The sequence below is a fragment of the Vibrio sp. V31_P5A7T61 genome (assembly GCF_009904895.1).
In the GTDB taxonomy this organism is placed as follows: domain Bacteria; phylum Pseudomonadota; class Gammaproteobacteria; order Enterobacterales; family Vibrionaceae; genus Vibrio; species Vibrio metschnikovii.
Genome location: NZ_WXWI01000033.1, coordinates 230,687 through 288,357 on the forward strand (window position 1 = coordinate 230,687; position 57,671 = coordinate 288,357).

Here is a 57,671-nt window from a genome sequence, read left to right on the forward strand (position 1 = left end):
GCGTGTTTTGTAGCGTTGTAGATCTTTAAAATTGAGCACATCTTTAGGTTCATATTCACTGCCAATTTCAATCCGATCTTCACTATCCAAAAAATGATCCAAACGTTGACGGGCAGTCATTCTCATATGGTGATCACATTTGGGACACACCGCCAAATTTTCCTCCAGTGCAATCCGGTATAAGATCTGTTCGCAAGCAGGGCATTTCGTCCATATTCCCTCGGGAATGGATGACTTGCGATTACCAATTCTATTCTTCTTGTCTAACAGTCTTTCTAACCAGCTCATGGGAAACTTTAATCCAGTTAACTTTAGTGAAGGGTATTGTATAAGCCTATTTCTGGTAATAAAGTGTTGATTATTGGTTTTACAATCCCACTTTATGGGACTAAGTGCGATGTTTGATAAGATTGATCCGCAGTGGTTAACCAGTTTTCACTGTGTTTATGAACACAACAGCTTTAAACGGGCTGCAGAATTTCTAGGGTTACCGACATCCAACATCAGCCGTCATATTGCGTTATTAGAGGAGCGATTAGATACTCGATTATTTACCAGAACCACACGCCGAATTGCTTCAACAGATGCTGGAGAGCATCTTTATTTGTATACGCAGCCATTGTTGGACAAGCTTAATCAGGCTCTTGAAGAGGTCGCTCAGCATTCTCATGCCGTTGTGGGAGAATTGAAGATTTTAATGCCAGATTCGCCAGCTTTAGCCGAGGCCGTGGTTTCTTTTTGTAACCAGTATCCGTCAGTTTCATTATGTTGCGATACCAGTATCAATCCGAAAGAGGATTTATTGGACGGTTTTGATATTGTGCTAAGTTTTCAGCGGGGAAAACTTGAAGACAATAGTTGGGTAGCTAGGGAAATTCAACGCTGGCCAAGTGCTGTGGTGGCCTCCCCCAAAATCCTACAACGTTTTCCCAGACCTTTTCAGCTTGCCGATTTGAAACAGGTTCCCTGTATCAATAGTTTTACTGTATTGCATGGCAACCCGTGGATATTTAAAAATGCTAAAGGTCAGTTGATTACGCAAAAAGTAGCGTCTTCGTTTAAGGTCAACAGCGGACATCTTGCAAAAACAGCGGCTATTTCTGGTTTAGGTTTTGCGATATTACCTAGGGCATTTTGCCAAGCAGAGATACAAGCTGGCATGTTAGAGGTCATCGAGATGGAATATCAGCCTGACGATCTCGTGCTGTATGCTTTTTATGCTTCCCGCCGGCATTTAGCGAAAAAAATTCCGATCTTCATTGAACATCTAAAATATCACGCCAGTCTCGTTGCTTGAGAGGTCTACAAGGATCCATAAATTCAATTTCTCAACCAGCAAAGATGCTGCGGAACTAAAAAGTGGGCACAATTAGGAGCCGCTATGGCATTATCTTACTTTTGCATTCTCATTAACGAGGCTAAATGACTATCAATAGAACCTAATCGTTTCTCTCAAGCTGTAGAGCATATATACTTTGAGCGAGCCACTTCTTTGTCTCGATACGAAAGTGGTAAAGGTAGTATTAGGAATTTAGGATGTTAATTAAAAAAATGGATGCACCCCATGATATGCAAGTCGGTGCAAGATTTGAAACTAAAAAGCATGGCTATGTTGTTGTTGTTGAATACTACAATACCCATACAGTCATTGTCGCTTTTGAAAATACAGGAAATATTCGGTCAATTACAGCTGCTAAGTTGCGCAATGGTCAAGTTTTTGATCGTTCAGTTCCCCCTCAATCTTCAATGGTGGGTGAAAAAATTGAATCGGTAAAACACGGCACTCTCACGATTGTGCAAGTTGAGTCTGAGAATATTGTGGTTCTCGAAAACAGCGCAGGCGAGCAAGTGCGTATGATCATGGCTGCGGTACAAAAACTTCGAGATAGTGATGAATCACTGGATCCATCACAGCAACCCGTTAAATTACCCACATCATTAACTGCTTTAACTAAGCGAAGCAAAAAAACTAAAGATGTTAATAGCTTACTCAAAAAGATGCTTTCTGATTACGGTAAATAGTCGCATCTTATCGTACTATTTAGGGGCTTTACCCTATCCATAAAAAATCACTAGCTCTCGATCACATATTTTATGTTGATATTTCGTGTCGAGTTTTATCAATAAAATACTTTGTTATTTAGTGATCTGCGTCACGAAGTCAATCTGACTTTGTGATGATTGTCATTTTATTTTTTTGTCATTTGGTTATTATTTTTTCATCCAGTAATGGGAATGAAAAAATATTCTTAATTAACTCTACAGAGAAATAATATTATGAAAAAAATTATGGTTGTATGTGGTAATGGCCTTGGCACATCATTAATGATGGAAATGGCAGTGAAAGAGGTCGTCGCTAAAATGAGTCTAGATGCAGAGATCGATCATGAAGATTTATCTTCTGCCTCATCAAGCAAAGCAGATATTTGGGTAGCAGCAACGGATATTGCTAATCAATTAAAAGATCAAGGTAAAGAAAATATAGTAAGCCTAGCAAATATTTTCGATAAAAATTCAATCGAAGAACAATTAAAAAAATTCATATAAGGAATTATGAACGATGGAAAATTTCTTTGAATTTATGCTTGGCTTGTTAAAAGAGCCAGCGATCATGGTCGGTCTTATTGCCTTTATCGGCTTAGTGGCACAAAAGTCTGATATTTCGACCATCCTAAAAGGGACAATAAAAACCGTAATGGGTTTTTTGATTTTAGGTTTTGGTGCTGGTGCTCTTGTGGGTGCTCTCAATAACTTTTCAACCGTTTTTATTGAAGCGTTTGGTGTAAGTGGTGTTATTCCAAATAACGAGGCGATTGTGGCTCTAGCACAAGAAGCTTTTGGTTATGAAATGGCATTGATTATGTTCTTTGCTTTCATGGTGAACATTTTGTTAGCACGCTTTACACCATTAAAGTTTATTTTCCTAACCGGTCACCACACCATGTTTATGTCAATGTTGGTTGCGGTCATCCTATCTACTGCGGAAATCAAAGGCGCATTATTGGTAGCAATCGGTTCAGTTATTGTTGGGTCGTTAATGGTAATTATGCCAGCACTGGTACAGAAGTATACAGAGAAGGTCATGAATACTGATCAGCTTGCTATGGGCCATTTCTCGACATTCTCTTATATTATCGCTGGTTTTATTGGCTCTAAGTTTGGCGACAAATCAAGGTCAACAGAAGACTTGAATGTTCCTAAAAGTTTAATGTTTTTACGTGATACTCCCGTAGCTGTTGCGGTAACTATGTCACTATTTTTTATGATTTCTTCGATTTTTGCTGGTGGTGAATTCGTAGAAATCGTTTCAGGTGGTCAACACTGGATAGTATTTACTTTTATTCAATCGCTAATATTTGCTGGTGGTGTTTATATCGTACTGCAAGGTGTGAAGATGCTTATTGCTGAAATAGTACCAGCATTTAAAGGCATTTCCGATAAGTTAGTACCGGGTGCTCGTCCTGCTCTCGATTGTCCAATGGTATTTCCCGTAGCGCCTAATGCGGTATTAATTGGTTTCTTGTCCTCATTTGCTGCTGGCCTTGTCGCAATGGCAGTACAGGGTGCACTTGACTGGACAATCATTGTTGCAGGTGTAGTACCTCATTTCTTTGTCGGCGGTGCAGCAGGCGTATACGGCAATGCAATGGGAGGCTTGCGTGGTGCAATCCTTGGTTCATTTACACAGGGTTTATGTATTTCGTTCCTGCCGATGATGCTGTTACCTGTACTGGGTGGTTTGGGTCTTGAAGCAACAACGTTTGCAGACTTCGATTTCGGTGTTGTAGGTTTGATTCTTGGATGGATTGTCTCATGAGTATTTTTAATTTAATTGGCGACAATGGAATTGTTATTTCAAACGAAAAAAACTTAACTGTTGACGCTGCATTAGAACTCGCCTGTTCGACACTCATCGCTCAAGGTAAAGTGAATAAAAGCTATCTAGATGCGATCAAAGAAAAACATCAAGAAATTGGTGCATATTATGTGCTGGCACCTAAAATTGCCATGCCGCATGCTCGACCAGAAGATGGGGTTAATGAAGCTGGCTTACAAGTAACGATATTTAAACACGGCGTAGATCTAGAATCGGAAGATAATGGCGATGTTTATTTATCAGTAACTCTGGCAGCAGTAGATTCAGACAGTCATATTCAAACCATTGTCGCTTTATCTGAATTATTCCAAAATGATGATGACATAAATGCAATCATTTCTGCAGAAAGCAAAGATGATATTGTGAAGATTCTGAAGAAATATTAACTTTTTATAAATATGGCATCAAATAAGCCCTCAATAACTTGAGGGCTGCTATTTAAATAAGATCTACTGACTATAAGTACTTAAAAAACGTTCGAAGCGGCCGATGGCGACTTCCAAATCCTCAACGTGCGGTAAGGTTACGATGCGGAAATGATCCGGCTTTGGCCAGTTAAAGCCAGTGCCTTGCACCAATAGTACTTTTTCTTGGATCAAGAAGTCTAAAATCATTTTTTGATCGTCTTTGATACTGTATTTTTTGGTATCAATTTTCGGGAATAAGTACATCGCCCCTTTGGGTTTCACACACGAGACACCAGGGATTTGGTTGATCAGTTCCCAAGCGCGATCGCGCTGCTCCAACAAACGGCCACCAGGTAAGATAAGCTCATTAATACTTTGATAACCACCAAGGGCGGTTTGAATCGCATGCTGCATCGGCACGTTAGCGCATAAACGCATGGAGGCGAGCATATCAAGGCCGGCGATATAGCCTTCGGCTTGATGCTTAGGACCGGTTAAGAACATCCAGCCGCCACGAAAACCACATACGCGATAAGCTTTTGATAAGCCGTTGAACGTCACCACTAATACATCTTCGGTTAGGGTGGCGACTGAAGTGTGCACGGCACCATCGTAGAGAACTTTATCGTAAATCTCATCAGCAAAAATCATCAACTTATGTTGACGAGCAATCTCAATCACTTCCAGCAAGAAGTCTCGGCTGTACACTGCGCCGGTCGGGTTGTTGGGGTTAATCAGAACAATGCCACGAGTTTTAGGGGTGATTTTCTTTCTAATATCATCCAGATCCGGATACCAATCGGCTTGTTCATCACACAGATAATGCACTGCCGTGCCGCCAGAGAGAGCCACCGCAGCGGTCCATAATGGATAATCTGGAGCTGGGACTAGCATTTCATCGCCGTTGTTGAGTAACGCTTGCATTGACATGACGATCAGTTCAGACGCGCCATTACCAATGTAGACATCTTCGACATCGAGGCTGCGAATGCCGCGTTTTTGGTAATACTGAACCACCGCTTTACGAGCGGAGTAGATCCCTTTTGAATCACAATAACCTTGGGAAGTAGGGAGGTTGCGGATCACATCAACTAAAATTTCATCTGGGGCATCGAAACCAAACGGGGCCGGGTTGCCGATATTGAGCTTTAGTATTTTATGCCCTTCTTCTTCCATGCGTTTAGCATGTTTGAGTACTGGACCTCGAATGTCGTAGCAGACATTATCGAGTTTTGACGACATCCCGATATTTTGCATTGTAAAATTCCTGAAAATTATTAAAAAACTTTATTAAACCAGTCTAGATTGCCTTTTTTAAGAATATAAATCTATAGCTAAGGGGTTTTCGTGACGATATTCTTTATGGCTGAGGATTAGCGATATCAGTTCAGTAGATGCCTTGATGGGTTTTAATGGCCCACAGCAATGTTAAATAGTTAAATAGATCCCCTTAGAGGCGGGAGAAGGTCAAAAAAGAGTAGTCGCAACCTTGATTTACGCTAACGCTGTCAATAGAGTAGCCGCTGTTAATCGAATCTCATAGTCGACGAGGTCGCTTTGTCTCATTTTCATCAAGCCATTGCTCGGTTGATAGAGCAAATCAAGAACGCAAAGGATAACGACGTTCGTTTTGTCCAAACATTAATAGGACCACCGCCTTTTGCGTTGATCGATTGGCTTGAAGCCCAGCCTCTATTTCCCAAATTTTATTGGCAGTCTCGTGATGGACGCGAAGAGGTGGTGGCTGTTGGTCAATTGTATACCTTTACCGAACCGGCCCCTGCTTATGCGATATTAGGCGATAATCAGCGCGTTTGGGGTGGGCGCTCGTTTGATGGTCAGACCGATAAAAATCGGCGCTGTATGTCATCGTTTTTTTTCTTACCGCAAGTGGAAATTATCCGTTTTGATCAGCATTGGAGCGTAGCTGCCAATTTTATCGCCCAAGATCGCCAGCGTACGTTAGCCACCTTAACGAAGTTACACGTCGATGTTGAAGAACTATCGCGCTTACACAGTCAAGTGTTAGACGTTGAACATCTGCCTAGTCCAATCGATTGGAACCAATTAGTCGGTCAGGCATTGGCGGCGATTGAGCAGCAGCAGTTCAAAAAAGTGGTGTTAGCTCGCCAAACGCGCTTAACCCTTGATAACGCGATAAGTGCTGCGCAATTACTCAAAGCCAGTATTGCTGATAACCAGCGCAGTTTTCATTTTTTGTTAGCTTTGGATAGTAAACACAGTTTTATCGGCTCAACGCCAGAGCGTCTATACTGTCGCCAAGGGCAAGAGTTACAAACGGAAGCCTTGGCCGGAACCATTGGCCGTGGCGATACGGCTAAGCAGGATCAACAACTGGCGGATTGGCTCATTCATGACGGTAAAAACCTCAATGAAAACCAATATGTAGTGGATGATATTATTGAGCGTTTAACGCCTTTGGCTGAGCAGGTTGAAGTGGAAAGCAACGCGCAGTTACTGACGCTGCGTCAAGTACAGCATTTAAAGCGTGATATTGTCGCGCAGCTCAAGCCAAGCGTGAATGGGGTGCAGTTACTAAGCGCGCTACAACCAACCGCTGCCGTCGCGGGATTGCCTCGCCAACCTGCGTTAGAGTTTATCACCGAACATGAACCGTTTGCTCGCGGTTGGTACGCAGGTTCGATGGGCTATTTTAGTCATCAACAAGCGCAATTTTGTGTCGCTATCCGTAGTGCGTTGGTGGTGGACAATTGTGTTCAGCTTTATGCGGGTGCCGGCATTGTACCGGGCTCTATCGCTGAGCATGAATGGCAAGAGCTGGATAAAAAAATGTCCACCTTACTCAGTTTGATCACCAATCAACCACCATTAGGGATCGCCTTATGAATCAAGACCAAGCATTACTGAATCGAATTTGGTCGCAGACTCTATTAGAAGAGTTGACTCGCTTTGGCGTTACTCAAGTGTGTATCGCGCCCGGTTCGCGTTCGACGCCACTGACTTTAGAAGCCGCGGCTAATCAACAACTGCAAATCCATACTCACTTTGATGAGCGTGGTCTAGGATTTTTAGCCCTCGGTTTAGCCAAAGCCAGTCAAACACCGGTGGCGGTGATTGTCACTTCCGGCACCGCCGTGGCTAATTTACTCCCGGCGATTGCTGAGTCTAAATTGACCGGAGAAAAACTGATTGTGTTAACCGCCGATCGTCCGCGAGAGCTAGTGGATTGTGGGGCTAATCAGGCGATTGAGCAAAGTAACATTTATGGCTCGCATGTAACTCAAGCTATTGATTTGCCAAGCCCAACCTTGCGCTTACCATTATCTTGGTTATTAACCACACTGGATGATGCTTTGCATCAGCAAGCGATGTTTGGCGGCTCGGTTCATATTAACTGTCCCTATCCAGAACCACTTTATTCCAGCCATGAGCGTGAGTTATACGCCGACTATCTCGCGACGGTTGATGAATGGCGTCAAGGTCAGCAGCCTTACAGCCAACGTTATCAAACTCTGAGCGCACCACTGCCAAGTGATAACGCACTGTTAAGCCAAAAAGGGTTAGTGATCATTGGCTCTTTACCCTTAGTTCAAGCTCAAGCGGCGTTAACGTTTGCCCAGCAACTTGGTTGGCCGGTGCTGTGCGATCCTCAATCTGGGGTGAGCAGTGAATGGGCCCACTACGATTTATGGCTACAAAACAGCACGGCAAGAGCGCAACTGAGTGAATGCCAGCATGTGGTTCAATTTGGCGCTCGAATCGTTTCCAAACGTTTAAGCCAGTGGTTAGAACAACAACTGATAAAGACTAACTGTAATTACACCTATGTTAGCCCACAAGTCGCGCGCAATAACCCTAGCCATGCGGCGCAGCAGCATTGGCTGTGCGATGCTCTATCTTGGGTTGAGCATCAATTGGCTAAGCAGCACCCATTGCAAACCCTACATGCTGGTTGGGCAGATGAGCTGAAAGCGTATGCCTCAAGCATTGCCCAGCTTGCAAAGCTGCATCTATCGCAACCTCAGTTGAGTGAAGTGGCGGTGGCTTTGGATCTCACCGAGCGTGGCGCTGCCAGTACTCTGTTTATTGGTAATAGTTTAATCGTGCGTTTAGTGGATATGTTCAGTGAGCTCAAACAGTGTGAGGTATTTTCCAATCGCGGCGCATCAGGGATTGATGGACTGGTGGCGACGGCTGCAGGGGTTCAGCGAGCATTGAATAAACCGATGTTGATGTTACTCGGTGATACCTCATTTTTGTATGATCTCAATTCGTTAGCTTTAGTACGCACGCCACCACAACCGCTAGTGATTGTGGTGATAAATAACGATGGCGGCGCCATTTTTGATTTATTACCTGTTCCCGACGAGCAGCGCTCAGCCTTATATCAAATGCCACATGGTTTAACGTTTGAGTTCGCGGCTAAGCAATTTGCCCTCGATTATCAAGCCCCAGAAACCCTAGTGACTTATCAACAAGCCATTGACCAGCACTTAAACGCCGGAAAAGGGACGTTAGTGATTGAGGTGATAACCCCATCACAACAAGCCGCTGAGCATCTTAAGCAACTGATATCACAAATTCATGCTTTATAGTCAGTGGTTAGCGAAGATTGAGCCGATTCAACCAGCACAGAATAACCCTGTGCAGCCGGTGGTGGTTTTTCTGCATGGTTTTTTGGGCTCAAGTCAAGATTGGCAAATGGTTGTCGAGCAGCTGCGTGGCGCGTATTCGCTGTTATCGATTGATTTGCCGGGACACGGTCAGAGTCGCGATCTTGGTTGCAGTGATTTTGCTGATGCTTGTCAGCAGATAGCGCAAGTTGTCACCGCTCATTGTCCTCCGACAACGCCTATCTGGTTGGTTGGCTACTCACTGGGGGCAAGATTGGCAATGCTGGGTTGCACTCATGGCTGGTTTGATGCGCTCAATATTCAAGGCTTAGTCATTGAAGGTGGTCACTTGGGGTTGACTACTGAGGAAGAGAAGCACGCTCGTTGGCAGCACGACCAACATTGGGCTACGCGCTTTGCTCACCAACCGATTGCTCAAGTTCTCAGCGATTGGTATCAGCAAGCGGTATTTTCTTCACTGAATCATGAGCAAAGACAAACCTTAGTCACATTACGTAGTGATAACCTTGGTCCTGCGGTTGCAAAAATGCTATTGGCTACTTCGTTGGCAAGGCAACCGGATGTGCGCTCGTCGTTATCCCTTGTCCCGTTTTGCGTCCATTACGTATGTGGACAAAATGATGCTAAATTTTATTCACTTGCTCAGCGCAGTGGTTTGCATTACCACGTTGTTGAGCAGGCTGGACACAATGTTCATCATGAACAACCGCAAGCTTTTGCTCAGCTGATGATTGAGTTAATGGCATGTAGCAACGCTGAACGTTAATTATAAACCTAGACAATAACAGTGGAAATTCACCATGGCTAAAACAGTAGGCATTTCAGAACAAGAACTCTATGCTCCCGTTGAATGGCAAGATTGCAGCGGCGATTATCAAGATATTCACTATCACAAATCGGCTGATGGCATTGCAAAAATCACCATTGCACGTCCGCAGGTGCGTAATGCGTTTCGCCCACTGACCGTGAAAGAGATGATCCATGCTTTAGCCGATGCACGCTACGATGAAGGTGTTGGGGTGATCATTTTAACCGGTCTTGGTGAAAAAGCATTTTGCTCTGGGGGCGATCAAAAAATTCGTGGCGATTACGGCGGTTATCAAGACGATAGTGGTACTCATCATCTCAATGTATTGGATTTTCAGCGTCAAATTCGCACTTGCCCTAAGCCGGTGATTGCTTCTGTTGCTGGTTGGGCTGTTGGTGGTGGCCATGTATTACATATGATGTGTGATTTAACCATTGCTGCCGACAATGCTCAGTTTGGTCAAACTGGCCCTAAAGTTGGCTCGTTCGATGGTGGCTGGGGCGCATCGTATATGGCGCGGATCGTGGGGCAGAAGAAAGCGCGGGAAATTTGGTTCCTATGCCGTTTTTACGATGCGCAAGAAGCCTTAGATATGGGCTTAGTCAATACCGTAGTGGCGGTTGAAGATTTAGAAAAAGAGACTGTGCGTTGGTGCCGTGAAGTGCTGCAACACAGTCCAATGGCGCTGCGCTGTTTAAAAGCGGCGCTGAATGCCGACTGTGATGGGCAAGCGGGTCTGCAAGAGTTAGCGGGCAATGCGACCATGCTGTTCTACATGACCGAAGAAGGGCAAGAGGGCCGCAACGCGTTTAATGAAAAACGTCGTCCAGACTTTAATAAATTCCCCCGCAACCCGTAATTCATCGCTTTAGCTCTATCTCTTATCGGTCATATTGGATCCGATGAGGGATAGACGTCTTCCACCGCATTTAACTAAAAGGATCCATCATGCGCAGTGCCAAGCTTTATCAATATCAATTACCCATGGATAGCGGCGTGATTCTTCGCGATCAAAAACTGACTCAACGTGAAGGATTTATTGTTGAACTAGAGCAAGATGGGAAAATGGGTCGCGGAGAGATTGCGCCATTGATAGGCGTTAGCCGCGAGTCTTTGCAAGAAGCAGGAGCGCTAGCGAAAGAGCAATTAGCCTTGTGGGTACAAGGGAAAGAGGGCCATATCGATAATGGTTTTCCTTCGGTGGCGTTTGGCTTATCGATGGCGCAGATGGAGCTAGCAGGTGAGCTCACTCTAGAGGGGCAATACCATTGCGCCCCATTGTGTAGTGGCGATCCTGATGAGTTGATCCCGTTACTTAACGCTATGCCAGGTCAGAAAGTTGCCAAAGTTAAAGTGGGTCTCTATGAGCCGATCCGCGATGGCATGCTGGTGAATTTGTTTTTAGAGTCGATGCCAGATCTGCAATTGCGGCTTGATGCCAATCAAGCATGGAGTAAAGAGAAAGCGGCTAAATTTGCTCAATATGTCTCGCCTTCGGTGCGCGGCAGGATAGCGTTTTTAGAAGAGCCTTGTCGCTCACCAAGCGATAGCCTTGCTTTTGCGATTGATAGCGGGATTGCCATAGCGTGGGATGAAACCTTACAACATGCGGTGCAGCAAGCGGATTTTCAGTTAGAAGATTTAACCGGAGCCAAAGCGATCGTGATTAAACCGACACTGATTGGCTCAGTGCAACGTTGCCAAGCTCTGATTGAAAAAGCGCGCAGTTTGGGCATTCAAGCGGTGATCAGCTCGAGTTTAGAATCAAGCTTAGGTTTAACTCAGCTCGCTCGGTTATCCCATTGGTTGTTGCCAGAGACTATCCCCGGCTTAGATACGATCGGTTTATTTAAAGCCCAGCTAGAAACACCTTGGCCGGGCTGCGCCTTACCAATCCACAGCTTAGATCAACAAACACTCGTGTGGCAATCCGCTTAATGAATACTCCGTGGCGACAGTGGCAGCAGCGCGATCCGCAGCGTATTGCGTTGCAGCTTGAGCAGCAAACACTCACTTGGCAGCAAGTGACCGAACAAGTGGATCAGTACGCCGCCGCACTGGAGCTGGCCGGTTTACGGTCTGGTGATGTGTTAACTTTGGTGGGTAAAAATCAGCCATCAATATTGTGGTGGCTATTAGCCGCTATGCAGCAAGGGGTTATTTGTGCCATCACTATGCCGCAGCCCGCTGCGCAACTGACAGAAAAACTCACTCGTCTGTATGGCTCTCAGCCTGCTTGGTTATGGTTATCACCATCACTCAACGCCTTGAGCGATGAACTGAAAGCATCTTATCCATCACCATTGCAACTGATTGAGCCGCCTAGCGATCAAGTCTTTTCAAGCGCGGGTTCTTCAATTGCGGTATTAGATAGAGATAGAGATGGAGGAGTTGCTTGCTCTGCCGCTTATGCGTTGGATAATCTGGCGACGCTTATTTTTACCTCTGGTTCCATGGGCGTCCCTAAAGCGGTGGCTCATACCCATCGTCAGCATTTTGCTTCTGCTAAGGGCTTATTAGCACGGTTTGCGTTTACCGAGCAAGATACTTGGCTACTCAGTTTACCCCTTTATCATGTCTCTGGACTGGCGATTGTTTATCGCTGGCTCGCGGTCGGTGGCTGTTTAAAACTGGGCACGGGTCAATTACTCGATGATATTCAGCAGGTCAGTCACGCTTCTCTAGTCGTCACGCAACTGCAACGACTGTTAGCCAGCCAACAACCCCTCAGCTTAAGCCATGTTTTATTGGGTGGCAGCCATATCCCACTGACCCTCGCTCAGCAAGCGGCTCAGCAAGGGATTGAAACTTGGATTGGTTATGGGATGACGGAAGCGGCCTCTACGGTGACCGCCAAACCGGTAGATGAGACAGCGAGTGCTGGTCAAGTGCTACCGAAACGGCAAGTAAAAGTAGTCGATAGACGAATTTGGATAGCAGGGGAAACCCTCGCCAGTGGTTATTATCAACAAGGGATACTCACGCCATTAACCAATCAAGATGGTTGGTTTGATAGTGGTGATATGGGGGCTTGGTATGGCGATGAACTGTGTATTATTGGCCGCGCGGATAACTTGTTTATCTCGGGCGGAGAAAATATTCACTGTGAAGAAATTGAAACCGTGTTAGCTCGTCATCCGCTGATTGAGTTGGCGGTAGTTGTCCCCGTGCAAGACGCCGAATTTGGCGCGCGCAGTATTGCCGTGCTGCGTTGTCATTCATTACCCGATCAAAAGCAACTTGGTGAATGGTTGGCCGATAAGCTGGAAAAATTCAAACATCCCATCGCTTACTGGCAGCTGCCTGACACTCTGACTGAGAGTGGTATCAAGATTTCACGCCAAGCGGTCAAGAACTGGTTTGCCGATCAGCAAAGTCGTTATACACCACTAGACTAGACTAGACCTATCAGCGCCAATCCCCACGTAGCTGAGCGACTTTTTGTTGCATCAATTCGGTGTTGGCCTGTCCACTACTTACCGCTTCACCGGCTTCAATCTCGATTTTTCCGCGCAATTTACGAGGCAGGCTACAACAAGCACGACCGTTGTAGCGGCTAAAAAAGCTACCCCATAAGCCTTTAATGGCCATCGGGATCACCGGAACTGGGCTGCGTTTTAAAATCACGTCTATTCCGCGCATAAAAGGAGCGATCTCGCCATCACTGGTTAGGCGGCCTTCGGGGAAAATACACACCAAGTGGCCTTCTTGCAGCGCTTGATCGACTTCAGCAAAGGCGCGGCGAATCGAACTGCGTTTATTGGCACAAATCGGGATCACCCCAGCTCGATTGAGTAACGGCCTTAAGATAGGAATATTCGCGTAATCTTCTTCCATGACAAAGCGGATCAAACGTGGGCAAACCGCGCTGAGCAATAACGCGTCCATATAACTGACATGATTACAGACAATCAGCGCGCCGCCTTGCTCAGGCAGATGGTGTAAATTTTTGTGCTTCATTCGATAAATGCTGTGGGTTAAGGCCCACACCACCAAGCGCAGCACAAAAATAGGTACTTGTAAGAACAGGTAAGTTGTCACTAACACATTGAGCACCGCAAGTAGGATAAACAGCTGCACAATAGTTAATTCAAGTAGGCTTAAGCAGACAATACCGAGCAGTGCGCTGCCCACCATAAATAGCGCGTTATAGATATTTAACGCCGCGATGACTTGTGCTCGTTCAGTGACTTTGGCTCTTTGCTGAAGCAGAGCATAAAGTGGCACAATAAAAATACCGCCAGAGACGCCCAATAACAGTAAATAACTAAACAGGGGCCATAGAGCTTGGTGGCTAATAAAATCACTAAATTGTGTAAAAGGAGGTAAAACAGCGGGAACGCTGGCGGCCATCAGATAGCCAAATAAGCTAATACCTAAACTGCCGAGTGGTACCAGTCCGACTTCGATTCGATGGTTAGAGAGTTTGTCACAGGTGAGTGAGCCTATCGCAATTCCAACAGAGAATAAGGCTAGCAAAAATGACACCGCGCTTTCGGTGCCACCGAGAAACAGTTTAGTGAAATTTGGAAACTGGGTGAGATAAGTCGCGCCTAGAAACCAAAACCAACTGATCGCCATGATCGATTGAAAAATGGTTCTGTCTTGTTTGGCTATCGCCAGCGTAGTGCGGGTATGCTGAACAGGACGAAAAGTAAAAACCAAGTTTGGATCGCTGGCTGGGGCGATAGGAATAGAGCGACTAGCAAGATAGCCGAGTAAGGCGAAAAGGATAACCGCTCCGGCGGCAATATAATGAGCATGATCGAGCGAAGCAATAACACCAGCGCCAATCGTGCCGAGTAATATAGCGAGAAAGGTACCGGTTTCCACTAACGCATTGCCCGGAACCAGTTCATTGGTTTTTAATTGTTGAGGCAGCAGCGCGTATTTGACCGGACCAAAAAACGCCGATTGGGTGCCCATTAAAAACAGCATAAACAGTAGAAGACCATAGCTTTGGGTGATAAAACCTATCGCACCAATACACATAATGGCGATTTCAAACAGTTTTACGCGGCGGATAAACCACGATTTTTCGTATTTATCGGCTAATACCCCCGCTGAGGCTGAAAATAAGAAAAACGGTAACACGAATAAGCCGGCAGCAAGGTTAATAAATAGGTGACTGGAGATGGATAACGTATCCACAGCGGCAAAAGCCACAAACAGCAACAACACGTTTTTAAAGATATTATCGTTAAACGCCCCAAAAAATTGGGTGATAAAATACGGAAGAAAACGTCGTTGTGTTAACAATGAAGATTGAGAACTGTGCATGGTTTTGCCTTAATGGTTACCAGTTAGCCAAATATTGGCTCAGTAAATCTTCAATCAATGCTTTACCATCGACCGGCTCAGCGGTAAAAAATTTATCATCAACACTCAGTAACGTAATGCCATGCACCCCAGCCCATAAAACGCGACTCGTGCGTAATACTTCTTGTGCACTGCGATGAGGGGCAATGACTTGTAACAGCGACTCTAGCATGGTAGTCATGCCGTTGATTCGTTCTGCTTGCCATTCTGGAAGATCTTCGCCATTCATATTGTGTTCAAAAATCAACTGCCAGCGGTAGGGGTGCTTTTGAGCAAAGTCATGATAACAGTAGGCCAGTTTATACAGCGCTTTTTTAGGGTCTGCGCATTTTTTTACGGCTAACTTAGATTCTGAAGCCAGCTCATCGAGCGTTTGTGCAACAACATGTAAAAGCAGCAAGTTATAGCTACCAAATACATTGACCAAGGTGCTTGGCACATAACCTATCATACTGGCGATTTTTCTTAGGCTAAGTTCATGATAAGAGTGCTTGCTTAAGAAAGCTTTACTGGCTTTTAAAGTAAGAGAGATCAACTCTTCGCGAGTATGATCGTTGCGTCTGGCCATAAGTTGTTGTTAAACCGCATAATCAAAAAAGAACAATGTTCGATATTCTAGAGAGTGTCTGGGAGAGCGTCAACTCAATAAGGCTGCAATATTCTGATACATGTCAGTCAGGCAAAAGGTTTGCTTAGCGTCTTGAAGTGACTATGATGACAAAGAATAAAAGCCTTTTGTACCTAATGACATCCCCTGAGGAAATATATGAAGCGTTTGTTTTCTTTTATGGCGTTACTGATGATCACTGTCATGGTGATTCCTGATGCTGAAGCTCGACGGATGGGCGGTGGTAAATCGTTTGGTCAGAACCATCGAACCGCGCCTGCACAAAATCATCAACAACAACAAGCGACTCCGCAACGTCAGCAAAATAATCAGCAACCTGCTGCGACCAACAGTCGCGGAGGTTTAATGGGCGGCCTGATGGGTGGCTTACTCGCCGGCGGCCTACTGGCTGCGTTTTTTGGTGGTGCCTTTGAAGGTATCCAATTTATGGATATTTTGATCTTCGGTCTGATAGGATTTGCACTCTTTAAGCTTGCTCGTCATTTTCTGGCAGGTAAGCAGGGTAGCCTTAATCCTCGTCAGCCAGCTTATAACACCAATGTACATCGCCAAAGTTTTGAGCAAGCTCCGGAGCAGGAATTTAAACCAGCAGCGAGTTCTGGGTTTGGTTCAACCATGCATAACGATGTGCCCCATAACTACCCACCTGGTTTTGATAAAATCGCCTTCATTAATGGTTCACGTGAGCATTATCGTATTTTGCAAGGTGCTTGGAACCATAACCAGCTTGAGACGATTGAGGAGTACGTGTCTGAAAGTTTATTCGCTGATCTGAAAGCTGAGCGAGAAAAGCTGGATCAACAGCCACAAACTGAAGTCATGTATGTCGATGCAGAGATTGTTCGTGCCGATTACGATGATCGTAAAGCGCAACTGAGTCTACAATTTACGGGTCGATGCCGCGACTTGGGTTCTGAAACCGAAGAAGAAATTTTAGATATTTGGCATTTAGAGCGTGATTTAACACAACCTAACGCGCCATGGTTAATTGTTGGTATTCAAGGCTGATTGATTAGCGTTGGATGATTGATGAACGCCCAAGCTTGTCTTGGGCGTTTTGCTATCTTGAGATAAGCTAATGCTACCGCTCACTACTAAAAAGGAAACATCATGTCAGAAGCGAACATTCAACACTTAACTCAAGAACAACAAGATAAAATCGATGCGGCAGTCTTTCGTCGTCTGTTAGCGCATTTAGATAATAATAAGGACGTGCAGAATATTGACCTGATGATCTTGGCTGGTTTTTGTCGTAACTGTTTTTGTAAATGGTATCAAGCGGAAGCTGAGACGATAGGGGTTGAAATGGATATTGATAAGGCGCGTGAGCGGATTTATGGCATGAGCTATGATGAGTGGAAAGCTAACTATCAATTACCGGCAACACCAGAGCAAGCGGCGGCTTTTGCCGCACGCCAGCAAAATTCTTAATCTTGGTTTTATCCCCAAACACTCTATTCTTAGGTGGTTGGGGATAAGTGAAAAGCATTTATCGAAGCAACGGCTATTGTTTTTTAAGATTATACAAAGACGCTAAATCGCCAGTAATTCTCTCGCCATTACTGTCTAATTTCATCAACATGTTTTCACCGACAAAGTATTGATTGGGCGCATCCGATTCCCCGTCTAAGGTGATGACGCTGCCATTGTTTTCCCAGTGGAATTTTCCTTGAGAGACAAATGGAGCTGCTTGCTCTTTACCTTGATAAACTTGAGTAAGTTGATAGGTCAGATCATCATTTAAGACCAAGGTATACTCAATGCCGGCACAATCCGCACAAGGGAGTACGCCTTGATAGGTCCCTTGCCAATCTAAACTATTGTAAGCGGTATGCTCACTCTTAAATGCTTCATCCATCACGGCTTCATCATCATTAACATCGATGGTCACGGGAGCGGTTTGTGACTCTACAGGGGCAGAGGCTTGCTGTTGATTATCACAGCCAGCCAACACTAAGGTCAGTGCACTGACGACAAAAAGAGATTTTTTGATCATATTCTATACCTTCAATTGAAACGGACGTTGTGATAGCCACCGGCCTTATCTATGAGCCGTTCGACGATAGTGTAAAGTCGTTGGTGACTGAGGTCGTTATTATTCATCAAATGAACGTTAACCGCGTCAGATAGGCGTCATGTTTTCGACATTCGCTGTCAGAGAACGGTCATCGTTAAAACAAAATCCACATAATCAATAGCTTGATGTTATCCCCTTCCTACTTGAAGCTGCAGCGGTGTTAGCTACGTTCGTTCATCCTAATCACATAGTCTGTCTATATTCATGGGGACTCACTTACCGCCAACCTGCAACTCCAAGTCGTTTGGAGATAGATCTATTAATTTTCAATCGTCAAGGATAGCTTTAATCCAGTTGGCCTGTAAGCTGAAACGCTTCTAACTTCGAGGTGTAAGGTGATAAGTCACCAATATTATTCGCTAGCCACTCTGGGTTGTAATAAGTATCCAAATAACGCTCACCACTGTCGCATAATAAGGTCACAATTGAGCCTTGTTCACCGCGCTGTTTCATCTCACTGGCTAATTGAAGTGCGCCATAAAGGTTGGTTCCGGTTGATGCGCCGGCTTTTCTTCCCACGATCTTTTCTAACCAATGAATGGTAGCGATACTGGCCGCATCTGGGATTTGTCTCATCTCATCAACCACATTGGGAATAAAACTCGGTTCGACACGTGGCCGGCCAATGCCTTCAATTTTACTGCCGCACTGAAGGGTTAACTCACTATTGCGCGTTTGGTAATAATCGAAGAATACCGAGTTTTCTGGGTCGACGACGCACAGCTTAGTATTATGTTGCTGATAACGGATAAAACGGCCAATGGTGGCGGAAGTCCCGCCGGTTCCCGGGCTCATCACAATCCAACTTGGAATGGGATGATCTTCCCGTTGCATTTGCTGAAAAATACTATCGGCGATATTACTGTTACCTCGCCAGTCGGTGGCTCGCTCTGCATAAGTAAATTGATCCATATAATGACCGTTTAATGCTTGTGCTAAGCGGCGAGACTCGGCATAAATTTGATCGCTGCGATCGACTAAATGTGCTTTGCCACCATAAAACTCAATTTGTTCGATTTTCTTACGCGCGGTGCATTTCGGCATCACCGCAATAAAAGGCAGGCCTAATAAGCGGGCAAAATAGGCCTCAGAAATCGCAGTGCTGCCAGAAGAGGCTTCAATAATTGGCGTATCTGGACCAACCCAGCCATTACAAATCGCGTACAAAAACAGCGAGCGAGCCAAGCGATGTTTGAGCGAGCCAGTCGGGTGCGTGCTCTCATCTTTAAGATAAAGATCAATCCCCGCAATGCTAGGCAGATCGAGCTTAATTAAATGGGTATCAGCCGAGCGTTGAAAATCGGCTTCGATTTTACGAATCGCGTTATTAATCCATTGATGGTCGGTACACATGGTGGCGTTCTCATAGTAATGACGAGCAATTGCTCATGAGTTAATGCTGCTAATGTACGTTGTGTGAGGGAGAAAAACTTGGTTATCTTGCCTTTGATTTGCTAATTTAAGAGAATTATTTCCTCTATAATATGTTATTTATAGAAATAAAAGGTGGTGGATATGGATCGCATTGATAAACAGTTACTGGCGATGTTGCAAAAAGACAGCACGTTATCACTCAATGAGCTGGCCGATGCAGTCAATTTAACCAGTACGCCATGTTGGAAACGATTGAAAAAGCTCGAAGAGTCGGGGGTGATCAGCCAACGGGTGGCGCTGCTTAATCCTGAACGTTTAGGGCTGTCTTTTATCGCTTTTGTGATGGTCAAAACCAGTGATCACTCTCATGAGTGGTATCAACGGTTCGTTAATACCGTGGAGGATTTTCCGGAAGTGATGGAGTTTTATCGCATGGCTGGTGAGTATGATTACATGATGAAAGTACTGGTCAAAGACATGAAAAATTTTGACCAGTTCTATAAAAAACTGGTCAATAGTATCGATGGTTTAAATAATGTCACTTCCACCTTTGCGATGGAGTCTTTGAAATACACCACCTCCTTACCGCTTTAAAGGGAGCGTTTTATTTAAAACGCATCACCCCTTCTTGTACCGCTGTCGCCACTAAAGCCCCTTGCTGGTTATAAATCTCACCGCGCACTAAACCACGGGTATTGCTCGCGGTTGGGCTTTCAATTGCATAAAGCAGCCATTCATCCATTTTAAACGGGCGATGGAACCAGATCGAATGATCGATCGTCGCCACTTGGAAATTCGGCGTCATCAGTGAGACTTGATGAGGATGCAGCGCGGTAACGAGAAATCCCCAGTCTGACGCATAACCGAGTAAGTATTGATGAATTAACTGATCATCAGGCACTTCACCATTCGCGCGAATCCATAAATATTGTTTAGGCTCTTCTTTTTGTGGTTTTAACGGATTAATCACCGTCACAGGGCGGATCTCAATCGGTTTTTCACCACAAAATGCGTTACGAATTTTTTCTGGCAATAAATGGGCGATTTGCGCCGCCAACTCGGATTCTGAAGCAAAGTTTTCAGGCCCAGGGATATTGGGCATCGCATTTTGGTGTTCAAACCCCGGCGCTTCACCATGATAAGAAGCGGTGAGATAAAAAATCGGTCGGCCGTTTTGAATCGCTTTGACCCGACGGGTGCTAAAGCTACGACCATCACGTAGGTTTTCTACATCATAAATAATCGGTTTTTCAGGATCGCCCGGATACAAAAAGTAGCTATGGAAGGAATGGACGGTGCGATCGGAATCTACCGTGTAACGGGCCGCCGAGAGCGCTTGCCCAATCACTTGACCGCCATAGACTTGGGGTAAACCAAGGTTCTCGCTTTCACCTCTGTACAAACCTTCTTCAAGCTTTTCAAGCTGTAGTAGGCGTAATAATTCGCTTAGTGGTTTACTCATGACCCTCACCTAATGATGGTTGTTTGTATACCCTTCCTACCTGCAACTCCAAGTGGTTTGGGCATAGACTAAAATTAGTTCACTTAAGTATTGGCTGCTATTTTGTGAAAGAGGTCAAATATTTGTCAAGAGGGAATGTGATTTATGAAACATGTTGAAACGATCCCTCTACTCTTTGCTGATGAGATAAACGTCTGAGGCTGCCATTGATACTGGCGTAGTGAAATTTTTCCAGATGAATTGATCACAATCTGTTCGGCAAGCAGTAAAGCGTGTTGACGCGCTTTATCGACCCCGCTCAACGATGACTCACCTCGGCTATTAATCACTCTAAACCAAGGCAGTTTGCTGCCTTGCGGCAATCGGATTAACACTTTTCCTACCTGACGAGCATAGCCGGGATAGCCCGCTAAATGCGCAACTTGTCCATAGGTCGCTACTCGACCAAAAGGAATTTGGTGCACCACGGCAAAGATTTGTTGAGAAAATTGGTCCATACTCATAAAGCCCTAGTTCAATGGTTACCACGGATAGGTATAAGGAGAGGGTATGATAGTGTCGGTTATGCAATTTATGATCACCATAATCTTAGCGATTGTCTGCGGTCAAGCCCTAGGTTTGAGTGAAGACAATTGGTCATTGATCGCTTTATTAGTCCCAGCACTGTGGGTGTTGCCTCGCAGTGGTAATGCGGGCTTGGTGTTGTTGGGCGGTTTACTGGTCTATGGCTTCACGCTGTCTTACCAGCCAGCCGCATTATCTGTGAGTATGTGGGTTATTTTCCCATTACTGATGGTCGCTTTTTCTGCGCCACGCCATAAAGGGGTAATGGTGATTTGTGGTTTGATCTTGCTGACGCTGCAAGTCGGAATTATGACTACCCAATCAGCAGGTAAGCTTGATGGCACGCCGACAATGACGGTATTACAAATACTCTCGGTGAGCGCGATATGGTGGGCAGTTAATAGTTGGAAATACACGCCTTCATCGGCTCGCCACTGGTGGGCATTATTATTGTTGCTGCCTTTGTGGATTGCTGAATTTACCTTCGCAGTTGTGATCTCATTGTGCGTGACTGGATTAATCGCCATCATCAATAAACTGGTGAAGCAAAGAGCAGAGCATTGGTCAACGTTATTGTGCTGGACGCTACCGTCGGTGGCGTTTATGGGCATCGTGCTGGCTCCGGCCATCGAAGTACCCAAACCGGTCTTCGTATTTTGGTTATGTCTACTCGCAACGGCGTGGATGACGGACTACCTTCTAAAAAGCAGTGAAGAGCAGATAGAGTAGTACAAAACTCCACCATCATTGCCTGAGAATAAAAAGATTGCTCAATTGCTGCCCAGTTAACTCGCCTTTATTGATTTTATGAGAGCGGAGGGTTGCAATAGAGGAGGGGATGCCGGATAATCCTCGCACTCTTTAGCCAAGGCGCTAAAGTGCTCTATGGAGGCCCTGGTCCTCCCGCAACACTAGTTCGTGAACTTGGTCAGGTCCGGAAGGAAGCAGCCACAGCGAATGACGTGTGTGCCGGGATGTGGCTGGGGCTTCCACCCATCTAGCCTCTAGCGGCACTCAGTACTCTAATACTCCCTAATATCATTTCACAGTTTGATATACTTTTACGGTAAAAATCCTATTTTTTCGCTATGTGAGCCATTTTATATCGTTGGTATTAAAGCAAGCGGTCGAACAAAAATATGTTCTATTGCCGATAACCATAGTTAACACGGTTGTAGGCATTTGTGAGTTACAGCGCTTACTAAATTAGAAAGTTACAGATTAGATGGTGTATTGCAAACCCCCTTTTCAGAAGGGGTAGAGACGAGAGTATATCGCATTGTAAGAAACCTCTCTTTCCATGTTCGTCAGAGAAGCTTTTCACCGCTTATCAAACCGTCGAATCTAGTCGATATACTAATCGATTACATCATGCTTTCGGTGTAATGAGTGTCGGAAGAGCATTCTATATTTATATTTATTTCTGACGAAGTAATCCGTTTCCATACAAAATGGCGTAGCAAACATTCACAGCAGAACTAATGTAGATTAATCTTTGTATTGAGCTGGAGTGGCTGCTACTAGTTTTTTAAAATTACGATGAAAGTGACTTTGATCATTAAACCCTAATTCTGTGGCAACTGATGCAATATTATATCCTTTCTTTAGCAACACCTTCGCTTCATTTATTCGCATGGCAATTTGTATGGCATGGGGGGTTATCCCATAAGATTTTCGAAATGAATGAATTAAGTGGTATTCACTTAACCCAGAGTGTTGAGCAATCTCTCTGATTGAGATATTGTTTTTGAAGTTGTCACGTATAAAACGATGAGCTCTGGCGATATTTGCTTTTGTTAGGCTCAACTCATCGATATCTATGGCGTTGGCATTGCGAAATAAATTGGAGAAAAATTCGATGCTTTCTTCTTCCATTTTTATGTGATCGACATCGTCTATGATTGAGTCTGCCAATGATTGAAACTGCCAGTAGAGCTCTGGGGAATTAGTATGGATAATCGAGAATGGTATAAAATTTTTTGAGGGGTTATCTACAATCATAGATTGTATGTTACCTAACCACTTCGGGCATACATAAAGCATCTTATAGCTCCAATTTGTATCTCGAGTGGGGTTACATGAATGTACTTCCAATGGGTTCACTATGACAAGAGAGCCCATTTCGATTTTGCTTTCCATATTGTTATTAAAATAATCACTTTGACCACAATCTACCGATCCAACAGAAAACTCTTCGTGAGTATGTTTACCATAGCATGCGTTTGAATTTGTGGAACAACGCAGTTCTATAGGAATTATATTGGATCGATAAAATTGCTGTTTAGCCATATCAACGAATACTCTTTCAACTAGATATGAAGAAAGTATATAGAACAGTTAACGCTAATAGTAGTCCCATAGAGATGTTAAACAGCTTGAACTGCTTAGGTGTTTCTATAACAGAACTGATGGTAACCCCTAGTATTGCCCACACTGAGAGCGATATGTAGCAAACGACAAAGAATATGCCACAGAATAAAAGTAATACCTCTAGTCCTACGTTTTGCCCTGTATAAAAAACTGAAATACCAGCAAGCGAAACGATCCATGCTTTAGGATTCAGCCACTGGCACATCATACCCTGTAAGAGCGATGGCGCTGATTTGCTTTCTTCTGAATCTTTACTTTTAGTGGTAGGTTCTTGGGTCGTCACTTTATAAGCGAGATATAATAGAAAACTTCCTCCTACATATGTCATGCCCTTTGCTAAATAAGGAATCTCGGCAATGAATTGCGATAATCCAAAGCCCAACAAAAACAAAATGGATACAAACCCGAAAGTTGCGCCAGTGATATGAGGTATAGTACGGGTATATCCGTAATTCGCTCCAGTAACAGTGGCTAAAATGTTGACTGGGCCTGGTGAGATCGAAGTCACCAAGGCAAAAGCAGCCATCGCTATTAGTTGTGAAATCATTATTGTTCCTTAAAAATCCGTAACTTCGCCAGTGTCATCAATGAAGCGATGTTCTTGTAAATCAACGATTCGATATCTTTTGGGTTTGATCTTGTCAGTCTTGCAATAGCCCGCTTGCCTCTCCCAATATCCCTGTTCAAATTCATCGGTTAAATGTAACTCTGATAGACACTTGACTCCCTTATAGCGATATAACGAGAAATCAACCTATATCTTTACATGCCAAGTAGTAGGCGGGGGGGCAAAAAAAACGAACCTAAAAGGAGCGTTCGCTCGTTCATGTAAAAGTTATCAACCCTCTGGTATGCATTAGCAACAAGAAGTAAACATGACTCATTGGATTCAACATGCTCAGAGGCTTGTTCAAAGGTTCTGAATAATAGTACTTCTAATGGGTCCCCAATAAGCCTTGATAGGTACTGAGCTGCATATTGGCTGCTTAAACCTTCAGGTCCCAGCGTAGCTACACAGGTTATTTTCGGAGTTTGCCTAAGCCAAAAAATGCCGTTATTTGGTGTCATTGTATAGTCCTTTTACACAGCAGTAATTGAGCTACACAATAAAATGCTCCTTAACACAAGTATTGTACAAAACTGTTGTTTATTTCCCCAATTTTGAATAATAAAAAGCTAGCTATCAAGAGATTTTATATAGTGTGGATAAGCAATAGGGTGACACTTGGCTGAATAATAGGTTTCGTATTCTCAATACAAACTATTTACTCTAAGGTGTCATTTATTGCGAAGTTATTTATATGTCTAGATGAAAATGCTATCAAAACGCATAAAATACCTTATTTTTCTGTCTTGTATGGTTGGTGCAGATCAGTTGTCTAACAGACGCAATCCCATCTTCTGTTTTACTATTTTTTTACTTAAGCATCCTGAACATGAATTTTTTTCACAATCAACATTAAGTAACAACATTGTTAAGTTAATTAAGGGCGAGTTATAACTGAGTCATGAATTGAACGGATGATCATTTGGTTTCATCTGATTGACACGGAAGATAACGCTGATGACTCAACATTTTACCTTTACCATTAAAAAGACTCGTCTTGATGAAAATTATCATCCAGCAGACAACACTCGTATTACCACTAACTTTGCTAACTTAGCGCGTGGTGAACATCGTCAACAGAACTTGCGTAGTGTATTGCGCATGATAGACCAACGTTTCAATGAGTTGGCTTGTTGGGATAACCCAACGAGTGATCGCTACTCGGTCGAGTTAGATATTATTTCAGCTAATATCAAAGTAGAAAATAGCAGCGAAACCATTCCATCGATTGAAGTGTTAAAAACCGGTATTTTGGATCGTAAAACCGGTCAACGGATTGAAGGGATTGTCGGCAATAACTTCTCTTCTTATGTTCGTGATTACGATTTTAGTGTCCGTCTACTGGATCACAATAAAGGCAAAGCGCAATTCTCAGTACCAGAAGATTTTGGTCTTTTGCATGGTAACTTATTTAAATCATTCATTAAATCAGAAGGTTACCAACAAAACTTTACTAAGCTACCGGTGATTTGTTTGAGCGTGTCAGACAGCAAAGTCTATCACCGCACCAATAACCAACACCCAATATTGGGGGTGGAATACCAGCCGACGGATTTATCGTTAACGGAACAATATTTCCAGAAGATGGGCTTAACAGCTCGTTACTTTATGCCGAGCAACAGTGTTGCGCCTTTTGCCTTCTATTTCTTTGGCGATTTGCTTAACGATTACACCAATTTGGAGCTGATTAGCACCATCAGCACTATGGAAACCTTCCAAAAGATTTATCGCCCTGAGATTTACTTTGCTAACCGGGTTGCTGGTGAGCGTTATGAAGCGAACTTGAAGAGCGATGCCCACTCGTTAACGGATATTGTCTATGACCGCGAAGAGCGTACTCAACTGGCAATAAAACAAGGTAAGTATGCGGAAGAAGTCTTCATCAAACCTTATCAATCGGTTCTTGAACAATGGGTCGCTCAGTGCGCTTAATCGTCAACCAAACAGTAGAATAGCCAACATTATGACAAAATTACTCCCAACTTCGACGGCAGGTAGTCTGCCAAAACCGACTTGGTTAGCTCAGCCAGAAGTGCTTTGGTCACCTTGGAAATTACAGCAACAAGAGTTAATAGATGGAAAATACGATGCTCTGCGTATTGCCTTGCATGAACAAATAATCTCAGGGGTAGACATTGTCAGTGACGGCGAACAAACCCGTCAGCACTTTGTGACGACTTTTATCGAACATTTGCATGGCGTTGATTTTGAAAATCGACAAACGGTGAAAATCCGAGACCGTTACGATGCTAGCGTGCCAAGCGTGGTTGGCCCTGTATCTCGGCAGAAATCGGTGTTTGTAGAAGATGCAAAATTTTTGCGTTCTCAAACGGATAAGCCCATCAAGTGGGCTCTGCCTGGGCCGCTGACGATGGTTGATACCCTTTACGATGGCTATTATCAATCTCGTAAAGAGCTGGCGTTTGAGTTTGCGAAAATTCTCAATGAAGAAGCTAAAGAACTAGAAGCGGCTGGTGTCGATATCATTCAATTTGATGAGCCGGCGTTCAACGTTTTTTTTGACGAAGTCAATGATTGGGGGATTGAAGCGCTTGAGCGAGCTATCGATGGTTTAAAATGCGAAACCGCGGTACATATTTGTTATGGCTACGGGATCAAAGCCAATACGGATTGGAAAAAAACGTTAGGTAGTGAGTGGCGTCAATACGAAGAGGTTTTTCCTAAACTGCAACAATCGAATATCGATATCATTTCTTTAGAGTGTCATAACTCTCATGTGCCAATGGAGTTACTCGAATTGGTACGTGGCAAAAAAGTGATGGTCGGTGCTATCGATGTCGCAACCAACAGCATTGAAACACCAGAAGCGGTAGCGGCCACCCTGCGTAATGCTCTGAAATATGTTGATGCTGACAAGCTTTATCCATGCACAAACTGTGGCATGGCTCCGTTGTCTAGAGCGGTAGCACGAGCGAAACTCCACTCATTAAGCGCTGGTGCTGAAATTGTACGCAACGAATTGTTAGCGAAGTTGTAGTGTGTTAGCCAATAGACATGTATTTAGCTAGAATATAAACAGCTGAGCGTTTTAAGCACACGATGCAAGAACAGCCAGCCTATGGGTTTGCAGATACAATCGGGAGTGGCAACATGGTAGCGATTTACATTATTTGTGGTATTGCGATGAGCATTGGTTTATTGGCTCTCTATGCACCCGATATTGAAAAATGGTGTGATAAACAATTGGGTAACCAAGATTAGATTTGGTTATTTAATCCTTTTTATTATCAATAAAGCTTACTTTTTAGTTTTTGCATCATCAACCACTTACTGTTGCTGGTAAGCACAGATAAATCCCCTGGGCATCAATCAATACTGTGATTAGGGCTGTTGATTGTAGCATCTAATTAACATGCCATTCGCTATCAAGGCCGCTTAGCGGCCTTGATAGCGATAACAAAGGTGAGCGCCATATTTACTGGCTTGATGAACTAGTACTACTGGCGGGTTCGATTTTTGCTTGATCGCGCGCTAGCTCTTCACTAAAGGTACGTTTACGGTAAAAGAAAGTGACTACCGTGGAGTTGATAACGATAAACAGTGAGTACATGACTGGGATCAATAAGATTTGTTGCTGTAATTCCCCTGCAAAACTTAGGCTAACCACCAAAGCGGCGAGGGGGCCATTTTGAATGCCGGTTTCTAATGATACCGTGCGCGCTTTTTGTGGATTAAGACCAAGCAAGCGTGAGAAGAAATAGCCAAAATTAAAGCCAATCAATCCAACCATGATCACCGCAACATAAACCGTCCAATGAGTGGTAAGCAGCAGTTGCCAGTTACGTGGTACCCAAGTGGCAAGCAAGAAAATAATCACCAATGCGCCTAATACGCCCCCCGTTAATTCAACCACAGCGCCAATATTGGCATTTTTACGCCGCAACCAGATACCAATCAGAGTGGGGATCAGTAGCGCAAACAATAAGCGACCAATTTGATCGGGCGGGATACGCAGCGAATCATCAATCCCTTGGGTATAGAACTGCATCAGTAGCGGAACCATCACAAATGCCGCTATTGTTGAGCAGATAGTCATCATGATACTCAAGCTGAGTAGGCTACGTGAAAAGTAAGCAAAGATATTCGAGGTAGTTCCTCCAGGCATACAACCAATCAATACCATGCCGACCGTTTGTGCTGGGGTGAGGTTAAGTAGCCAAGATAAAGCAAAGGCAATAAAGGGCATTAGGGCATATTGCGAGCTGAATCCGACCACGATAGCCCTAGGGTGTTTAAAGGCGATCCGAAAATCACGAAAGGTCAGGCTTGCGCCCATGCCAAACATAATGATGATCATCATGACCGATAATAGGGTTTCTTCAAAAGCGCTTAACATGGTGGCCTCCTAATGATCAGAATGGGTCGATTGGCCAAGGGCCATGGCACGAACATCTTTGCGCAGAACCTTGCCCACTGGGGTTTTCGGTAGTTCATCAACAAAGACCACTTTTTTCGGAACCTTATAAGCGGCGAGTTCTTTTTTACAGTGTTTTTTCACGCTTGCTTCATCTAATCCTTGCTCGCGCAACACCACATAAGCTTGAACTTGTTCGCCTGTGAGCGGGTCGGGAACGCCGACGACGGCTGACTCCATTACTTGCTCTAAGCCAGCGATCGCTTCTTCCACTTCGTTGGGATAGACATTAAAACCACTGACAAGGATCAAATCTTTTTTCCGATCGACTAAGCGTAAGCGGCCATCAGGATGCATGATGGCGATATCGCCAGTATATAACCAACCATCTCGCAGCGCATGAGCCGTTTCTTCCGGTTGCTGCCAATAGCCCTGCATAATTTGCACACCCTTAGCAATCAGTTCTCCCGGCTCACCAAGCGGGACGGTATGCCCGTCATCATCCACTAAGCGCAACTGAGTACCCGGCGTTGGAATGCCAATACAGTCGGGACGCGGATCGGTTAAGGGATTAAAGCAGAGTACCGGTGAACTTTCGGTTAGGCCATAACCTTCCACTAAAGGGCAATGAATGGCTTTTTGCCAACGTTCAGCAACTGTAGCATGTAAAGCGGTGCCGCCAGCTAAAGCGGCTTTAAGGTGTTTAGGCGGAAAGGTAGTAAACCACTCTTCATTGAGCAGCGCGTTATACAAGGTATTCACGCCAGTCATCCAACTGATAGGGTAGTTATCAAACGCGCGTTGACAATTTTGGATAGGTCTTGGGCTGGGTACCAGAATATTGTGCGCCCCTTGATGCCAAAACTCCAACAAGTTAACGCTGAAAGCAAAAATATGGTACAGCGGCAGAGCAGTGAGCACCGTCTCTTGGCCGCTCGTGACATGTCCTTGAACTAGGCTATCCATCTGCTCTACGTTACCGAGCAAGTTACCATGACTGAGCATCGCCCCTTTCGCAACGCCCGTGGTGCCCCCTGTGTATTGCAGCAGCGCGGTATCGGCGCGAGTTAAACCTTGCCAATACTCTGCCACATTCAGCTTATCGTTTTTCCCGCGCTGGCGGCCAAGGTGAATCGCTTGATCGATAGAATGATGGCTCAACTGATGCGTTGGGATCACCTTGTTCCAATATTTCAAGACCAGCTTAAGAATACCGCGTACTACCGGAGGAAACCACTGGGCTAGAGAGGTGACGACAACGTGCTGAATCGGGGTTTGCTCAATAATGTCTTGCAGTTTATCGGTGAACATATCGCAAATGACAATCGCTTTTACCCCAGCGTCACTGAACTGATGTCTCATTTCACGGCGGCTGTACAGTGGGTTAACGCTGGTTAAGATGCAGCCGGATTTGAGCACCCCGATCACCGCGACGGGTAAGCTTAAACAGTTTGGCATTTGCACCGCAACGCGATCACCAGCTTGCAAGCCAAGTTCGCCGCGTAGATAATGAGCAAAAGCGGTCGACATCTCATCCACCTGTCCAAAGGTAAGGCTGCCGTTCATACCATTGGGCATACAGGTGGTAAAAGCTTTACGTTGGCTGTATTTGGCGGCCGCTTCACTGAGCATTTCAGGAATACTGCGCCAAGCATGGCTGTCTTTAGCATGGCCTTGATGCAAAGCTAGTTGCTCCGGACTGTAGAGTTTGACCCAAGGGGCTTGGTCATAAATAGCATCGTTAGACATGAAGCGCTCACTTAACAAGTTATCGTTGTTTTGATATCTGACTCATTAACGTATAGCACAAACCACAGAAGCTGCTGATTTTAGTCAGCAATTTCTGAATTTCTATCTTCGGAAGTGTGATTTATCCTGACGACTTGAAGCTGTGGTGTTGGTTGAAGACGGTTATCCATCTTTGAATTTATTTTTTGGATTGACAGCATTGGTAGGCGTAGGTAGTTCACTCGCCGATCATTCTTTGTCTTATTTATCTGCGTACCTTCTCAATCAGTTTTGCTATTTCGGTTTTTATTCTGCTAGCAGAATTTTTTTAAGAGCTGCTCTAACTGTATTTGTTCTTGTTCCGTGAGCACTTTCAACATGCGATTCATATTGTCGACATGGTCATTCAAGGCTTGGTCGATCAACCTTTGTCCTTGTTCGGTCAAAATCACCTTACAACTGCGCCTGTCTTGATCGCTGGCAATGCGCTGCACTAAACCGCGTTGCACTAGCTGTTCAATACGTGTGCTGACCGCACCGGAAGAGAGCATCAAGGTTTGGTACAACTCAGTAGGCGTGATGGCGGTATTGCTACGACGGATGGTTGCCAGAATATCAAACTCAACTGAGCTTAAATCAAAGCGTTGGAAGACTTGCTCTAATTGAGGTTTCCAAAGTCCATAAGTGCGGCTTAATCGGCCAACAATACCCATCGCCGAGCAATCTAGCTCCGGTCTGACATTCTGCCATTGTGCAAGAATGGCATCTACTTTGTCATTTGGCATGGTGTTATCTGCTGACATGATGTCTCCCTCTAAATTTATCTTTTTAAAAAGATACTTGATTAAAAACCATTTCTCTATTATTTTCTAAAAAGTATCTTTTTTAAGAGATACTTTTATGGAAGTTAACGCTACTAAATAGGGTCAAAAATGAATACAACGTCAGGAATCAAGACGATGCTGCTTACTGCCATCGCACCTATCGTATGGGGCAGCACCTATATCGTAACCACCGAAGTACTACCGCCAAATTCGCCACTCATGGCCTCTTTAGTACGAGCTCTGCCTGCTGGGATATTGCTAGTACTGTTTGCTCGAACTTTACCAACTGGACATTGGTGGTGGCGTTTACCTGTATTGGGCTTTTTTAATATTGGTTTCTTCTTTTACTGCTTATTTTTTGCAGCGACTGAATTACCAGGAGGAATGGCAGCATTGGTGATGTCATTCCAACCTATGTTGGTGATGATGATGAGTTGGATTCTTCTGAGTACACGGATCACCCCTTTGCAGTGGGTTGCTGGGGGTGTTGGTATCATTGGGATTGGACTATTAGTGCTTAATCAAACCGCATCTTTGAGCATACAAGGTTTATTGATCGCCTGTTTAGGAACATTCAGTATGGCCTCTGGTGTGGTTATGACCAAAAAATGGGGCCGTCCTCAAGGCATGTCCACACTTGGATTTACCGGCTGGCAATTACTGTTTGGTGGCGTGTTTTTGCTGCCCACGACCCTGTGGATTGAAGGCGTACCAGAGCAAATTACTGTGCTTAACTACCTGGGTTACGGATATCTGAGTGTGGTTGGCGCTATGTTGGCTTACTTTCTCTGGTTCCGTGGTATTGAGCAACTGCCAACGGTCACTGTGTCCTTTCTCGGATTTTTAAGTAGCGTCTCAGCTTGCTTGCTGGGTTATGTCATTCTCGAACAAGCACTCACTTGGACGCAAATTTTCGGCGCAGGGGCGATTTTTATCTCGATCGTGCTGGCTATCCCGCGTTCCACCTCAACCACTTATTCAACAACACTGGCTTTCAGTTTAAAAAGAAATTGATATGAAACGGACTCTTATCTCTGGCAGTCAAAGCGCATACTCACAAAGTTTGAATGTGGCGAACTACTTAAAAGGCCTTGCAGAACCACATTTTAATCAGATCGAAATACTGGATTTACCGTTTTAGAATGAAGGTGTCTGGCAGAATAGTGATTACTGAGTGCCTACGAGACAGCGCTTTCGTCTGTGCACCGTGACATGGTCAATTTGGGCAAAACGTTTCTATTGCGAAATATTGCTGAACTGATACCGTCAGTGCCATTCGATACATGATAGTTCAAGGCAACGAAATGGAATATTTAGACGCGAGTGTGTGGATGGCCATAATGTTGGTTTTCATAGGCTCCTTTGTACAGACCGCGATCGGCTTTGGGCTAGCTGTGGTTGCATCGCCGTTGTTGTTCCTGATTTCTCCAGATTATGTGCCAGCGCCGATCTGTTTGGTCGCGCTATTTATTTCGGTGCTTAATGCGATGAAACATCGCGAGAGCATTTCGATTGGTGGGTTAAAAATGGCCTTAATTTGGCGTATACCGGGTTCGATTGTCGGTGGTTTACTGTTGATGTGGATTTCTACTCAGGCCTTGGCTCTGTGGCTGGGTTTGCTAGTGCTGTTTGCGGTAGCAGTGAGTTTGCTGCCGCTGCGTATTGAACCAAATCCAACTCGGATGGGCATCGCGGGATTTTTCTCTGGCGTATTTGGTACCAGTAGTGGCATCGGTGGCCCTCCGATGGCGCTGTTGCTTCAGCATCAAGAAGCTAATCAACTGCGCGGTAATTTATCGGCTTTCTTTGTATTTAGTTCGATCATCTCGTTAATGGTGCAGTGGCCGACGGGTTTTTTAACGTGGCACCATGTACTGCTGACTTTACCGTTGATCCCCGCTGCTTGGTTAGGCTATCTGTTAGCCCGTAAAACCACGTATTCATTGCCGAAAGAAAAAATCCGCGTTGCAGCGCTGGTACTTTGTTTAGTCAGCGGCGCAACCGCAGTATGGCATGGATTATTTTGACCATTTATCTACCGCCTTCATCAAAGTGCTCAATATTATTTCTTATGAAATTTAAAGGTGTCTGTCCGGTTTGTTTCTTAAAAAAGGCAATAAAAGCACTATCCGAAGAAAAATCTAGCCAATGGGCAACGTCGTTCACTTGTATTCCTCTAGAAAGTAATTCAATAGCTTTTAATAAACGCCATTGCTGTTTCCAGTCTTGGTAAGACATCCCTGTTTCTGATTTAAATAGCCTAGTGACAGTTTTGCTGCTTGCTCCGATAGAGATGGCAATGGAGGTCAGACTTGGCACTAAAAAAGATTCATTCATCAATTGCTCACGGAATTTATTAAATCGACGATCTACTGGTAGAGGAATTTGAAATGCATGACGTTTTGCAGCGTAAAACTCCTCCCAAAATAGAGCTGTCGTATTCTTCATTTCATGTTCAGATTTATCCCATGACCATAACGACATTTTATTAATCAGTGCTTTTAGCAGTGCATTTACTTCAATTATGGTGATGTCATTTGGATATTCAAAATCAGTGCAATCGAAGTATAACGAACGATAAGCGACAACATTCGTCATCGTCGCACGGTGTGGCGTTGATGGCGGAATCCAAACCGCTTTTGTCGGCGGTAAAATACATATCGCATTGTCTAAAGCAAAGCTCATACACCCTTGCGGAGCAAAAAGTAATTGCCCTTTTTTATGTTGATGCCTACCAGAGTCGTGTTTACCAACGTTAGCGGCTATGCCAACAACGCTAGAATTTAAGCTATCAGGATCGAAGTGAGTTTCTTGATTAATAAGTGCCATTTGTCCGAATTTTGATGTTTTTGGTTTTTTTATTGTTAATAGGGAAATGATAGTCCGATTTATACTGCGCGCCAATGTGATTCATAATGAGGACTTTATATGAATACGAAACCGTCTTTATGGCTAATGATTGTGATGTTGATGTTGCCACAAATTGTTGAAACTATTTATAGCCCAGCTTTAGGGTCCATAGCTCAATACTTCTCTGTTAGCTATTCCCAAGCTGCACAAACACTATCCGTTTACTTCTTAGCTTTTGCCATGGGTGTTTTAGTTTGGGGTATTTTGGCGGACAAATTTGGTAGACGCCCAACGATGATGGCTGGGTTATTTACATACAGCTGTGCAGCTTTGGTCGCGATTCAAGCGGAAAGTTTTACCGTGCTTATGATTGCACGAGCACTCAGCGCATTTGGAATAGCGGTTGGCTCAGTGGTTACACAGACAATGCTTCGTGATGCATTTAGTGGTGAAGAACTAGGCAAGGTCTTTAGTTTAATGGGAATGGGTATTTCGATAAGTCCAGTGTTAGGCATGCTGTTAGGTGGTCAACTTACAGCAATGGGTGGTCATCATTATGTGTTTTTCGCACTATTTATTATCGCTTTGCTGTTGTTTTTCTATAATTTGTTCAAGCTTCCTGAAACTCAAACTAAAAAGCAACCACTACAACTTGGCTATTTAAGTATTAGCATGTTTAAAGACCGACACATATGGCTGTCAGTAATATTAGTTGCGCTTTATAACATTGCTTTATTTTCTTATTACCAACTCGGCGCATTTATTTTCTCTGACTTAGGTTTGAATTCTGAACAATTCGGCTACAGTGGGATTGTCTTGGGATTTGGTACGTTGCTTGGCAGTTATGCAAACAAATCCCTCCTTGCCAAAAAAGTGTCGCAAAGGACTTTATTGTGGTTAGCGGCGCTGTTATTAGCGATAGGAGCTAGCGGTGTTTTTAGTATGCTAAATTCAATCGGGTTTGTTCTACCTATGATGTTGGTGGTGATGTCTTTTGGTATTGCGATTCCCAATGTACTGAGTTTAGCTTTGGTTGATTATAAACAACAAATGGGTAGTGCTGGCGCATTATTGGGACTGATGTATTACTTATTGATTGGTGGTGGATTAGCTTTAGCTGGTATCGTTCAGCATTTAGGTTTGGTATTAGTGATATGCAGTATAGCGACAATCTGTGCGACGTTCTTACGTTCACATCAATGACAAAATCAGGAGGAGTAACTCTGATTTTCTCCTCTTGACTTCTCTAGCTGAAATCCCCTAATCCGATTGCCTCATTTCTTTAGGAGAGTACGCCCACATGAATGACTGAGCCTGTTATCCATTTTTTCATTTACTTTTGGATCGACAGGGTTAGTCGGCGTAGCCACAGTTGGATGCGATCCTTATCGGCGACGATTTTACAGCAACTGCTGCGTCAAAATATGGGCTTTGAAGGCGTTATTATTTCAGACAGCACGAACATCGGGAATACGACTGAATGTAGTCTAGCATGGTGAGTAACTGATATCTTCAAATTATCCCTTTACCAAGTCACGAATAAACAAAAGCCCGATGTTGAACATCGGGCTTTGTCGTTTTCGGAATCGACTGTCATCGGAAGGAGTTACCTCGGTTTAATCTCCGAGAGGCTGCCTTTCTAAACCGCCACGATAAGAGTCGAGAGCAACCTTGAGTCGGCGCAGTTTATCGCGAGAGCGTCGCTTATGATTAACTGCTAATGACATTGAAAGCACGTCAACCAAAGCCAACATCGCGTAACGACAAGCGGATGGCTTGTAGATGAAATCTGTCTCTTGGTGCTCGATAGGCAGAACCAAATCGGCTTGCTCGGTCAAAGGCGTGTCTTTCGGAGTAATCACAATGACTTTTACGCCGTACTGCTTTGCTAATTGCGCGGTTTCAATGATCGCAGGGGTATAGCCTGTGGCTGAGATCATCACTAACACATCGTTTGTGTCTGCAGTAGCCGCAATCATGCGCGATAACAAACCATCATTATAGGCCACAACAGGATAGCCCAGACGGAACAAACGATGCTGCATCTCCTGTGCTGCAATGGTTGAACCGCCACCCATACCAATACAAATCACTTGTCTTGCGTTGTGTAGCCAGTTCACGGCAGTGTCGATATCTTCTTCAACAATCAAACGGTGGTTTACGTCAAGGGATTGCTTGATCGACTCATAGATACCTTGGTAGCCACTTTGATCGGGAGGCTCAAGGATGAATCGTTGTCCAACCGTTAAAGTTTGTGCCAATTTGATCTTCATATCTCGCACGTTTTTACAGCCAATAGCTTTGGCAAAACGGGTAATGGTGGCTTCACTCACTTCTGCGCTTTCTGCCAGTTCAGTAATGCTGGCATTGGCGGCAGTTTGAATGTCGTCTAGGATCAACTTAGCGACCTTCTTTTCGGCATCGCGCAGCGCACTGAAACGCTCAGTGATTTGCGAAATAATATCGATTTCTAAACTCAAGCTGTGTTCCTATCTTTTACATTGAGGCGATTGTTCCGCCTCTACAGGTTTGGCATGAAGTATAGCGAAAAGCTTCACTAAGCTCATCATCAGAAACATGTTTTCACCCAATGAGTGACTTGATACTCATCATCACAAATTGCCACGGCACGCCACTTATCAAATGTTAAACATGGATGAGAGGTTGAGAAGGCAATTATATCACCCACTTGAAGGTCGCTGTTTGCGTCTACTTCGATGAAGGCGTGTTGATCCATCACTGCGGTAGTTAGCGCACTTTCAATCGAGATTGGCTCACCATCGCGGTATGCGCGTTCAGGGATTGGCAACCCGGCATCAAATGCAACGTCACGTTTACCGAAGCCAGCAACTAGCTTAGTTGGCTCAGGGCGAGAAATGACATAAGCCCAAAGCTCTAGAGCCGATTCCAAATCACCGCCTAAATCACACGCTGCCCCTTGGTTGTTTTCAGCTCGCTGCATGACTTTGTTTTGTGCGTCTAGGTAAATGCCTGTGTCATGAATCGCGTAGCAACCTGGGCGAATGATGGCGTCAAAATCTTCTAGGTTGGCGAAGCATTCGGAAACCACGTCATACCAAGCAGAGCCTGCGCCAGTAACCAGAGGTTTGGACTCAATCAACTTTTTGCTTTGTAGCTGAGCTGCGATTTCTAATGTGGTGTTGAGGAAGTCACGAATGTCCTGTTCAGCATTGTCACCATGAATGACTCCTTCGTAGACCTCGATACCTTTGAGCGTAAGATGAGGTTGCTGGTGGATGAGAGTAGCGAGTTCAACCACATCTTGCTGGTTTCGGCATCCACAGCGACCGCCTTCGACACCAAACTCAATCAGTACATTAAGCGGCAATTGATGTTCAGCGAACGCACGTTCTAGCGCTTTGACGTTTCGGCTTGAGTCCACACAGCAATAGAAGTTGATCCCATGGGCTTTAACCAAGTTGGCGATGATGGTCATATTCGCGCGCCCCACTAGTTGGTTCGCCATGATGATATTTTTCGCTCCGCCGAGAGCCGCAATCTCTGCCTGAGCCGACGTTGCTACGGTAATGCCCCAAGCGCCGTTTTCTAATTGCTGCTGAAAGAAAGCAGGTGTCATGGTGGTTTTACCGTGCGGTGACAGCTTCACTTTGTGTTGATTGGCGAAACGCTGCATCCAATCGAGGTTGTTCTTTAATGAAGAAGATTTGATCACCGCAGCGGGTAGGGTGATCTCTTCATGGATCAAACTGTGTAATCCTTCCGAATTGCCCGCAACAGGTTGAGCCTTTTCTCCGTAACCTGGCGTGGTAACAAACTCATTATGATAGTTTTTATCACACTTTTGGCGATTGTCTTTCATGGCGCACCTACTTCTAACATGGTTTAACTGATTGATATTAAGTGTTTGTTGCTAACCACCATAAACAATATGTTAAAAAGTATCAAACAAATCTGAGTTTTTTGTGTGTTTCTTCACTGTTTAAATTTCAAGAATTATTAAGATGGAATCATGTTAATTACGGACGAAGAGAGTGAAGTATGCTGTTCGACACCATTATCAAAAGCGTAGAGGTATTTGACGGTACAGGTGCAGCACCATTCATTGCTGATGTTGCAATTCGTCAAGATCGTATTGAGCAAGTAGGTCAGCTAGACGAGCTTTCTGCAAAGAAGGTTATCAACGGTCAAGGTCTTGCGTTGGCTCCGGGATTTATTGATGTGCACACGCATGATGACATCAATGTGATTCGTTACCCTGATTGCTTAGCAAAGATTAGCCAAGGCGTGACGACGGTAATCGTAGGCAATTGCGGAATTAGCGCAAGCCCTACGGTACTCAGTGGTACTCCGCCAGACCCAATGAATCTATTGGGCAAGCAGGAAGATTTCAAATACCCAACTTTTGCGGAGTATGCGAAGGCGGTACAAGCGGCGAGCCCTGCGGTTAACGTCGCTGCGTTAGTCGGTCACACGACATTACGTAACAATGTGATGGACGATTTACTGCGCACGGCAACTGATGAAGAAATCGACCAAATGCGCCAAACATTGACGCAAGCGATGGAAGATGGGGCATTGGGTTTGAGCTCGGGTCTTGCTTATGCGAGTGCCAAGCAAGCGAACGCGGACGAAGTCATGCGCCTAGCGGAAATCCTCGGTCATCACGGTGGTATCTACACCACACACATGCGCACCGAGTTTGAAGAAATCATCAGCGCAATGGAAGAAGCCTTTGAAACTGGGCAGTACGCCAAAGTGCCAGTGGTGATTTCTCATCTTAAATGTGCAGGTGCAGGCAACTGGGGACGTACGGTAGAAGTGCTGGATTTGATGGACAAGGTTTCTGAGCATCAAGACGTGTCTTGCGATTGCTATCCATATTCCGCTAGCTCTTCGACACTGGATTTAAAACAGGTTACGGATGAAATTGATATCTTCATTACCTGGTCTGAAAGCAAACCAGAGCACGCTGGCAAGATGCTGAAAGACATTGCTGACGAGATGCACTTGCCTCTTATGGAAGCGGCAAAAGCATTGCAACCTGCGGGCGCGGTTTATCACTGCATGGTTGAAAGCGACGTTAAACGTGTACTTAAGTATAAGTTGACCATGGTGGGCTCAGATGGATTACCAAACGACCCGCATCCACATCCACGTTTGTGGGGCACATTCCCGAAAGTCTTGGGGCATTACTGTCGTGAAGAGCAGCTTTTCCCATTGGCAGAAGCGATTCACAAGATGACGGGTATGTCTGCCACACGTTACCAATTAAAAGATCGTGGAGAAATAAGAGCAGGCGCTTACGCAGATTTGGTTTTATTTAACCCAAATACAATTAAAGATACTGCAACGTACGAAAATCCAATTTCTGTCGCGCAAGGTATTGAATCTGTATTTGTAAATGGTGAGCTATCTTATTTAAAAGATAAAGTCACCGACAATAGAAATGGTGTATTTATTTATAGAAATAACACCCATCAATAATCTATAAAATTAATTAATTTTATAGATTAAGTATTATCACTGGAGAATATTATGTCAATTAAACGTTATGGTGTAGAAGGTGGCATAGGTACTGGCGGTCAACATTTACCATTTGCACGTGCAACAGAAGCGGGTGGCTTCTTATATGTATCAGGTCAAACACCAATGACTAACGGCGAAGTGGTAGAAGGCGGTATCGTTGACCAGTCTCGCTTAGCGATTCAAAACTGTGTCGATATTATGGAAGAAGCAGGCTACAAGCTAGCTGACGTAGTACACGTAAAAGTGGTACTAACAGATTCTCGTTACTTCCAATCGTTTAACAAAGTATTCAGAGAGTTCTTCGGTGATCACCCACCTGCACGTATTTGCATGGTGTGTGATCTCGTGGTGGACGTGAAAGTCGAGGTCGATGTGACTTGCTATCGCGAAGATCGCCGATAGAAATCACACTTTACCTAATTAAATTAAATAGAGTGCCGGAAATAATTACTTTCTTGTTATTACCCTTTCGGCACTCTCACTCCCTACATAAATATAATTTCATAAAGCAGTAGTGCGTAATATATTTAGCGAAAGCTATAAAAATAAAATTAGATAATATATGGAATGAAATCTAATACTTGCTGCTGGAATTATATCAATCTGAAAGATGGATTTTATATAAGAGGTGTTCAATGAACAGTACACTATTTCTTACCGGCTTCGGTGCGTATGTCTTATTTTTAATTTGGTTGGGGTGGTTTGTTTCTCGTAACCAAAAATCAGGTGAAGACTTTCTACTCGGTGGTCGAAGCTTACCTCTGTTTCTCGTATTAGGTACCACGATAGCAACCATGGTTGGCACGGGCTCAAGTATGGGCGCGGTCGGCTTTGGTTACTCAAATGGTTGGGCTGGTGCGCTTTACGGCATTGGCGGCGCAATTGGTATTTTACTATTGGCGCTGTGGTTTGCACCAGTTCGTAAACTTAACTTCATGACGATGAGTGAAGAACTTGCCTACTACGTGGGTGCAAACCGCATCGTGAAGAACGTGGTTGGTCTGCTTATCTTTATCGCTTGTATTGGCTGGCTGGGTGCACACATCCTTGGAGGTGGTATGTACTTAGCGTGGATTGCCGATATTGAGCTCAGCACTGCGAAGATGATTATCGCAGCAGCGTTTACCATTTATGTTGTAATTGGCGGTTACACTGCCGTAGTTTGGACGGATACCATTCAAGCCATCATCTTGTTTGTCGGCTTCATTCTAATGGCGGTACTGTCTGTGCAGCACATAGGTGGTTTAGACAACCTTTATTCTGCTATGGACCCAGAAGCAGTTAGCTTCCTTGCTATTGATAAGCTTGGTTTAATTCCTGCGGTTTCTCTTGCTGTCGTGATTGGTGTGGGTGTACTTGCAACGCCTTCATTCCGCCAACGTATTTACTCAGGTAAAGATGTATCAACCATCCGTCGTTCATTCGTGGCGTCTGGTGTGCTGTACTTGTTCTTCTCAATCATCCCAGCAGTTATTGGGATGGCGGCGCATGCGATGGACCCTGAACTGAACAACGCGAACTTTGCTTTTCCGTATATCGCAGCAACGATATTGCCAGCAGGCGTCGGTCTTATTGTTCTGATTGCGGGTTTATCGGCAACCATGTCGAGTGCAAGTTCAGATGCGATTGCGGGCGTGTCTATCTTACTGCGTGATGTTTACGTCATGTTCACAGGTCGCGTGCCAAACAAAGAATCCATGTTGAATTACTCTCGCTTGGCTTTGATTGTAGTGATCGGTTGTGCATTGCTGTTCGCACTAACCTCGAACGACATCATCAGCTATATCNTATTGGGATGGCGGCGCATGCGATGGACCCTGAACTGAACAACGCGAACTTTGCTTTTCCGTATATCGCAGCAACGATATTGCCAGCAGGCGTCGGTCTTATTGTTCTGATTGCGGGTTTATCGGCAACCATGTCGAGTGCAAGTTCAGATGCGATTGCGGGCGTGTCTATCTTACTGCGTGATGTTTACGTCATGTTCACAGGTCGCGTGCCAAACAAAGAATCCATGTTGAATTACTCTCGCTTGGCTTTGATTGTAGTGATCGGTTGTGCATTGCTGTTCGCACTAACCTCGAACGACATCATCAGCTATATCACTAAGATGATCTCGACAGTCATGTCTGGTATGTTTGTCTGCGGTATGTTAGGTCGCTTCTGGAAGCGTTACAACTGGCAAGGTGCATTGGCAACATTGGCCGGTGCATCTATCGCTTCATTTGCAGTAATGATGAGCCCAGACCTGACCACTTTTTGGGGTAACCCAGTGATTCCATCTTGCTTATTTGCCCTAACCGCAGGTGTGGTAGTAAGCCTAGTGACTCCAGCTAACCAAGTTTCACCAGAAATAGCGAAAGCAATCCTTGATGATGAGCGTGCTCTGATGGAAATGGAATTGTCTGATAAAGGTCTTCTGGAACAAGATGCTTCTCTACAAAACCGCACAACTGCGGCAAATCAAAATGCTTAACAGAAGAGAGTTTCCGGATCGAGCAGAAACTCGTTGATAAGCGCCTGACAAACGGGTGGCTCCCCCGAGCCACTATTCTAAATCTATCCAAATTAGGTGAACGATGACGGATTCATCCCATACTAAAATTGCTTTCTTTGGCGAATGCATGATTGAACTGAGCGGCGACCCAATTCGCAAAGGTTTTGGGGGCGACACGCTCAATACTGCACTTTACCTCTCTCGCCTGACTAATCAGCAACCTGTCCGAGTGTCTTACGCGACCGGTCTTGGGGAAGACGTACTTTCTCAAGAACTTCTGGAAAACTGGCAACAAGAAGGCATTGCAACTGATCTTGTCGAGATCTTCCCAGCTCAGTTGCCGGGGTTGTATATGGTGCAGACAGATCAAGAAGGCGAGCGCAGCTTTCTTTATTGGCGTGATAGCGCAGCTGTTAAAAGCTACTTCTCTACCTCTTCACTCAATAAATTAGAGTCTGCGATTACGAACCAAGAACTGGATTACCTCTACCTAAGTGGCATCAGCATTGCGATTTTAAATGACGATAGCAAGGTAAGGCTTAAAAAGGCGTTAAGTCTGTTCTCACAAGGTGGAGGCAAAATTATCTTTGATAATAACTTCCGTCCTCAACTTTGGTCTGCAGAAGAGGCGAAACATTGGTACAGCCAAATTCTGCCTTTAGTCGACATTGCACTTATCACAGAAGACGATGATGTCTTAGTGTGGGGGGAAGAAGAAAGTGCCGAGCAGCGCTGCCTTAGCTTTGGCTGCCCAGAAATCGTGATCAAACGTGGCTGCGAACCATGCAAGCTGGTTTGGTCGCAAGGTGATGACAAACAAAACCTCAGGCATCAAAACATAGAAAAGCAAAGCGCTTACGTAGCTGCAGAGAAGGTCGAGAAAGTGATCGACACCTGTGCTGCTGGCGATTCCTTTGCCGCTGGTTACTTGGCTGGGCGATTGACCGGACAAAGCTGTGAGCAGTCTGCTCAACTCGGTCACCGACTAGCCGCAACCGTTATTCAATATCCTGGCGCGATCATTCCAAACGACGCCATGGCTCATCTCATTCGATAATTTCCGAGAACGTATTATGTCCCAAGCAATGATTAAACAACTTCAGCAATTCAAAGTTATTCCAGTTATCCAAATCAACAAAGTTGAGCACGCGATTCCATTGGCGAAAGTACTAGTAGAAAACGGCCTGCCAGTCGCAGAAGTGACGTTTCGAACAGAAGCGGCAGCCGATGCGATTAAAGCCATGCGTGACGCATATCCGCAAATGTGCATCGGTGCAGGTACAGTATTGACGCCAGAGCAAATTACCCAAGCGAAAGACGCGGGCGCAGAGTTTATTGTCGCGCCGGGGTTGAATCCAAATACGGTACATCGCTGCCAAGAAATCAACATGCCAATTGTACCGGGTGTGAACAGTCCAAGTCAGGTTGAACAAGCACTTGAGCTGGGTTTGAACTTCCTCAAATTCTTTCCTGCGGAAGCGAGCGGCGGTATTGCGATGGTGAAATCGCTACTGGCACCTTATGTCGATGTGAGTTTGATGCCGACGGGTGGTATTGGCAAAAATAACGTCAATGATTACTTAGCCATCGACCGTGTGGTTTGTTGCGGTGGTACTTGGATGGTGGCACCGAGCTTAATTGAAAACGAACAGTGGGACGAGGTTGGCAAGCTGGTTCGTGAAGCGGTGGAGCTGGTCGCATAACTCAAACAAAGTGTTTTGGCCGAGTCACATGCTTCTTTGAAACAGAGTGACTCGGGTTGAATAACAACGATAGGATGGCGCGGATGAACAAAGGAACATTAGTACTACTCATTTCAGGCTTAATCACAATTCCAACGGCAGCGATGGCGATGACTCCCAACACCGATCTTAACCTAATGCCTTATCCACAAAATGTAGAGCTGGGGCAGGGGAAAATCTCACTGGATAAATCCTTCAGCATTTACATCAAAGGCTATGATTCACCGCGGGTGCAGTTCAACATAAAGCGCACTATGGAGCGTTTATATCGCCAAACTGGCTTACCAATGTTGAACTGGTATGCCGAGTCGGAAAAAGACGCGACCTTGGTGATTGATATTCGCAATGCGCCGAAGTCAGAGGTGCAAGACATTAATAGTGATGAGTCTTATCAACTGGAATCGCGCAATGGTCAGATCATCATTCGCTCCGAAGGCCCTTACGGTGCTTTCCATGGTTTAGAAACCTTTTTGCAGTTAGTGACTACGGATACGACAGGGTACTTTGTTCCTGCAGTGTCGATTCAAGATGAGCCGCGTTTTCCTTGGCGTGGTGTTTCTTACGACACTTCCCGTCACTTTATTGAACTCGATGTGATCCTTCGCCAACTCGATGCGATGGCATCAGCAAAAATGAATGTCTTCCATTGGCATATGTGGGATGACCAAGCGATCCGTATCCAACTTGATAATTACCAAAAACTGTGGCAAGACACCGCAGATGGTGATTACTACACCAAAGATGAAATCCGCTATGTGGTGAATTATGCGCGTAACCTTGGTATTCGAGTTATCCCTGAAATCTCTTTGCCGGGACATGCTTCGGCAGTAGCGCACGCATACCCTGAACTGATGTCTGGTATGGCCGAGCAATCTTATCCGCACCAACGTGGCTGGGGTGTGTTTGAACCGTTAATGGACCCTACCAATCCCGAACTTTACAAGATGCTGGCGAGTGTGTTTGACGAAGTGGTCGAGCTCTTTCCAGATGAGTATTTCCATATCGGTGGTGATGAGCCTAATTACCAACAGTGGAAAGACAACCCTAAGATTCAGCAATTTATCAAAGACAATAACTTAGATGGTGAGCGTGGTCTGCAATCGTATTTGAACACTAAGGTTGAACAAATGCTGGAAGCACGTGGCAAGAAGATGACAGGTTGGGATGAAATCTGGCACAAAGATCTTCCCACTTCGATTGTGATTCAAAGCTGGCAAGGGCACGACAGTATTGGTCGAGCAGCAAAAGAGGGCTACCAAGGTATTCTCTCAACAGGTTATTATCTAGACCAGCCTCAACCAACCAGCTATCACTACCGCAATGACCCAATACCGAAAGGAATTACGGTAGATGACCAACTATATCAAGATGAGAAATTCGCGACTTATGATTGGGTGAAACCGCGCAACAAAGGTGGTCCGCGTATAGGTAATCTAACCATTATTAAAGCGGCAGACGGCAGCTACCGTGCGTTTACCGATTACAACGGTAAGTCTCGCGAAGAGGTGTTCATCATTGAGTACCTACCGGGTGTGAAATTTAGAGGCCACTTCGATAACTTTATGTCTTATACCGAGTTCAATTATGACTTTGCGGATGGCAAGTTGAAAGATAGTAGTTACCAGTTGATTGGCAATGTTCGTTGGCCTACGACTGGAGAATTAGTGGCGAGCAGTGACATGGAAGGTAGTATAATTCCCGAGCCTAATGGCGGTTATCCGGCAGAACTGACCGAGAAAGAACAGCAGCTAATCTTGGGTGGAGAAATCACCATTTGGGGAGAGAACCTCGATTCAATGACCATCGAGCAACGTTTATGGCCGAGAAGCTACGCAATTGCTGAGCGTCTATGGTCGAGTCAAGACCTGACTGATGAACGCAGCATGTACAGGCGCATGAAGGTAATAGATACATGGTCTGAAATTTCGCTTGGCTTGCGTCATCATGCCGATGCCAATATGATGTTGAAACGTCTTGCCAATGGTGCGGACGAAACACCGCTACAAACGTTAGCGAAGTACATTGAGCCTGCTCAATACTACGCTCGTCACTGGGAGAAGTGGATCTCTACACCAAACGAAGGCGATTTATACAACCAGTACGAACGATTAAACCGCTTTGCGGACGCATTACCAGTAGAAAGCCTAGCAGTGTACGAGATGCAAGATTTGGTCGTGGCTTATGCTCAAGGTGATATAACTGCGTTGGATGCGTTAGCGATGCATTATCAAAATATTAAATTAGCGGCGCAGCAAGCCAAACCTATTTTCGCGGCAAATGTGGCGTCGGTAGAAACAGTGCCAGTTGCAGAAGCTGCCATCAAAGTTGCCGATTTAGGTTTAACCTTGATTAAACTTGCTAAGCAGGGCTGTGGTATGGGCCAATCTGATGCTGAAGCGTATCAACGCATCATCAATGAAAATGCGATTATTTTTGATGAAACCATTGTCGCTATTGTCGTACCAACTGAGCAGTTGCTTCACACTTTAACCGATTGATAACTAAAAGAGATTGCCGTCTGGTATCACAGGCGGAATCTTAACGGTTAAGCATTATTATATCTCCGAAAGGTTTTCTCATGACATTAAATGGTCACTTACATTTTTATGTGGGCACCTATACCGATTCACCAAGTCAAAGTCATGGTATCGCATGTGTCTCTCTCGATTCGACTACTGGTTTACTGACAATCAATCACGACCTCGTGCCAGACGCGATGAGAACGACACGCAATCCGTCTTATCTTACGGTTACCGAACATGGCTTATACACCTTTAATGAAGTTGAACGCTTGGAAGGTGCAGAGCTGATTTTTGCTGAAAATACAGACAGCTATGCATTGCCAATTGAAGGCGACTATCCTTGCTATGTCGACATCAAAGCCCCGCTACTTGCTGTGGCCAACTACGGTTCCGGCAATGTAAGTGTTTATCACATTGATGAGCATGGTAAGCCGTTGAAATCTATTGCAGAATTATATGTGGAAGGCAGTGGTCCCAATATTGCTCGTCAAGCCTCGTCTCATGCGCATCAAGCAAAGTTTCTTAATCACACCAAGCAACTTGCTGTGGTCGATTTAGGCACAGATAGTGTCCATTTTTATGACTTTGAAAATGATGGTGAGGCATGCAACTTTTCACTCACACAAAGCGTCGCTATGCCTGCTGGGTCAGGTCCTCGTCATTTGGTTTTCAACCGTGAAGAGTCTATTGCGTACGTGGTGTGTGAATTGTCCGAAACGCTGGTGGTACTTTGCAAGCACGACGAGCAATGGAATCTGACTCAGCAAGTTAAGCTGCTAGCCGATGAAGAAAACAAAGAAGCGGCGTCTGCGATTCGTCTCTCTGCGGATGAGCGTTTTGTCTATGTCTCATGCCGTGCGCAAAACGTGATCAGTACATTTGATGTCACGAGTAATATCCCGGTTCAAATTGCGACGTCCGATTGTGGCGGTAAGTTTCCAAGAGATTTTGTTCTATCCCGTGACGGGCAGTGGATGCTCGTTGCCAATCAACATTCGAATAATGTCGCTAGCTTTCATAGGAATCCGGAAACTGGCGCTATCACTCCAACCGGATACTCGTGTGATGTTGGTGCACCTGTGTGTTTGGTTGAGAAACAATAATTAAGAGAAATAACATGACAATTCATCGTATTAATCCATGCAAACGTTGGTCTGATGTTACGGTATTCAACGGCATTGCCAACTTTGTTGAGGTGGCAGAAGCAGATACCACTGCGGATATGAAAGGGCAAGTACAACAGATTTTCGACCAAACTGAGCAAATGTTAGCCAATGTTGATAGCGATAAGTCACGCATTCTATCTGTGACGATTTACGTGACGGATTTTGCTAACTTTGATGCGCTAAACGAAGTATGGGATACATGGTTCCCTGAAGGGTGCGCACCAAGTCGTGCTTGCGTCAAAGTTGAATTGGCGAATCCTGAACTCTTAGTAGAAATGGCGTTCGTCGCTGCAGCAGGTGAGAAGTACCAATAACCACTCATCGTTAGCTCTTGTCGGGATAATAAAATGCCACTTGTATTGAACAGAGTGGCATTTTTGTTGATGTCTCTTTGGGCTTTTAGCTAGTTAGTGCGATCTAGTCTAATCGAGCGATTTCTTAGAGCGCAAAGAGGCGACGACTAAGCTCACCACGGTGAAACCAAGCACAAGATTAATGATAGCTTTGCTAAGCTAACCCTTTTTTATCCTCTTGACTTCCCTAGCTGAAATCCCCTAATCTGGTTGTCTCATTTCTTTAGGAGAGTACGCCCACATGAACAACTGAGCCTGTTATCCATTTTTTCATTTATTTTTGGATCGACAGGGTTAGTCGGCGTAGCTCACTTTCCGATCATTCTTTGCCTCATTACCCGCATAGCTCTTCAATCAGGGTGTGTGTTGGCTTTGAATCTTATTTTCGTTATAGCTTAGCGGCGGCGATTGTCCCTGACTTACAGGAGGCAAATCATGCCAGTTTTACAGGCTGATAATATCAGCTATCAATTTGATAATGGCGATAGGTTGTTTGCGTCATTGTCGTTTACCATTAAAAGTCAGCGTATCGGTTTAGTTGGCCGTAACGGGGTAGGCAAATCGATATTGGCGGCGATATTAAGCGGTGATCTACTACCATCGAGCGGCACGATAACCCGAGCGAAGTCGATGGCCATTTATCGTCAGCAAGCTTCGCACTTATTAGCTAGCGACCTGTCTATTGCTCAGTTTTTAGGTAAAGCCGATGTACTTGAAGCGCTAAAACATGTTGAGTCCGGTGATTGCTCAGCGCATTGGTTCGATGTGATTGGCGAGCAGTGGGATTTGCCGCAGCAACTGACAAAGCAACTAAACGCCATCGGGTTACCGGCTGATCCTCACTTTGCTTGCGCACAGCTGAGCGGTGGACAGTTGGCGCGATTGCAGCTTTGGCAACTGTTGAGTAGTCCGTTTGAATTACTGATCCTTGATGAGCCTTCTAACCATCTTGATGGGGCGGCCAAGCAGTGGTTGCTTGAGGCGATGCGGGCTTTCAAGGGAGCGATTTTGCTGATTAGCCATGACCGTTTATTCTTGCGAGAGATGGAGGAGATTTGGCAGTTATCTAGCCTTGGTCTGCAAATCTTTGGCGGAAATTATGATGTGTACGCCGAGCAAAAGCGTTACGAGTCGCAGGCGTTAGAGCGCCAGCTTTCCAATCTTGACAAGCAGCAACGGCAATTAATGATACAAGCGCAGCGAAATCGTGAAAAAGCACAGCAAAGAGCAGCGCAAGGGAACAAATTACGTAAATCGGGTAGTCAGGCGACAAGCTTATTGGATTTTCAGCAAGATAGAGCCACCGCGCGTAGCGCCAATCGCACTAAAAATCAGCAGCGGCGTCAAGTTCATTTAGAGACTAAACAACAAGCATTAAAGGCGAGGAAAGAGTCGATAAGTCAGCAAAAACTCTATTTGGCGGATACCGTTAATCGACCGCGTCATGCCGTTGCCTTGTTCGATGCGGTATTGGCTTTCGGGCGCAATCAACCCATCAACTGGCAAGTGAAAGTGGATGAAAAAATTCACCTTATTGGCGCTAATGGCAGTGGTAAATCAACCTTGTTGAAAACCTTACTCGGCCAGCTTTCACTTAAGCAAGGCTCGCTGCAACGGAGCGCGCCAATCTATTATCTTGATCAACATTTCGCGGTGATTGTGCCGCAATTGTCAATGCTCGATAACCTGCTAGAGCAATGTGATGGTATGAAAGCGGGAGAAGCTAGAACATTGCTCGCGGGTATTGGCTTTCGTCGTGAGTGTGTCTTTCGTCTTGGCGGGACTTTAAGCGGCGGTGAGAAGATGAAATTAGCCATGTTGATTGCCAGTCATCAACCGCAGCAGCCATTACTGCTACTTGATGAACCGGATAATCATCTTGATTTGGATTCTAAAATCATCCTAGCTCAAGCTTTATATGATTATCGTGGCGGATTTATTCTCGTCAGTCATGATGATGATTTTGCCACAGATTCGGGAGTGAAGAGGCAAATTGAGCTGTGATGAGAGAATATTGATTTTTATAACAGTGGATGCCTAAGAAAAATAAGGAGTGACTTTAAGTCACTCCTTTTGTAATCAGACCATGGTACTCAAGCAATTACTGCATCCACATTCGAGCGGAACGTGCAGGGATTGATAACATGTGGTAACGGTTATTAACGATAAACTCGTCATCGCTTAATACATCTTGATAAGCGCGATACCAATTGAATTCATGTTGATAGGTATCGATGGTGATGGGCTTCGCTTCTCCACATTTATTGATGCCGACCACCCCTTGTTTGCCACGCTTGAACACCAGCAAGCATGGGTCGCTATGTATCATGGTCATCGATTGGCCTTGCATTGCGTTATGAAAACGTAACATTTTCAGCATAGTCGGTTGATTCCAAACGTTCGCCCAGCGACCATTATCTCTATCTTCGTTCGCCGCAAGGGCATCGCTGTAAATCAGCGGCGTGCCGCCGTCTTTACCTAGGATATAGGCATAAGCGAGCTGTTCATCTTGCGGATCGAGGATCTGATAACGAAAGCCATCATTGGTCGGAATGTCATGGGTGATAGTAAAGGTAATCGCTCGTGCATTATCCAAGGCTTGTCCATAAGCGTGTGGATCATGCAATAAGGTCATGGAACCCTGATAGGAAAACGCGGCGCGAATGGAGGCAAACAGTGGGAAGTCATAAGCGGCATGGTTAGTGTTATTTAAATAAGGGGCCAGAAACCCATCATAAGTGGCATCACCTAGGCCACCACTGGTGATCACTTCGCCAAAAACATGCATATCGGCAATAATATCAGGGGTAAACACTTGATCGATGTGGTATTGACTCATGTGTTTCACAGCATCAATGCGAAAGCCGCTGATACCAATTTGCTTTAGTGCGCGTAGGTAGGCTTTTTGCTGTTCAAGTACCCAATCGTTGGCTGCTAAATCGGGTAAGCCGCGATCTCCCGGGCCACCGCATAAACGCCAATATTGCACGTGACCTGGGTTACTCCAATCGGTAATACAACCTTCAGGATGAAAATCATAGGCTGAGAACAGGTTTTGGGTTAAATCACCAAACAGGGTTTGCTGTTGGTAGTAGCTCGCTTGATTCGCGTAGTTGGTCAATATTTCACTACCTGGATAGTTGAGGTCGCTGCGCTTCCAAGTTTCGTTCGCCATATGATTGAGCACCACATCAGCATAAACGCCAACGCCATAAGTACGTAGGGTATTAACCATGGTTTTAAAATCGGTTTTGTTGCCGATTGGTGAGTCAATCACTCGAAGATCTTGAGGTTGATAGCGTGCCCACCATTCGTTGCCACTGGATTTCATCGCTGGTGAAACCAGCACGTTCTTGTAACCCGCTGCGGCAATGTGCTCTGCGTTGGCAGTCACATCACTATATTTCCAGTTAAAAGCATGCAAGATGGCGTCAGCTTGCACGCTGGTGGTAAAACCTGCGCTGATCAGCGCAGCGTAAGCAATAAGGTACGATGGTTTCATTAGATGCTTCTCTTATTATTATAAAATCGAGAGAAATCATATAAAAGTCATTCTTTCTGTGAATGACTTGGTTGGGAATCATTGATCCAATTCAAACTGTGTAGGGCGGTAAATAGCAAAATTGTGGCACAGCTGAAAATTTGTACCATGTTTGACAAGCTTCTGGTATGACAACAAAAAGTGATGTTACTCAAACTTTATCTTCTGTCCTCTATTTATCGATCATTGGATGGCTTCACACTTACCCATCTCTTCGATTCAAGTACCAAGAGTGATCAGCTATCGTACGGTAAGTTCTAACTGTAATGACTATTGAGATATCCCCTTTCTACTTGAAGCTGCAGCGGTGTTGGCTACGTTCATCCCAATCGCATAGTTTGCCTATGCTCATGGGGATTCACTCACTTGCCGCCTACCTGCAACTTCAAGTCGTTTGGGTATAGTATTTTTTGCAAAAACGCGGATAATCTTGCTAAATCACAGACAAAGAAGAAATAACCCATGACTAATTTTCAATATTACTTTCATCCACTCCCTTGTTTTAACTGTAAAAAAACCACAGTGAGTACTGATTTGGGTTGGTTAACGGCAACGATGAAAGAGGACGTATTAGCACAAGTGGCGACAATCACGGCGCAAGACAGCATCGAACCGGATCTTTCGGTTAAGGTGACGTGCACGAAAGACGAAGCGCGTGATTATTTGTTGCTTAACTTCTTTGGTTACTCTGAAGAAGAGCTTGCTGATCAAGTTGAAGCCGAAGATGAGCGAGAAGTGGCGGATGAGATCGCAGAGCTATTGGTCGAGGGTAGCGAGTCGATTGACTTTGAACACGAAATCGCCCTACAAAGTTGTACTAATTGTGATATTGATGACGAGTAAAATTCAGCACTAATTGGCGTATCATCCATCATCTTATCTTGATTTAAGGCGTTAGCAGATTCAAGTTTGCTGGCGCCTTGTTGACGGCTACATAAAGTTAAGCTGCATTAGAGGTGTGTGATTGTTTAAAAACAAGGATGAGATAGACTCAAGAAAAGTCTATCGTATGTGTTAATTAGCCTCGTCAGCAAGCATCATGGAAACGCTGAACATATTGAGCCGGTGTTAATCCTCGATGTTTTTTAAACATTCGATTGAAACTCGCTATATTAGTATAGCCTAATCTTTGTGCGATGATATCGATGGTTATGCCATGTGTTAGTAAGTTTACGGCTTGATTACTTAAAACATAGCCGCAAACCGTAGAAAAATTTAATCCTTGAGCATGCAGATGTCTTTGTAATTGTTGTTCTGAAATCGATATCAAGTCTGCGACTCGTTTTAAGGTCGGTAGGCCGTAGTGACAGCTGTAATTGATGAGCTCGTAGATCGATTTTAGCTCATCTTCCGGTACTGGCATATTCAGTAGATCGTCGAGATCAGAAAAATTCATGGCAAGACGTTTATTCGTCATGCGTTTTTTTTGCCTTACGGCTAGTCGATCATCAGAATGAAGCCACACTTCAGTTTTATTGTGGTTCCAACCGACATCACAACCAAAGTAATCTTGATATAAAGCAGGATTAGTGCGTGAACCAGATAACATCACGCGACGAGGTTTAAACTCTTTTCCTAGATATTCTCGGATAACTTTGGTCATAAATACTGCAATTCGAATGCTGTCATGCACTCTGACGTTGGGATCAACAAATGGATTTTCATAGGTCCATTTTACAATTGGTCCTATTTGAGATCCCGCGAGAAAGACGCCAGATTGGAGGCAGCTTATGCCGTAGTTAATGCGCCGAATGGTGCTGGATAAATCATGACCAGAGAAAAGCCAGCGTCCAATCGGGCCAAGTTTCTCAATATCCAGATCTTTGCTTAGTTTTAGAATGAAATCAGGTTCGGTAAAATGAGCTAAGTTAGTATAAAGTCGATTCAATTCTGTTTGAGGGATGAGGTTCATCGCATGATGAAAAACAGAGTCTGGGATACCCAATTGTTCTTGTGATAAACCATACATACGCTTTGCACTGTGATGCAAATTAATGAAAGAGATAGCACGAGCAAAACGAACCGATTTAATTTCCATAACTACCAATTACATCATAATTCTATGGATAATGAAGTAATCTGTCACAAGCTGAGTGGATTATCAACTTATGAACACAATAGTGCGAAAATGCACTTTGGGAGAATTAGATGAGTCTGCTTAGTTTACCTTTTGTCGATACTGGCGCTGATACGGCTTTGCATGTGATGGCGACTGTCGTTTTAGTCGTGAGTATCGCGGCGGCAGGGTTTGGTTTTTGGAAAATTCACGAATTGCCGATCAATAAAGCACACAGCAAAGATCATCATCAGTTAGGCCTTATCACGGCACTAACATGGATTGGATTCATTTGGCATTGGGTGTGGGTATTAGCGGTTGTTATTGCTTTTGTTGATATGGATAAAGCAATCATTCACTTGCGTAATACTTGGAAAGGTGTACCAGAGACAGACGCCGAACTGCAGGAGAAGAAGTAATGATTGAAGGTTTAGCGGTATGGGCGCTTTTCATTTATTTGTTACGCATGGTCGGAATGCCTTGGAATAAAGCCACTAAAACGTTCTCTTATATGGGAGGAGTATCTTGGTTAATGTTTGTTTGGGTTGGGTTAATCAATTTTACCCCGATGGATCTCTCAGGTGGTTCTGTAGTGCAATCGCCTCATATTCAACTGCGTCCTGATTCATCCAAGGTTAATGGTAAGGTTGAAAAGATTTTTATTTCACCTAACCAACCGATCAGCAAAGGCCAGCCGATTTATCAGTTGGATGATACACCTTATAAAATTGCGCTTAACCAAGCAGAAGTCATGGTGCAAGCAGCGAAATCCGCTCTTAATGTAGCAAAAAAAGACATCGCTATTGCGCAAGCGAGTCATGAATCTGCACGACAAGAACTTGAAATGTCGAAGAGCCAGTTGGCAGCCGCACGTGCTGAACACCAACTGCAAACTAGCACATTAAGGCGATATGTTGAGCAAAATCGAGTAGCCAATAATACCATTACTCAAAGTGATATCGATAAACAGACAACCGCGGTTGAATTAGCTAAGCATAATATTGCGACGTTGCAATCGTCGTTAAAGAAAAAGGAAGTCGATGCGAATCGAGCAGAATTAGATATTGCTAGGGCTAAATTGACGGTAGAAATGCGCATGACCGATCTCGCTAAAGCAAGAGAACAAGTCGCGAGTGCGCAATGGGATCTCGATAGTACTTTGGTTTATGCGCCTGCCGATGGGTTTGTCACCAACTTTATTTTGCGTGAGGGGCAGCGTGTATCGATGATGCCGAGACTACAAATGTATACCAATGAAAAATACGTGCTGATGAGGGTGAATCACCAAGCTATTCGTAATGTGAAAGTTGGTCAAAGTGCGGAATTTGCTTCTTCCGTCTATCCTGGAAAAATTTTCTCTGCACAAGTGGAAGGTATTGTTGAGGCGACAGGAGAAGCACAGGGAAATCTATTGGGTTGGGATGATTCGATAAGAGTAACCACAGGTAAGAACTTAGCCAATAAACATCACTTTGTTCGTTTAAAAATCGAGGAACCTGAAGGTTATGATTTACCTGTTGGTTCGGTCGGTTTGGCTTGGGTCAGCGGCGAAAAACCGATAGGTTTCCTTTCTTTTCTTGATGTGATCCGCGGTATCGTTATTCGTATGAAATCTCAGTTGTATTTCTTCTATTCAATTTAGGGGATCTTGACTTCGCGGGATGGTTTGGTAGTGATTTGTCGGCTCTTTATATAATTCAGTGCTGTAAAAGATGGTCTACTTCACCTGAGGAAGACAATAGCACCGTAGAGCAGACCGACAGGCGCTGCCCAGCAAGCTAGATTAAAAGTATGGTGATTGGTGGGCGATAAAAAGTTTTTTACTTTACAAACGGTGGGTGTTTTTGGTCGTTATGTTATATCAATGATCTAAGGTAATAGATCCTACGTAGAACTTTAATGTGACCAATTATCAAATCAAGGAATGGCTTAATGTTTTCAATATTTAAATCTGACCCAAGCAAAAAGCTCAGAAAGCAACATGCTCTGAAGCTCGAAAATGCGATGCTGGCGCAGAGAAAAGGGGATATTCGTACTTACTCGCAGCTCACCTTTGAAGCGGATGAGATGTACAAGCAGATTGAGCGTCTAGAAGCTGAACAAAAGTAATACTGAGAGCGCTTTAGTACCCAGTACTTAATCGCCTCTTTCTAATGCTAATAAGCCTGCTTTGCGCTCTATACCTCCCGCATAGCCCGTTAGTTTGCCATTTTTTCCAATCACTCTATGGCAGGGAACGATAATGGAAAGTGGATTTTTTCCGTTGGCTAATCCTACCGCTCTGACGGCTTTCGGGTTACCGATTGCTTCAGCCAACTGTTGATAGCTCCATGTCTCGCCATAAGGAATTTTGCCCAATGCTTGCCAAACCGATCGCTGGAATGGTGTTCCTGTGGCGGCTAAAGGCAAACAAAATTGGGTGCGCTGGCCAGCAAAATATTCCTCTAGCTGCTGTATGGTGTCGATAAGTAATGGGCAGTGTGCGGACTCGATACCTAAGTCTGTTGGCATGGTGGTTTCGGTAGCAAACCAAGCACCCAATAATCCTTGTCGACAAGCCTGTAGCGTCATGACTCCAAAAGGGCTTTGGTAATGGGTGAAAGTATTCATGGTAGTGACAGCCTCGATGTGGTGTTCAGTCTTAGATTGATGATTTTTCTTTGTTTAGTTTATCCATTACCCACAAACATACGAGTTATTTTTATCCCTTAATGCCTTCCTGTCGCTGCCTATGGTAAAGAAAGTGTGTTCAAAAAGCGTTCAGTCTTTTTCTCACAAGTCACAAAAAAAACATTCATAAGTTATCCCCCTGTTCTATGCTGATAGTAATAATAAAAACAATACGGCTTAATTTATTTTCGTTGATAAAGACAAAGAGGCGGTGTTATGACTATCAACAATACTATGAAGCTCGTATTTGCTGTCATTGGTGCGGGTATTATTATCAGTGTATTGACAGTACTACAGCTCAATGGATTAATGCACCAAGTCGAACATATGGCGCAAGTTCGTTACCAATCCTATCAAGCGGCAGATGAACTTCGTCAAAGCTCTGATGATTTAACCCGTTTAGGACGTACTTATGTCGTCACCGGTGATGAAAAGTACGAAAAAATGTATATGGATATTTTAGATATTCGTAACGGAAACAAACCCCGTCCAGAAAATTACCACACCATTTATTGGGATCTTGTTTTACAACATGGTCAAAAACCGAAACGAGATGGTAAGGCTATTTCGCTTAATCAAATGATGAGTGATTTAGGCTTTACTGAACAAGAGTTTCGCTTACTGAGAGAAGCTCAAGCTAACTCCGATGCCTTAGTCAATATGGAAGTCAAAGCCATGAATGCGGTTAAAGGACTGTTTGCTGATGCGAGTGGGAATTATACCGTCAGAAGAGCGCCGGATCGTAATATGGCCATCGAGTTATTACACAGTAATCAATACCATCAAGAAAAAGCCAAAATCATGGCTCCAATTGATAAGTTTTTTACTGAACTGGAGAATCGTACCAGTCAACAGATGAATGAGGCCGCACAGAAAGTAAAAAATACGGTGTTGATCGGTAATATCTCATTAGTGATTGTCTTTGTGATTGCCATTCTTGGCTACTTCATTGTCAATCGTAAGGTCGTGAAACCGATAGACAGCATGGCAACCTTGCTCCAAAAAGTCGATAAGGATTCAGATTTAACCCTACGAGTGGATGATAAGAGTAATAATGAACTCGGGATCATTGGTTCGACTATCAACAAAGTCTTGGTTAGTTATTCTTCGACCATTACCAAAATTAACCAAGTTAACCATACTATCTCTGCTATCTCAGACACGATTCGTGATGTGACTGAGCAAAATGCAAAAGTGGCGAATCAGCAGAGCCAAGAGCTAGAAATGGCGGCTACCGCTATGGAAGAGATGACCTCGGCACTGTCTACCGTTGCTGAAAGTACTACGATGGCTGAGCAGTACGCCGGTAGTGCAGAAAAAGAAGCCAGTACCAGTAAGCAGGTATTTGATAAAACGACTCATGAGTTTGGTGAGCTGGAAAGCGAATTTACCAAAACGTCTGAGGTGATTCAGCAATTGGCGAATGAATCGAATAATGTTGGTAATGTGCTTGACGTCATTAAGGCTATTGCCGAACAAACCAACTTACTAGCATTGAATGCGGCGATTGAGGCGGCTCGTGCCGGTGAGCAAGGGCGTGGGTTTGCGGTGGTTGCTGATGAAGTTCGCTCTCTTGCCCAGCGAACTCAACAGTCAACGGGTGAAATTGAAACCATGATTTCTGCGCTGCAAGAAAAAGCAGAGCAGTCTACCAAAACCATTCGTTCCAGTGCCGATAAAATGCAATCGACACGCACGAATATGTCTACCGCTAATGAAGCATTGGGTAC

52 protein-coding genes, 1 other RNA gene and 4 pseudogenes (2 of these 57 running past the window's edge) are annotated in these 57,671 nt (G+C 44.5%); 38 read left to right on the forward strand and 19 right to left on the reverse strand.

Annotation, left to right across the window (positions count from 1 at the left end; translation table 11 throughout):
- A protein-coding gene (gene accD, locus CAG58_RS08630) for an acetyl-CoA carboxylase, carboxyltransferase subunit beta (protein ID WP_161425159.1) crosses the window boundary here: on the reverse strand, positions 1–288 show its 5' portion. Its footprint begins 579 nt before the window's first position; only the first 288 of its 867 coding nucleotides appear in the window; it begins with the start codon at positions 286–288; the stop codon falls past the left edge of the window.
- A 109-nt stretch (positions 289–397) separates the two neighbouring features.
- Between accD and CAG58_RS08635 the strand changes: the two genes are divergently transcribed.
- The 5 genes from CAG58_RS08635 (at position 398) to CAG58_RS08655 (ending at position 4,263) form a co-directional block, all read left to right on the forward strand.
- The gene (locus CAG58_RS08635; RefSeq protein WP_202598235.1) at positions 398–1,297 is read left to right on the forward strand and encodes a LysR family transcriptional regulator; all 900 of its coding nucleotides are present in this window, start codon (positions 398–400) and stop codon (positions 1,295–1,297) included.
- Between the two features lie 254 nt (positions 1,298–1,551).
- A complete protein-coding gene (locus CAG58_RS08640) occupies positions 1,552–2,022 on the forward strand; it encodes a hypothetical protein (RefSeq protein WP_172465326.1) in 471 nt (156 codons plus the stop codon).
- Between the two features lie 255 nt (positions 2,023–2,277).
- Positions 2,278–2,547, forward strand: a complete 270-nt coding sequence (locus tag CAG58_RS08645) for a PTS sugar transporter subunit IIB (protein WP_004395565.1) — start codon at positions 2,278–2,280, stop codon at positions 2,545–2,547.
- A gap of 13 nt (positions 2,548–2,560) precedes the next feature.
- A complete protein-coding gene (locus tag CAG58_RS08650; RefSeq protein ID WP_072668521.1) occupies positions 2,561–3,817 on the forward strand; it encodes a PTS ascorbate transporter subunit IIC in 1,257 nt (418 codons plus the stop codon).
- Positions 3,814–4,263 (forward strand): PTS sugar transporter subunit IIA, encoded by a 450-nt coding sequence (locus CAG58_RS08655; RefSeq protein ID WP_161426711.1) that lies wholly within the window; start codon positions 3,814–3,816, stop codon positions 4,261–4,263. Before CAG58_RS08650 ends, CAG58_RS08655 begins: the two co-directional genes overlap by 4 nt.
- 63 nt (positions 4,264–4,326) lie before the next feature.
- On the opposite strand, the gene CAG58_RS08660 is transcribed toward CAG58_RS08655, so the two are convergent.
- Positions 4,327–5,541: a pyridoxal phosphate-dependent aminotransferase gene (locus CAG58_RS08660; protein WP_004395561.1), complete on the reverse strand. Its 1,215-nt coding sequence runs from the start codon at positions 5,539–5,541 to the stop codon at positions 4,327–4,329.
- 300 nt (positions 5,542–5,841) lie between these two features.
- On the opposite strand from CAG58_RS08660, the gene CAG58_RS08665 reads away from it, so the two are divergent.
- The 6 genes from CAG58_RS08665 to menE all read left to right on the forward strand — a co-directional run bounded on the left by CAG58_RS08665 (position 5,842) and on the right by menE (position 13,106).
- Positions 5,842–7,152: an isochorismate synthase gene (locus CAG58_RS08665; RefSeq protein WP_161425756.1), complete on the forward strand. Its 1,311-nt coding sequence runs from the start codon at positions 5,842–5,844 to the stop codon at positions 7,150–7,152.
- On the forward strand, positions 7,149–8,861 hold the full coding sequence (gene menD / locus CAG58_RS08670; protein WP_161425757.1) for a 2-succinyl-5-enolpyruvyl-6-hydroxy-3-cyclohexene-1-carboxylic-acid synthase: 1,713 nt from the start codon (positions 7,149–7,151) through the stop codon (positions 8,859–8,861). The genes CAG58_RS08665 and menD overlap by 4 nt, the downstream gene beginning before the upstream one ends.
- On the forward strand, positions 8,851–9,666 hold the full coding sequence (gene menH, locus CAG58_RS08675) for a 2-succinyl-6-hydroxy-2,4-cyclohexadiene-1-carboxylate synthase (protein WP_161425758.1): 816 nt from the start codon (positions 8,851–8,853) through the stop codon (positions 9,664–9,666). Before menD ends, menH begins: the two co-directional genes overlap by 11 nt.
- Positions 9,667–9,700: 34 nt before the next feature.
- Positions 9,701–10,567: a 1,4-dihydroxy-2-naphthoyl-CoA synthase gene (gene menB, locus CAG58_RS08680; RefSeq protein ID WP_158138198.1), complete on the forward strand. Its 867-nt coding sequence runs from the start codon at positions 9,701–9,703 to the stop codon at positions 10,565–10,567.
- 89 nt (positions 10,568–10,656) lie between these two features.
- The gene (gene menC / locus CAG58_RS08685) at positions 10,657–11,646 is read left to right on the forward strand and encodes an o-succinylbenzoate synthase (protein WP_161425759.1); all 990 of its coding nucleotides are present in this window, start codon (positions 10,657–10,659) and stop codon (positions 11,644–11,646) included.
- On the forward strand, positions 11,646–13,106 hold the full coding sequence (menE, locus tag CAG58_RS08690; RefSeq protein WP_161425760.1) for an o-succinylbenzoate--CoA ligase: 1,461 nt from the start codon (positions 11,646–11,648) through the stop codon (positions 13,104–13,106). The genes menC and menE overlap by 1 nt, the downstream gene beginning before the upstream one ends.
- A 10-nt stretch (positions 13,107–13,116) precedes the next feature.
- On the opposite strand, the gene CAG58_RS08695 is transcribed toward menE, so the two are convergent.
- Positions 13,117–14,988 (reverse strand): MFS transporter, encoded by a 1,872-nt coding sequence (locus tag CAG58_RS08695; RefSeq protein ID WP_161425761.1) that lies wholly within the window; start codon positions 14,986–14,988, stop codon positions 13,117–13,119.
- 16 nt (positions 14,989–15,004) lie between these two features.
- The gene (locus CAG58_RS08700; RefSeq protein ID WP_154168549.1) at positions 15,005–15,595 is read right to left on the reverse strand and encodes a TetR/AcrR family transcriptional regulator; all 591 of its coding nucleotides are present in this window, start codon (positions 15,593–15,595) and stop codon (positions 15,005–15,007) included.
- 198 nt (positions 15,596–15,793) lie between these two features.
- On the opposite strand from CAG58_RS08700, the gene CAG58_RS08705 reads away from it, so the two are divergent.
- Together CAG58_RS08705 and CAG58_RS08710 are read left to right on the forward strand one after the other, a co-directional pair.
- On the forward strand, positions 15,794–16,663 hold the full coding sequence (locus tag CAG58_RS08705) for a Tim44 domain-containing protein (RefSeq protein ID WP_154168547.1): 870 nt from the start codon (positions 15,794–15,796) through the stop codon (positions 16,661–16,663).
- Between the two features lie 102 nt (positions 16,664–16,765).
- Entirely contained in the window at positions 16,766–17,086 is a 321-nt protein-coding gene (locus tag CAG58_RS08710; RefSeq protein ID WP_154168545.1) for a DUF1244 domain-containing protein, read from the forward strand.
- Between the two features lie 73 nt (positions 17,087–17,159).
- On the opposite strand, the gene CAG58_RS08715 is transcribed toward CAG58_RS08710, so the two are convergent.
- Both CAG58_RS08715 and CAG58_RS08720 read right to left on the reverse strand, forming a co-directional pair.
- Entirely contained in the window at positions 17,160–17,648 is a 489-nt protein-coding gene (locus CAG58_RS08715; protein ID WP_161425767.1) for a copper resistance protein NlpE N-terminal domain-containing protein, read from the reverse strand.
- 369 nt (positions 17,649–18,017) lie between these two features.
- Positions 18,018–19,085 carry a PLP-dependent cysteine synthase family protein gene (locus CAG58_RS08720; protein ID WP_158138206.1) on the reverse strand — a complete coding sequence of 356 codons (1,068 nt, stop codon included), beginning with the start codon at positions 19,083–19,085 and terminating at the stop codon, positions 18,018–18,020.
- Between the two features lie 162 nt (positions 19,086–19,247).
- Between CAG58_RS08720 and CAG58_RS08725 the strand changes: the two genes are divergently transcribed.
- On the forward strand, positions 19,248–19,700 hold the full coding sequence (locus CAG58_RS08725) for an Lrp/AsnC family transcriptional regulator (RefSeq protein WP_202598237.1): 453 nt from the start codon (positions 19,248–19,250) through the stop codon (positions 19,698–19,700).
- 10 nt (positions 19,701–19,710) lie between these two features.
- On the opposite strand, the gene tesB is transcribed toward CAG58_RS08725, so the two are convergent.
- Both tesB and CAG58_RS08735 read right to left on the reverse strand, forming a co-directional pair.
- Positions 19,711–20,568 carry an acyl-CoA thioesterase II gene (tesB, locus tag CAG58_RS08730; protein WP_161425763.1) on the reverse strand — a complete coding sequence of 286 codons (858 nt, stop codon included), beginning with the start codon at positions 20,566–20,568 and terminating at the stop codon, positions 19,711–19,713.
- Between the two features lie 197 nt (positions 20,569–20,765).
- A pseudogene (locus tag CAG58_RS08735) lies at positions 20,766–21,065 on the reverse strand (MGMT family protein); the annotation flags it as partial.
- Between the two features lie 52 nt (positions 21,066–21,117).
- On the opposite strand from CAG58_RS08735, the gene CAG58_RS08740 reads away from it, so the two are divergent.
- Positions 21,118–21,861, forward strand: coding sequence for a hypothetical protein (locus CAG58_RS08740; protein ID WP_161425765.1), 744 nt, complete (start codon positions 21,118–21,120; stop codon positions 21,859–21,861).
- Between the two features lie 163 nt (positions 21,862–22,024).
- Positions 22,025–22,121, forward strand: an RNA gene (ffs, locus tag CAG58_RS08745) — signal recognition particle sRNA small type.
- 499 nt (positions 22,122–22,620) lie between these two features.
- Here ffs and CAG58_RS08750 read toward each other — a convergent pair.
- A complete protein-coding gene (locus CAG58_RS08750) occupies positions 22,621–23,421 on the reverse strand; it encodes an AraC family transcriptional regulator (RefSeq protein ID WP_161429669.1) in 801 nt (266 codons plus the stop codon).
- Between the two features lie 16 nt (positions 23,422–23,437).
- Positions 23,438–24,049, reverse strand: coding sequence for a LysE family translocator (locus tag CAG58_RS08755; protein ID WP_202598238.1), 612 nt, complete (start codon positions 24,047–24,049; stop codon positions 23,438–23,440).
- A 1,017-nt stretch (positions 24,050–25,066) separates the two neighbouring features.
- On the opposite strand from CAG58_RS08755, the gene CAG58_RS08765 reads away from it, so the two are divergent.
- The gene (locus CAG58_RS08765; protein ID WP_161425071.1) at positions 25,067–26,041 is read left to right on the forward strand and encodes a DUF1852 domain-containing protein; all 975 of its coding nucleotides are present in this window, start codon (positions 25,067–25,069) and stop codon (positions 26,039–26,041) included.
- A gap of 31 nt (positions 26,042–26,072) precedes the next feature.
- Complete coding sequence (locus CAG58_RS08770; protein WP_161425070.1) at positions 26,073–27,107, forward strand: methionine synthase; 1,035 nt, start codon at positions 26,073–26,075, stop codon at positions 27,105–27,107.
- 438 nt (positions 27,108–27,545) lie between these two features.
- On the opposite strand, the gene CAG58_RS08775 is transcribed toward CAG58_RS08770, so the two are convergent.
- From CAG58_RS08775 to CAG58_RS08785, 3 genes are all read right to left on the reverse strand, one after another.
- The gene (locus CAG58_RS08775) at positions 27,546–28,466 is read right to left on the reverse strand and encodes a bile acid:sodium symporter family protein (RefSeq protein ID WP_110167890.1); all 921 of its coding nucleotides are present in this window, start codon (positions 28,464–28,466) and stop codon (positions 27,546–27,548) included.
- 9 nt (positions 28,467–28,475) lie between these two features.
- Positions 28,476–30,233, reverse strand: a complete 1,758-nt coding sequence (locus CAG58_RS08780; protein WP_161425069.1) for an AMP-binding protein — start codon at positions 30,231–30,233, stop codon at positions 28,476–28,478.
- 293 nt (positions 30,234–30,526) lie between these two features.
- On the reverse strand, positions 30,527–30,997 hold the full coding sequence (locus CAG58_RS08785) for a MarR family winged helix-turn-helix transcriptional regulator (protein ID WP_202598248.1): 471 nt from the start codon (positions 30,995–30,997) through the stop codon (positions 30,527–30,529).
- A 147-nt stretch (positions 30,998–31,144) separates the two neighbouring features.
- Between CAG58_RS08785 and CAG58_RS08790 the strand changes: the two genes are divergently transcribed.
- The 3 genes from CAG58_RS08790 (at position 31,145) to CAG58_RS08800 (ending at position 33,063) form a co-directional block, all read left to right on the forward strand.
- Positions 31,145–32,050, forward strand: coding sequence for an EamA family transporter (locus tag CAG58_RS08790; RefSeq protein ID WP_161425710.1), 906 nt, complete (start codon positions 31,145–31,147; stop codon positions 32,048–32,050).
- A gap of 1 nt (position 32,051) precedes the next feature.
- A complete protein-coding gene (locus CAG58_RS08795) occupies positions 32,052–32,177 on the forward strand; it encodes a hypothetical protein (protein WP_411847835.1) in 126 nt (41 codons plus the stop codon).
- A 163-nt stretch (positions 32,178–32,340) separates the two neighbouring features.
- Positions 32,341–33,063, forward strand: a complete 723-nt coding sequence (locus tag CAG58_RS08800; RefSeq protein ID WP_072669336.1) for a sulfite exporter TauE/SafE family protein — start codon at positions 32,341–32,343, stop codon at positions 33,061–33,063.
- 4 nt (positions 33,064–33,067) lie between these two features.
- Here the strand turns inward: CAG58_RS08800 and CAG58_RS08805 are convergent, their stop codons facing one another.
- Positions 33,068–33,865: an AraC family transcriptional regulator gene (locus CAG58_RS08805; protein WP_161425711.1), complete on the reverse strand. Its 798-nt coding sequence runs from the start codon at positions 33,863–33,865 to the stop codon at positions 33,068–33,070.
- Positions 33,866–33,964: 99 nt separating this feature from the next.
- On the opposite strand from CAG58_RS08805, the gene CAG58_RS08810 reads away from it, so the two are divergent.
- Both CAG58_RS08810 and CAG58_RS17065 read left to right on the forward strand, forming a co-directional pair.
- Positions 33,965–35,089, forward strand: a complete 1,125-nt coding sequence (locus tag CAG58_RS08810) for a multidrug effflux MFS transporter (RefSeq protein WP_161425709.1) — start codon at positions 33,965–33,967, stop codon at positions 35,087–35,089.
- A gap of 179 nt (positions 35,090–35,268) precedes the next feature.
- Positions 35,269–35,355: pseudogene (locus tag CAG58_RS17065) on the forward strand (glycoside hydrolase family 3 N-terminal domain-containing protein); the annotation flags it as partial.
- 147 nt (positions 35,356–35,502) lie between these two features.
- On the opposite strand, the gene CAG58_RS08820 reads toward CAG58_RS17065, so the two are convergent.
- Both CAG58_RS08820 and CAG58_RS08825 read right to left on the reverse strand, forming a co-directional pair.
- Entirely contained in the window at positions 35,503–36,366 is an 864-nt protein-coding gene (locus CAG58_RS08820) for a MurR/RpiR family transcriptional regulator (RefSeq protein WP_004395533.1), read from the reverse strand.
- 89 nt (positions 36,367–36,455) lie between these two features.
- On the reverse strand, positions 36,456–37,727 hold the full coding sequence (locus CAG58_RS08825) for an amino acid deaminase (protein WP_161425707.1): 1,272 nt from the start codon (positions 37,725–37,727) through the stop codon (positions 36,456–36,458).
- 179 nt (positions 37,728–37,906) lie between these two features.
- On the opposite strand from CAG58_RS08825, the gene CAG58_RS08830 reads away from it, so the two are divergent.
- The 10 genes and pseudogenes from CAG58_RS08830 (at position 37,907) to CAG58_RS08875 (ending at position 49,678) form a co-directional block, all read left to right on the forward strand.
- Positions 37,907–39,352 carry an N-acyl-D-amino-acid deacylase family protein gene (locus CAG58_RS08830; RefSeq protein ID WP_161429668.1) on the forward strand — a complete coding sequence of 482 codons (1,446 nt, stop codon included), beginning with the start codon at positions 37,907–37,909 and terminating at the stop codon, positions 39,350–39,352.
- Positions 39,353–39,403: 51 nt separating this feature from the next.
- Positions 39,404–39,796, forward strand: coding sequence for a RidA family protein (locus tag CAG58_RS08835; protein ID WP_004395531.1), 393 nt, complete (start codon positions 39,404–39,406; stop codon positions 39,794–39,796).
- A 233-nt stretch (positions 39,797–40,029) separates the two neighbouring features.
- Positions 40,030–41,181: pseudogene (locus CAG58_RS08840) on the forward strand (sodium:solute symporter family protein); the annotation flags it as partial.
- A 2-nt stretch (positions 41,182–41,183) separates the two neighbouring features.
- Positions 41,184–41,870 (forward strand): annotated as a pseudogene (locus CAG58_RS08845) (sodium:solute symporter family transporter); the annotation flags it as partial.
- Positions 41,871–41,973: 103 nt separating this feature from the next.
- Positions 41,974–42,948, forward strand: a complete 975-nt coding sequence (locus CAG58_RS08850; RefSeq protein ID WP_161425492.1) for a sugar kinase — start codon at positions 41,974–41,976, stop codon at positions 42,946–42,948.
- 16 nt (positions 42,949–42,964) lie between these two features.
- Positions 42,965–43,594: a bifunctional 4-hydroxy-2-oxoglutarate aldolase/2-dehydro-3-deoxy-phosphogluconate aldolase gene (locus CAG58_RS08855; protein WP_161425491.1), complete on the forward strand. Its 630-nt coding sequence runs from the start codon at positions 42,965–42,967 to the stop codon at positions 43,592–43,594.
- 83 nt (positions 43,595–43,677) lie between these two features.
- Positions 43,678–46,131, forward strand: a complete 2,454-nt coding sequence (locus tag CAG58_RS08860) for a beta-N-acetylhexosaminidase (RefSeq protein WP_161425490.1) — start codon at positions 43,678–43,680, stop codon at positions 46,129–46,131.
- Between the two features lie 80 nt (positions 46,132–46,211).
- Entirely contained in the window at positions 46,212–47,258 is a 1,047-nt protein-coding gene (locus tag CAG58_RS08865) for a lactonase family protein (protein WP_161425489.1), read from the forward strand.
- Between the two features lie 14 nt (positions 47,259–47,272).
- Positions 47,273–47,635 carry a RidA family protein gene (locus tag CAG58_RS08870; RefSeq protein ID WP_004395525.1) on the forward strand — a complete coding sequence of 121 codons (363 nt, stop codon included), beginning with the start codon at positions 47,273–47,275 and terminating at the stop codon, positions 47,633–47,635.
- Between the two features lie 474 nt (positions 47,636–48,109).
- Complete coding sequence (locus CAG58_RS08875; protein ID WP_161425488.1) at positions 48,110–49,678, forward strand: ABC-F family ATP-binding cassette domain-containing protein; 1,569 nt, start codon at positions 48,110–48,112, stop codon at positions 49,676–49,678.
- A 97-nt stretch (positions 49,679–49,775) separates the two neighbouring features.
- Here CAG58_RS08875 and CAG58_RS08880 read toward each other — a convergent pair whose 3' ends face one another.
- Complete coding sequence (locus CAG58_RS08880; RefSeq protein ID WP_161425494.1) at positions 49,776–51,176, reverse strand: alpha-amylase family protein; 1,401 nt, start codon at positions 51,174–51,176, stop codon at positions 49,776–49,778.
- Between the two features lie 501 nt (positions 51,177–51,677).
- Between CAG58_RS08880 and CAG58_RS08885 the strand changes: the two genes are divergently transcribed.
- Positions 51,678–52,058, forward strand: coding sequence for a hypothetical protein (locus CAG58_RS08885; RefSeq protein ID WP_161429667.1), 381 nt, complete (start codon positions 51,678–51,680; stop codon positions 52,056–52,058).
- 184 nt (positions 52,059–52,242) lie between these two features.
- Here the strand turns inward: CAG58_RS08885 and CAG58_RS08890 are convergent, their stop codons facing one another.
- Positions 52,243–53,253: an AraC family transcriptional regulator gene (locus CAG58_RS08890; protein WP_161425952.1), complete on the reverse strand. Its 1,011-nt coding sequence runs from the start codon at positions 53,251–53,253 to the stop codon at positions 52,243–52,245.
- Between the two features lie 110 nt (positions 53,254–53,363).
- On the opposite strand from CAG58_RS08890, the gene CAG58_RS08895 reads away from it, so the two are divergent.
- The 3 genes from CAG58_RS08895 (at position 53,364) to CAG58_RS08905 (ending at position 55,380) form a co-directional block, all read left to right on the forward strand.
- Positions 53,364–53,690, forward strand: coding sequence for an MFS transporter (locus CAG58_RS08895; protein ID WP_158138242.1), 327 nt, complete (start codon positions 53,364–53,366; stop codon positions 53,688–53,690).
- The gene (locus CAG58_RS08900) at positions 53,690–54,913 is read left to right on the forward strand and encodes an HlyD family secretion protein (protein WP_161425951.1); all 1,224 of its coding nucleotides are present in this window, start codon (positions 53,690–53,692) and stop codon (positions 54,911–54,913) included. The genes CAG58_RS08895 and CAG58_RS08900 overlap by 1 nt, the downstream gene beginning before the upstream one ends.
- A 290-nt stretch (positions 54,914–55,203) precedes the next feature.
- Positions 55,204–55,380 carry a DUF6435 family protein gene (locus CAG58_RS08905; protein WP_161425950.1) on the forward strand — a complete coding sequence of 59 codons (177 nt, stop codon included), beginning with the start codon at positions 55,204–55,206 and terminating at the stop codon, positions 55,378–55,380.
- A 27-nt stretch (positions 55,381–55,407) separates the two neighbouring features.
- On the opposite strand, the gene CAG58_RS08910 is transcribed toward CAG58_RS08905, so the two are convergent.
- Complete coding sequence (locus tag CAG58_RS08910) at positions 55,408–55,881, reverse strand: methylated-DNA--[protein]-cysteine S-methyltransferase (protein ID WP_161425949.1); 474 nt, start codon at positions 55,879–55,881, stop codon at positions 55,408–55,410.
- 276 nt (positions 55,882–56,157) lie between these two features.
- Between CAG58_RS08910 and CAG58_RS08915 the strand changes: the two genes are divergently transcribed.
- Positions 56,158–57,671, forward strand: the 5' portion of a protein-coding gene (locus tag CAG58_RS08915) for a methyl-accepting chemotaxis protein (RefSeq protein ID WP_004395510.1). The gene runs 223 nt beyond the window's last position; only the first 1,514 of its 1,737 coding nucleotides appear in the window; the start codon lies at positions 56,158–56,160; its stop codon lies off the right edge, out of view.

Bases quoted from the DNA above. Each gene is read 5' to 3' on its own strand.
- CAG58_RS08755 (WP_202598238.1), bottom strand. From the start codon at position 24,049: ATGATTTCACAACTAATAGCGATGGCTGCTTTTGCCTTGGTGACTTCG.
- CAG58_RS08705 (WP_154168547.1), top strand. From the start codon at position 15,794: ATGAAGCGTTTGTTTTCTTTTATGGCGTTACTGATGATCACTGTCATG.
- CAG58_RS08875 (WP_161425488.1), top strand. From the start codon at position 48,110: ATGCCAGTTTTACAGGCTGATAATATCAGCTATCAATTTGATAATGGC.
- menB (WP_158138198.1), top strand. From the start codon at position 9,701: ATGGCTAAAACAGTAGGCATTTCAGAACAAGAACTCTATGCTCCCGTT.
- CAG58_RS08775 (WP_110167890.1), bottom strand. From the start codon at position 28,466: ATGTTAAGCGCTTTTGAAGAAACCCTATTATCGGTCATGATGATCATC.
- CAG58_RS08785 (WP_202598248.1), bottom strand. From the start codon at position 30,997: ATGCCAAATGACAAAGTAGATGCCATTCTTGCACAATGGCAGAATGTC.
- CAG58_RS08910 (WP_161425949.1), bottom strand. From the start codon at position 55,881: ATGAATACTTTCACCCATTACCAAAGCCCTTTTGGAGTCATGACGCTA.
- menE (WP_161425760.1), top strand. From the start codon at position 11,646: ATGAATACTCCGTGGCGACAGTGGCAGCAGCGCGATCCGCAGCGTATT.
- menH (WP_161425758.1), top strand. From the start codon at position 8,851: ATGCTTTATAGTCAGTGGTTAGCGAAGATTGAGCCGATTCAACCAGCA.
- CAG58_RS08700 (WP_154168549.1), bottom strand. From the start codon at position 15,595: ATGGCCAGACGCAACGATCATACTCGCGAAGAGTTGATCTCTCTTACT.
- CAG58_RS08860 (WP_161425490.1), top strand. From the start codon at position 43,678: ATGAACAAAGGAACATTAGTACTACTCATTTCAGGCTTAATCACAATT.
- CAG58_RS08655 (WP_161426711.1), top strand. From the start codon at position 3,814: ATGAGTATTTTTAATTTAATTGGCGACAATGGAATTGTTATTTCAAAC.
- CAG58_RS08645 (WP_004395565.1), top strand. From the start codon at position 2,278: ATGAAAAAAATTATGGTTGTATGTGGTAATGGCCTTGGCACATCATTA.
- CAG58_RS08885 (WP_161429667.1), top strand. From the start codon at position 51,678: ATGACTAATTTTCAATATTACTTTCATCCACTCCCTTGTTTTAACTGT.
- CAG58_RS08790 (WP_161425710.1), top strand. From the start codon at position 31,145: ATGAATACAACGTCAGGAATCAAGACGATGCTGCTTACTGCCATCGCA.
- CAG58_RS08850 (WP_161425492.1), top strand. From the start codon at position 41,974: ATGACGGATTCATCCCATACTAAAATTGCTTTCTTTGGCGAATGCATG.
- menD (WP_161425757.1), top strand. From the start codon at position 7,149: ATGAATCAAGACCAAGCATTACTGAATCGAATTTGGTCGCAGACTCTA.
- CAG58_RS08890 (WP_161425952.1), bottom strand. From the start codon at position 53,253: ATGGAAATTAAATCGGTTCGTTTTGCTCGTGCTATCTCTTTCATTAAT.
- tesB (WP_161425763.1), bottom strand. From the start codon at position 20,568: ATGAGTAAACCACTAAGCGAATTATTACGCCTACTACAGCTTGAAAAG.
- CAG58_RS08835 (WP_004395531.1), top strand. From the start codon at position 39,404: ATGTCAATTAAACGTTATGGTGTAGAAGGTGGCATAGGTACTGGCGGT.
- CAG58_RS08855 (WP_161425491.1), top strand. From the start codon at position 42,965: ATGTCCCAAGCAATGATTAAACAACTTCAGCAATTCAAAGTTATTCCA.
- CAG58_RS08795 (WP_411847835.1), top strand. From the start codon at position 32,052: ATGAAACGGACTCTTATCTCTGGCAGTCAAAGCGCATACTCACAAAGT.
- CAG58_RS08640 (WP_172465326.1), top strand. From the start codon at position 1,552: ATGGATGCACCCCATGATATGCAAGTCGGTGCAAGATTTGAAACTAAA.
- CAG58_RS08740 (WP_161425765.1), top strand. From the start codon at position 21,118: ATGATAGTGTCGGTTATGCAATTTATGATCACCATAATCTTAGCGATT.
- menC (WP_161425759.1), top strand. From the start codon at position 10,657: ATGCGCAGTGCCAAGCTTTATCAATATCAATTACCCATGGATAGCGGC.
- CAG58_RS08770 (WP_161425070.1), top strand. From the start codon at position 26,073: ATGACAAAATTACTCCCAACTTCGACGGCAGGTAGTCTGCCAAAACCG.
- CAG58_RS08635 (WP_202598235.1), top strand. From the start codon at position 398: ATGTTTGATAAGATTGATCCGCAGTGGTTAACCAGTTTTCACTGTGTT.
- CAG58_RS08695 (WP_161425761.1), bottom strand. From the start codon at position 14,988: ATGCACAGTTCTCAATCTTCATTGTTAACACAACGACGTTTTCTTCCG.
- CAG58_RS08805 (WP_161425711.1), bottom strand. From the start codon at position 33,865: ATGGCACTTATTAATCAAGAAACTCACTTCGATCCTGATAGCTTAAAT.
- CAG58_RS08895 (WP_158138242.1), top strand. From the start codon at position 53,364: ATGAGTCTGCTTAGTTTACCTTTTGTCGATACTGGCGCTGATACGGCT.
- CAG58_RS08905 (WP_161425950.1), top strand. From the start codon at position 55,204: ATGTTTTCAATATTTAAATCTGACCCAAGCAAAAAGCTCAGAAAGCAA.
- CAG58_RS08870 (WP_004395525.1), top strand. From the start codon at position 47,273: ATGACAATTCATCGTATTAATCCATGCAAACGTTGGTCTGATGTTACG.
- CAG58_RS08725 (WP_202598237.1), top strand. From the start codon at position 19,248: ATGGATCGCATTGATAAACAGTTACTGGCGATGTTGCAAAAAGACAGC.
- CAG58_RS08800 (WP_072669336.1), top strand. From the start codon at position 32,341: ATGGAATATTTAGACGCGAGTGTGTGGATGGCCATAATGTTGGTTTTC.
- CAG58_RS08810 (WP_161425709.1), top strand. From the start codon at position 33,965: ATGAATACGAAACCGTCTTTATGGCTAATGATTGTGATGTTGATGTTG.
- CAG58_RS08710 (WP_154168545.1), top strand. From the start codon at position 16,766: ATGTCAGAAGCGAACATTCAACACTTAACTCAAGAACAACAAGATAAA.
- CAG58_RS08825 (WP_161425707.1), bottom strand. From the start codon at position 37,727: ATGAAAGACAATCGCCAAAAGTGTGATAAAAACTATCATAATGAGTTT.
- CAG58_RS08765 (WP_161425071.1), top strand. From the start codon at position 25,067: ATGACTCAACATTTTACCTTTACCATTAAAAAGACTCGTCTTGATGAA.
- CAG58_RS08720 (WP_158138206.1), bottom strand. From the start codon at position 19,085: ATGTGTACCGACCATCAATGGATTAATAACGCGATTCGTAAAATCGAA.
- CAG58_RS08865 (WP_161425489.1), top strand. From the start codon at position 46,212: ATGACATTAAATGGTCACTTACATTTTTATGTGGGCACCTATACCGAT.
- CAG58_RS08900 (WP_161425951.1), top strand. From the start codon at position 53,690: ATGATTGAAGGTTTAGCGGTATGGGCGCTTTTCATTTATTTGTTACGC.
- CAG58_RS08780 (WP_161425069.1), bottom strand. From the start codon at position 30,233: ATGTCTAACGATGCTATTTATGACCAAGCCCCTTGGGTCAAACTCTAC.
- CAG58_RS08830 (WP_161429668.1), top strand. From the start codon at position 37,907: ATGCTGTTCGACACCATTATCAAAAGCGTAGAGGTATTTGACGGTACA.
- CAG58_RS08750 (WP_161429669.1), bottom strand. From the start codon at position 23,421: ATGGCTAAACAGCAATTTTATCGATCCAATATAATTCCTATAGAACTG.
- CAG58_RS08880 (WP_161425494.1), bottom strand. From the start codon at position 51,176: ATGAAACCATCGTACCTTATTGCTTACGCTGCGCTGATCAGCGCAGGT.
- CAG58_RS08660 (WP_004395561.1), bottom strand. From the start codon at position 5,541: ATGCAAAATATCGGGATGTCGTCAAAACTCGATAATGTCTGCTACGAC.
- CAG58_RS08650 (WP_072668521.1), top strand. From the start codon at position 2,561: ATGGAAAATTTCTTTGAATTTATGCTTGGCTTGTTAAAAGAGCCAGCG.